Source organism: Bdellovibrio sp. NC01 (assembly GCF_006874625.1).
Taxonomy (GTDB): Bacteria; Bdellovibrionota; Bdellovibrionia; order Bdellovibrionales; family Bdellovibrionaceae; genus Bdellovibrio.
Genome location: NZ_CP030034.1, coordinates 3051907 through 3108890, shown reverse-complemented (window position 1 = coordinate 3108890; position 56984 = coordinate 3051907). Strand labels below are relative to the sequence as shown.

57 protein-coding genes and 1 tRNA gene (2 of these 58 only partly in view) are annotated in these 56984 nt (G+C 44.2%); 29 read left to right on the top strand and 29 right to left on the bottom strand.

The window, feature by feature from the left end; genetic code table 11:
* The 3 genes from DOE51_RS14825 to DOE51_RS14815 all read right to left on the bottom strand — a co-directional run.
* Positions 1-813: the 5' portion of a hypothetical protein gene (locus tag DOE51_RS14825; RefSeq protein WP_142697327.1), read on the bottom strand. 279 nt of this gene lie to the left of the window's left edge; 813 of the gene's 1092 nt are visible here — the first part of the coding sequence; its start codon is at positions 811-813; its stop codon lies off the left edge, out of view.
* Positions 814-1142: 329 nt separating this feature from the next.
* Positions 1143-3113, bottom strand: a complete 1971-nt coding sequence (locus tag DOE51_RS14820; protein WP_142697326.1) for a TIGR03545 family protein — start codon at positions 3111-3113, stop codon at positions 1143-1145.
* Positions 3114-3122: 9 nt separating this feature from the next.
* Positions 3123-3647 (bottom strand): TIGR03546 family protein, encoded by a 525-nt coding sequence (locus tag DOE51_RS14815; RefSeq protein WP_142697325.1) that lies wholly within the window; start codon positions 3645-3647, stop codon positions 3123-3125.
* Positions 3648-3749: 102 nt separating this feature from the next.
* On the opposite strand from DOE51_RS14815, the gene DOE51_RS14810 reads away from it, so the two are divergent.
* Positions 3750-4715, top strand: coding sequence for an HAD-IIIA family hydrolase (locus DOE51_RS14810; protein ID WP_142697324.1), 966 nt, complete (start codon positions 3750-3752; stop codon positions 4713-4715).
* Positions 4716-4724: 9 nt separating this feature from the next.
* On the opposite strand, the gene DOE51_RS14805 is transcribed toward DOE51_RS14810, so the two are convergent.
* Positions 4725-5690 (bottom strand): lysylphosphatidylglycerol synthase transmembrane domain-containing protein, encoded by a 966-nt coding sequence (locus tag DOE51_RS14805; RefSeq protein WP_246845108.1) that lies wholly within the window; start codon positions 5688-5690, stop codon positions 4725-4727.
* Positions 5691-5859: 169 nt separating this feature from the next.
* Here DOE51_RS14805 and DOE51_RS14800 point away from each other — a divergent pair, with 169 nt between their 5' ends.
* On the top strand, positions 5860-7236 hold the full coding sequence (locus DOE51_RS14800) for a mannose-1-phosphate guanylyltransferase/mannose-6-phosphate isomerase (RefSeq protein ID WP_142697322.1): 1377 nt from the start codon (positions 5860-5862) through the stop codon (positions 7234-7236).
* Positions 7237-7293: 57 nt separating this feature from the next.
* Here the strand turns inward: DOE51_RS14800 and DOE51_RS14795 are convergent, their stop codons facing one another.
* Positions 7294-8100 (bottom strand): murein L,D-transpeptidase catalytic domain family protein, encoded by an 807-nt coding sequence (locus DOE51_RS14795; protein WP_142697321.1) that lies wholly within the window; start codon positions 8098-8100, stop codon positions 7294-7296.
* Between the two features lie 238 nt (positions 8101-8338).
* Here DOE51_RS14795 and DOE51_RS14790 point away from each other — a divergent pair, with 238 nt between their 5' ends.
* The 4 genes from DOE51_RS14790 to DOE51_RS14775 all read left to right on the top strand — a co-directional run bounded on the left by DOE51_RS14790 (position 8339) and on the right by DOE51_RS14775 (position 14074).
* Positions 8339-8596 carry a hypothetical protein gene (locus tag DOE51_RS14790; protein WP_142697320.1) on the top strand — a complete coding sequence of 86 codons (258 nt, stop codon included), beginning with the start codon at positions 8339-8341 and terminating at the stop codon, positions 8594-8596.
* Positions 8597-8792: 196 nt separating this feature from the next.
* A complete protein-coding gene (locus tag DOE51_RS14785; RefSeq protein ID WP_142697319.1) occupies positions 8793-9389 on the top strand; it encodes a hypothetical protein in 597 nt (198 codons plus the stop codon).
* Positions 9367-10323: an HTTM domain-containing protein gene (locus DOE51_RS14780; RefSeq protein ID WP_142697318.1), complete on the top strand. Its 957-nt coding sequence runs from the start codon at positions 9367-9369 to the stop codon at positions 10321-10323. The genes DOE51_RS14785 and DOE51_RS14780 overlap by 23 nt, the downstream gene beginning before the upstream one ends.
* A 223-nt stretch (positions 10324-10546) precedes the next feature.
* A complete protein-coding gene (locus DOE51_RS14775; protein ID WP_142697317.1) occupies positions 10547-14074 on the top strand; it encodes a hypothetical protein in 3528 nt (1175 codons plus the stop codon).
* 102 nt (positions 14075-14176) lie between these two features.
* Here DOE51_RS14775 and DOE51_RS14770 read toward each other — a convergent pair whose 3' ends face one another.
* Entirely contained in the window at positions 14177-15727 is a 1551-nt protein-coding gene (locus DOE51_RS14770; RefSeq protein WP_142697316.1) for an acyl-CoA dehydrogenase family protein, read from the bottom strand.
* 131 nt (positions 15728-15858) lie between these two features.
* On the opposite strand from DOE51_RS14770, the gene DOE51_RS14765 reads away from it, so the two are divergent.
* The 3 genes from DOE51_RS14765 to DOE51_RS14755 all read left to right on the top strand — a co-directional run bounded on the left by DOE51_RS14765 (position 15859) and on the right by DOE51_RS14755 (position 18487).
* Positions 15859-16746: a trypsin-like serine protease gene (locus DOE51_RS14765; protein ID WP_210415539.1), complete on the top strand. Its 888-nt coding sequence runs from the start codon at positions 15859-15861 to the stop codon at positions 16744-16746.
* A gap of 94 nt (positions 16747-16840) precedes the next feature.
* A complete protein-coding gene (locus DOE51_RS14760) occupies positions 16841-17491 on the top strand; it encodes a chalcone isomerase family protein (RefSeq protein ID WP_142697315.1) in 651 nt (216 codons plus the stop codon).
* Positions 17492-17500: 9 nt separating this feature from the next.
* Positions 17501-18487, top strand: a complete 987-nt coding sequence (locus DOE51_RS14755) for a hypothetical protein (protein WP_142697314.1) — start codon at positions 17501-17503, stop codon at positions 18485-18487.
* A 27-nt stretch (positions 18488-18514) separates the two neighbouring features.
* Here the strand turns inward: DOE51_RS14755 and DOE51_RS14750 are convergent, their stop codons facing one another.
* Positions 18515-19399: a LysR family transcriptional regulator gene (locus DOE51_RS14750; RefSeq protein WP_142697313.1), complete on the bottom strand. Its 885-nt coding sequence runs from the start codon at positions 19397-19399 to the stop codon at positions 18515-18517.
* Positions 19400-19496: 97 nt separating this feature from the next.
* On the opposite strand from DOE51_RS14750, the gene DOE51_RS14745 reads away from it, so the two are divergent.
* Positions 19497-20468 (top strand): YeiH family protein, encoded by a 972-nt coding sequence (locus tag DOE51_RS14745; RefSeq protein WP_142697312.1) that lies wholly within the window; start codon positions 19497-19499, stop codon positions 20466-20468.
* Positions 20469-20474: 6 nt separating this feature from the next.
* Here the strand turns inward: DOE51_RS14745 and DOE51_RS14740 are convergent, their stop codons facing one another.
* The 3 genes from DOE51_RS14740 to DOE51_RS14730 are packed head-to-tail and all read right to left on the bottom strand — an operon-like array spanning position 20475 to position 23327.
* Positions 20475-21755: an Nramp family divalent metal transporter gene (locus tag DOE51_RS14740; RefSeq protein WP_142697311.1), complete on the bottom strand. Its 1281-nt coding sequence runs from the start codon at positions 21753-21755 to the stop codon at positions 20475-20477.
* 16 nt (positions 21756-21771) lie between these two features.
* A complete protein-coding gene (locus tag DOE51_RS14735) occupies positions 21772-22386 on the bottom strand; it encodes a membrane lipoprotein lipid attachment site-containing protein (protein ID WP_142697310.1) in 615 nt (204 codons plus the stop codon).
* An 11-nt stretch (positions 22387-22397) separates the two neighbouring features.
* Positions 22398-23327, bottom strand: coding sequence for a hypothetical protein (locus DOE51_RS14730; RefSeq protein WP_142697309.1), 930 nt, complete (start codon positions 23325-23327; stop codon positions 22398-22400).
* Between the two features lie 332 nt (positions 23328-23659).
* Between DOE51_RS14730 and DOE51_RS14725 the strand changes: the two genes are divergently transcribed.
* From DOE51_RS14725 to DOE51_RS14690, 8 genes are all read left to right on the top strand, one after another.
* Positions 23660-23857: a hypothetical protein gene (locus tag DOE51_RS14725; RefSeq protein WP_142697308.1), complete on the top strand. Its 198-nt coding sequence runs from the start codon at positions 23660-23662 to the stop codon at positions 23855-23857.
* A 156-nt stretch (positions 23858-24013) separates the two neighbouring features.
* Entirely contained in the window at positions 24014-24427 is a 414-nt protein-coding gene (locus DOE51_RS14720) for a CBS domain-containing protein (RefSeq protein WP_142697307.1), read from the top strand.
* 242 nt (positions 24428-24669) lie between these two features.
* Positions 24670-24933, top strand: coding sequence for a hypothetical protein (locus DOE51_RS14715; RefSeq protein ID WP_142697306.1), 264 nt, complete (start codon positions 24670-24672; stop codon positions 24931-24933).
* Between the two features lie 54 nt (positions 24934-24987).
* Positions 24988-26229 (top strand): TolC family protein, encoded by a 1242-nt coding sequence (locus tag DOE51_RS14710; RefSeq protein ID WP_142697305.1) that lies wholly within the window; start codon positions 24988-24990, stop codon positions 26227-26229.
* Positions 26226-26744 carry a hypothetical protein gene (locus DOE51_RS14705; protein ID WP_142697304.1) on the top strand — a complete coding sequence of 173 codons (519 nt, stop codon included), beginning with the start codon at positions 26226-26228 and terminating at the stop codon, positions 26742-26744. The genes DOE51_RS14710 and DOE51_RS14705 overlap by 4 nt, the downstream gene beginning before the upstream one ends.
* 8 nt (positions 26745-26752) lie before the next feature.
* Positions 26753-29893 carry an efflux RND transporter permease subunit gene (locus DOE51_RS14700; protein WP_142697303.1) on the top strand — a complete coding sequence of 1047 codons (3141 nt, stop codon included), beginning with the start codon at positions 26753-26755 and terminating at the stop codon, positions 29891-29893.
* Positions 29894-29900: 7 nt separating this feature from the next.
* On the top strand, positions 29901-30104 hold the full coding sequence (locus DOE51_RS14695) for a hypothetical protein (RefSeq protein WP_142697302.1): 204 nt from the start codon (positions 29901-29903) through the stop codon (positions 30102-30104).
* A gap of 159 nt (positions 30105-30263) precedes the next feature.
* Positions 30264-31769, top strand: coding sequence for a carboxylesterase/lipase family protein (locus DOE51_RS14690; protein WP_142697301.1), 1506 nt, complete (start codon positions 30264-30266; stop codon positions 31767-31769).
* Here the strand turns inward: DOE51_RS14690 and DOE51_RS14685 are convergent.
* Both DOE51_RS14685 and DOE51_RS14680 read right to left on the bottom strand, forming a co-directional pair.
* Entirely contained in the window at positions 31762-32421 is a 660-nt protein-coding gene (locus tag DOE51_RS14685; protein ID WP_142697300.1) for a hypothetical protein, read from the bottom strand. The genes DOE51_RS14690 and DOE51_RS14685 overlap by 8 nt on opposite strands.
* 88 nt (positions 32422-32509) lie before the next feature.
* Positions 32510-32935 (bottom strand): hypothetical protein, encoded by a 426-nt coding sequence (locus DOE51_RS14680; RefSeq protein ID WP_142697299.1) that lies wholly within the window; start codon positions 32933-32935, stop codon positions 32510-32512.
* Positions 32936-33426: 491 nt separating this feature from the next.
* On the opposite strand from DOE51_RS14680, the gene DOE51_RS14675 reads away from it, so the two are divergent.
* Positions 33427-33503: transfer RNA gene (locus DOE51_RS14675), tRNA-Arg, on the top strand.
* Between the two features lie 35 nt (positions 33504-33538).
* On the opposite strand, the gene DOE51_RS14670 is transcribed toward DOE51_RS14675, so the two are convergent.
* Positions 33539-34138, bottom strand: a complete 600-nt coding sequence (locus tag DOE51_RS14670; RefSeq protein WP_142697298.1) for a hypothetical protein — start codon at positions 34136-34138, stop codon at positions 33539-33541.
* A gap of 44 nt (positions 34139-34182) precedes the next feature.
* Positions 34183-34449 (bottom strand): hypothetical protein, encoded by a 267-nt coding sequence (locus DOE51_RS14665; protein WP_142697297.1) that lies wholly within the window; start codon positions 34447-34449, stop codon positions 34183-34185.
* Between the two features lie 324 nt (positions 34450-34773).
* Here DOE51_RS14665 and DOE51_RS14660 point away from each other — a divergent pair, with 324 nt between their 5' ends.
* Both DOE51_RS14660 and DOE51_RS14655 read left to right on the top strand, forming a co-directional pair.
* Positions 34774-36225: a methyl-accepting chemotaxis protein gene (locus DOE51_RS14660; protein ID WP_168196466.1), complete on the top strand. Its 1452-nt coding sequence runs from the start codon at positions 34774-34776 to the stop codon at positions 36223-36225.
* 79 nt (positions 36226-36304) lie between these two features.
* Complete coding sequence (locus tag DOE51_RS14655) at positions 36305-36862, top strand: outer membrane beta-barrel protein (protein ID WP_168196465.1); 558 nt, start codon at positions 36305-36307, stop codon at positions 36860-36862.
* An 11-nt stretch (positions 36863-36873) separates the two neighbouring features.
* On the opposite strand, the gene DOE51_RS14650 is transcribed toward DOE51_RS14655, so the two are convergent.
* From DOE51_RS14650 to DOE51_RS14620, 7 genes are all read right to left on the bottom strand, one after another.
* Entirely contained in the window at positions 36874-37410 is a 537-nt protein-coding gene (locus tag DOE51_RS14650; RefSeq protein ID WP_142697295.1) for a hypothetical protein, read from the bottom strand.
* Positions 37411-37514: 104 nt separating this feature from the next.
* Positions 37515-37862: a KH domain-containing protein gene (locus tag DOE51_RS14645; protein WP_142697294.1), complete on the bottom strand. Its 348-nt coding sequence runs from the start codon at positions 37860-37862 to the stop codon at positions 37515-37517.
* 119 nt (positions 37863-37981) lie between these two features.
* Entirely contained in the window at positions 37982-38833 is an 852-nt protein-coding gene (locus DOE51_RS14640) for a hypothetical protein (protein WP_142697293.1), read from the bottom strand.
* A complete protein-coding gene (locus DOE51_RS14635) occupies positions 38830-39567 on the bottom strand; it encodes a TIGR02147 family protein (protein WP_142697292.1) in 738 nt (245 codons plus the stop codon). The genes DOE51_RS14640 and DOE51_RS14635 overlap by 4 nt, the downstream gene beginning before the upstream one ends.
* A 141-nt stretch (positions 39568-39708) precedes the next feature.
* Positions 39709-40401: an ABC transporter substrate-binding protein gene (locus tag DOE51_RS14630; RefSeq protein ID WP_246845107.1), complete on the bottom strand. Its 693-nt coding sequence runs from the start codon at positions 40399-40401 to the stop codon at positions 39709-39711.
* Positions 40402-40643: 242 nt separating this feature from the next.
* Entirely contained in the window at positions 40644-41417 is a 774-nt protein-coding gene (locus DOE51_RS14625; protein WP_142697291.1) for a hypothetical protein, read from the bottom strand.
* A 95-nt stretch (positions 41418-41512) separates the two neighbouring features.
* On the bottom strand, positions 41513-41980 hold the full coding sequence (locus tag DOE51_RS14620; RefSeq protein ID WP_142697290.1) for a hypothetical protein: 468 nt from the start codon (positions 41978-41980) through the stop codon (positions 41513-41515).
* Between the two features lie 227 nt (positions 41981-42207).
* Here DOE51_RS14620 and DOE51_RS14615 point away from each other — a divergent pair, with 227 nt between their 5' ends.
* The 4 genes from DOE51_RS14615 to DOE51_RS14600 all read left to right on the top strand — a co-directional run bounded on the left by DOE51_RS14615 (position 42208) and on the right by DOE51_RS14600 (position 46858).
* Positions 42208-42969 carry a type 1 glutamine amidotransferase domain-containing protein gene (locus DOE51_RS14615; protein ID WP_142697289.1) on the top strand — a complete coding sequence of 254 codons (762 nt, stop codon included), beginning with the start codon at positions 42208-42210 and terminating at the stop codon, positions 42967-42969.
* Positions 42970-43008: 39 nt separating this feature from the next.
* A complete protein-coding gene (locus DOE51_RS14610) occupies positions 43009-45843 on the top strand; it encodes a hypothetical protein (RefSeq protein ID WP_142697288.1) in 2835 nt (944 codons plus the stop codon).
* An 89-nt stretch (positions 45844-45932) separates the two neighbouring features.
* Positions 45933-46328, top strand: a complete 396-nt coding sequence (locus DOE51_RS14605) for a methylglyoxal synthase (protein ID WP_142697287.1) — start codon at positions 45933-45935, stop codon at positions 46326-46328.
* On the top strand, positions 46325-46858 hold the full coding sequence (locus DOE51_RS14600; RefSeq protein WP_142697286.1) for a GNAT family N-acetyltransferase: 534 nt from the start codon (positions 46325-46327) through the stop codon (positions 46856-46858). The genes DOE51_RS14605 and DOE51_RS14600 overlap by 4 nt, the downstream gene beginning before the upstream one ends.
* Here DOE51_RS14600 and DOE51_RS14595 read toward each other — a convergent pair.
* The 7 genes from DOE51_RS14595 to DOE51_RS14565 form a co-directional block, all read right to left on the bottom strand.
* Positions 46855-47133, bottom strand: a complete 279-nt coding sequence (locus tag DOE51_RS14595; RefSeq protein ID WP_142697285.1) for a putative quinol monooxygenase — start codon at positions 47131-47133, stop codon at positions 46855-46857. The two genes, DOE51_RS14600 and DOE51_RS14595, sit on opposite strands and share 4 nt — an antisense overlap.
* Positions 47134-47142: 9 nt before the next feature.
* Positions 47143-47931, bottom strand: a complete 789-nt coding sequence (locus DOE51_RS14590) for a YihY/virulence factor BrkB family protein (protein ID WP_246845106.1) — start codon at positions 47929-47931, stop codon at positions 47143-47145.
* Positions 47932-48005: 74 nt separating this feature from the next.
* Positions 48006-48743, bottom strand: a complete 738-nt coding sequence (locus DOE51_RS14585) for a hypothetical protein (RefSeq protein WP_142697284.1) — start codon at positions 48741-48743, stop codon at positions 48006-48008.
* A gap of 68 nt (positions 48744-48811) precedes the next feature.
* Complete coding sequence (locus tag DOE51_RS14580; RefSeq protein WP_142697283.1) at positions 48812-49708, bottom strand: MBL fold metallo-hydrolase; 897 nt, start codon at positions 49706-49708, stop codon at positions 48812-48814.
* Positions 49692-50492 (bottom strand): lysophospholipid acyltransferase family protein, encoded by an 801-nt coding sequence (locus DOE51_RS14575; protein ID WP_142697282.1) that lies wholly within the window; start codon positions 50490-50492, stop codon positions 49692-49694. The genes DOE51_RS14580 and DOE51_RS14575 overlap by 17 nt, the downstream gene beginning before the upstream one ends.
* Entirely contained in the window at positions 50489-51433 is a 945-nt protein-coding gene (locus DOE51_RS14570; RefSeq protein WP_142697281.1) for a phosphatidate cytidylyltransferase, read from the bottom strand. The genes DOE51_RS14575 and DOE51_RS14570 overlap by 4 nt, the downstream gene beginning before the upstream one ends.
* Positions 51430-52788, bottom strand: a complete 1359-nt coding sequence (locus DOE51_RS14565; RefSeq protein ID WP_142697280.1) for a sigma-54 dependent transcriptional regulator — start codon at positions 52786-52788, stop codon at positions 51430-51432. The genes DOE51_RS14570 and DOE51_RS14565 overlap by 4 nt, the downstream gene beginning before the upstream one ends.
* A 105-nt stretch (positions 52789-52893) precedes the next feature.
* Between DOE51_RS14565 and serA the strand changes: the two genes are divergently transcribed.
* The 4 genes from serA (at position 52894) to DOE51_RS14545 (ending at position 56114) form a co-directional block, all read left to right on the top strand.
* Positions 52894-54099: a phosphoglycerate dehydrogenase gene (gene serA, locus DOE51_RS14560; protein WP_142697279.1), complete on the top strand. Its 1206-nt coding sequence runs from the start codon at positions 52894-52896 to the stop codon at positions 54097-54099.
* A gap of 129 nt (positions 54100-54228) precedes the next feature.
* The gene (locus tag DOE51_RS14555) at positions 54229-54483 is read left to right on the top strand and encodes a hypothetical protein (protein ID WP_142697278.1); all 255 of its coding nucleotides are present in this window, start codon (positions 54229-54231) and stop codon (positions 54481-54483) included.
* A 162-nt stretch (positions 54484-54645) separates the two neighbouring features.
* Positions 54646-55686, top strand: a complete 1041-nt coding sequence (locus DOE51_RS14550) for a hypothetical protein (protein ID WP_142697277.1) — start codon at positions 54646-54648, stop codon at positions 55684-55686.
* Positions 55687-55688: 2 nt separating this feature from the next.
* Positions 55689-56114 (top strand): hypothetical protein, encoded by a 426-nt coding sequence (locus tag DOE51_RS14545; RefSeq protein ID WP_142697276.1) that lies wholly within the window; start codon positions 55689-55691, stop codon positions 56112-56114.
* On the opposite strand, the gene DOE51_RS14540 is transcribed toward DOE51_RS14545, so the two are convergent.
* Positions 56108-56984: the 3' portion of an FAD-binding oxidoreductase gene (locus DOE51_RS14540; protein WP_142697275.1), read on the bottom strand. It continues 515 nt past the right edge of the window; only the last 877 of its 1392 coding nucleotides appear in the window; its start codon lies beyond the right edge, outside the window — the gene reads right to left on this strand; the stop codon is at positions 56108-56110. The genes DOE51_RS14545 and DOE51_RS14540 overlap by 7 nt on opposite strands.

Genomic DNA, 56984 nt, shown 5'->3' with positions numbered 1-56984 from the left:
GCTTGGTGATGTACCGCTCGCGTCTTGAGTCGCTTCACACGAAGAATCGCCTGGTTTCACAATGATCGAGTTAAACGTAAAGCGCACGTCGTCGCCAAAACTTGATTGAGCTTGCGCGATCATATTGACTGGCAGGTCGCCAGCTTCAAGAGGGATATAACTGCCATCAGCGTCTGTTGGTTTTACTTTGCTTTGATCGCCGCCCACAGAGCGTTCGTCTTCGTTCGATACGATAATCACTGATAGCGCGGCTCCAGGACGGTAACAGCCGTTGCCTGATGTGTTTGCTAAGGCTCCGGACTTAAAGTGTTCGAGGGCTGCTTTGATCCCGCGCTCGTCGCCAGATCCCGCACCACCAATTGTCATCGCATTCACGGTATTCACAAAAATATTATCGAGATTTGCGGTGCCTCTTTTTAAAAGATGCGCTGGCGTTCCTGATGTTGGAGTGTAACCGACCCAGTCATATGAAAGGCCCCAGGCAGGGATACCGGCCGTTGTGACGGTTCTTGTCGTCGTCATACACATTTGCCAGTCGATGTCGCTGGATTCTAGTGACGCCGTGAAAGCGCCAAGGCCCGCTGCAAGTTTCTTAAGGTCAGGAAGCATGGAGTTTGAATCGTCGAAGACGATTAAGAAGTCGACTTGCTTGTTACCGTAAGCAACTGTTTGAGAGACGTTGACTGTCTTGCTTGGCGCCACAGAAGATTCACTGTTCGTTTCAACTGGGGTGAAATTCATCTTTGCACAAGCAGAACATAGCGAAGTGATCGCAGTGGCTAACACTAATTTTTTAAACAGAGTCCTTTCCATACTTCACACCTCACCATGATGTTATCGTGATGCGCCCATAAAAATAAAGAGGTTGACCGCGAATGTGAGGAAAAAAGATTAATAAAAACAATAAGTTGCAGATTGTGCTGAATAATTAGACAGGTCCTGTAAAGGGCATCGACAGAACTCAAAGCTTCTTGAAATTTGAGAGTCGAAAGAATTTTTCCGAGTGAAAAAAATCGGCAAACTTTTTTGCACACAGTTTTCTTCAAGAAATTCTGAAGAGAGAAAATAAAAAGCGAATTTGAATGAAAGTAGATGAAAAAAAAGCTGCGGTTTTGAAGCGCAGCTTTTGTGGATTTTGAAATTTAGAAGCCGAATTTCTTTTTTAGTTCGTCGAGGGCTTTTTGGCCTTCTTTTTCTAAGTGTTTCTTGCCTTGGTTTTCGGCATCTTTCTTAGCTGTGTTGATTTTGTCATCCACTTGCTTTTTCTGCGCGTCTAGCTGGGCTTGGGCTTTCTTTACTTCGCCGTCGAATTGCGATTTGTACTTATTAATCTCTGCTTCGACTTGCGCTTTTTGTTTGCCGATCTCTTGATCTACATAAGCTTGAATTTTTTGACGAGCTTCATCGATCTTCGCTTGGATTTGTTTTTCAAATCCTTTTTGTAGCTCTGGGCCTAAATTTGAATTCACTGACAGATCTACTTTCGGAAGAACCCCTTGGCCTTGCGCTGACAATGTCACCACTGGAATGCCAGCGAAGACGGCTTTCAAGATAGAGTCCGCGATGTTGTTCTTTGATGAGACGTCGTAATCGATCTTCTGGAATTTATTGTCCATGTTCACAGAAAGATTTTTTAATGCAATCAAGTTACCTTGAATCGCTAAAGTGCCAGTCGCTTTTTTGAAAGCGATATGCACGTCAGGGGACTGCACCAGCTCTTTGCCTTCGATCGCGTACGAATCCACTTTGACTAGGTAATCGATGACAGAATCGTCTTTGCGATTATCCAAAGTCAACTTCGCTAAGAAGCCAAAGATACTCATGCCTGGGAAATCACCTGCCAGAGTCGCAACCGTTGGTTTACCGATAAGGCGTTGATTTGAAGTGATGTCTAGGATTTCACCTTTGATGTTGCCGGCATTTGGCGACAAGCCCGCTTGAGAGCTGATGCCTGCGCGTTTCACCCAGAACATTGGATAAGAGTTCGGACGACCGAATTCGTACGTGATACCTTTTTCGCGAGGATGCGGTTGAATTGCAACGTCGTCGTCGTCAGTTTTCTCTTTACCTTTTTTCAGATACTTCGGTGGAAGATATTTTTCCGCTAAGTCTTTATAGCGATAGAACTTCGCCTTATACGGAGCAAGGTAACGATTGAATACAGCTAACGTGAGTGCTTTTGCATCTAGTTGTGGAATTTTGAAATGTTGTTCAAGAGATTTCACGTCGACTTGAACTTGCTTTTCGATCTCTTTGTATTGCGCTTGCATTGCATTCAAGTCTTTACCAAGATCGTCAGTGACGCCTTGGATTTGCTTGTATTTGCCTTCGGCATCTTTATACACGTCATTCAATTGCTGCAAAGAATTCGCAAGATCTTGTGGGTTCTTGAAGTCTTTGTATTGGATTTTGTTCAGACGATCCGACAAAGATTGAATGTCTTTACCCTGTGGCAAAGTTTTAAGGCGGGCATCCCAATCCTTCTGTTTACCATCAAGATCTTTTTGGAACTTTTCGATCATGGCTTTTGATGGCAATGACTCTTGCAACTTTTGTAATTGGGCGTTTGGATCTGTTCCGCTTAACATCGCGATCAAATCGCCAAAGACATTATCGCCGTAACGAGCATCCAATTCTTTTTGTGCATCCGATTTAAGTTTGCCACCTTCCGTCGAAAGAACACCAGGTTCATTCGATACCGCTGGAGGAGGAGCTACTTTGCCAGGATATTTACGTTTTACACCGAATTCGATTTGTTCAATCGCGGCTTCGTTGATCACGAATTTCACGCGCAATAAGGCGTCCCATAACATGCCGAAACGAACGTCGCCAATTTTGACGGAATCGAATTCTGGTTTTTCAGAATCCGTCAGCTCGATGCCTTTGATGCTGATGCTGGCATTGAAGAAGCTTGTGTCGACGTCAGCGATGTTAACTTCAGCACCAAGGGCTTTGTAACCAGCCCACTCCATAGCTTTGCGTAAGTGAGTGTCGAAGAAGAAATGGAAATAAAGTCCCACGATCAAGCAGAAGATCGCAAATGGAATGATGGCGCCCCATCGGATGATGCCTTTTTTCTTTTTGATAGGTGTCGTTGTGTTGTCTGTGCTCATGTTGCAGTCCTATCCGTAAAGTTCATCGTACTTAACGTACCAGTTGTAAAGTTTCGTCGCTGTGAATGCTTTCCAGAACTTCGTTCCTTTAAAGCGCGCAACGACGGCTGCACGATAGGCACGGATCATTGTTTTGAAACCGTAGAAGGCGAACGGGAATAAAATGATTGATACAATCATCGAACCCATCACGATGCTGTTATTGAAACGAGTCATCGGCACAAACGGAACGTTGTACATTGTGACGAACAGTGGACGAAGCGGCTCTGCTTCAAGCACGGATTTACCTAGCAAGTGTGCTGGGTAGTCGAACAAGAAAGCGATGAACTTAAAGAAGAACGCAGATAGAAATGCGGCTCCAAGTTGCACTCTGAATACGAAGATGATCATCAAGACAATGAATGTTTGGATTGAAAAGAAAGGTGCAAAACCTAAAATCAAACCCAGGGACAAACCGTATGCAAGGGGAGTTGTATCGGTATCAGAGTTCAGAAGTTTCAAAAAATTAAATATCTGTTTCAGAATTAACGTCATGGATGTTGTTCCTCCGAGAAACTCCCTCAAGTTTAGAATAAAAATGCATGGCGGCAAGCGAAAAAGAAGACAGAAGACGTGACTTGTCGTAATACTTTTCTCATGCACATTTGGGAAAGATTGATTGCAGATACGGCGCAGCTTGGTGGAGTTTTGGTTTTCATTGAAGACCAAACGCCTGCTAATTTTAAAGAATGGCTAGCGCCATTGCAGAGTCAGTATTCAATTCCCTTTGTGGTGCGCTCAGCTAATGATCTTTTAGCACGTCGTTTTGTAACTCGTAGTCAGGATTTGGTTGTTCTTTTAGAAAATCAGAAAGACTTCTTTTCTTCTTTGAATTCGGTGCTACAGGGGCAGCGTCTTTTCTTGGGCGCAGAAGATGATTCACAAAATATCGATTTCTTTTGGGCCAATGCATCTGCACAGGATTGGGCGCAAGCCATTCAGGGTGCCGTTCAATCTATGTCAGCGGTGAAGTCATTGCATGAGAATTTGCGCACGCAAGAAGCGGGCTGCTTGTTCTTGGACCGTGATGACGTCGTTGTTCGTAATGTGCCTTACAATAATGATCCAGCAAAAGTTGAACTTCTTCCCGGTGCGGTTGATTTAATTCAACGTGCGCACAAAGCGGGAATGTGGGTGGCGTTGGTTACAAATCAATCGGGCTTAGGCCGCGGGCGCATTTCGTGGCTTGAATACAAGGCCGTTCATCAGAAGATGTTAAGTCTTTTGGCAGAGCAGGGCTGTTGGATTGATGAGTGTGTATGGGCTTCATTCATTGAAAACGAGGCTGTGGTTGAAGGACGCTTGCTTGCCGGTTTACGCAAACCTCGCGCGGGAATGTTTCAGCTGGTGCATGAAAAATTGCGTGTTAAGATGGACGAATCATTCATGGTGGGCGATAGCGCAACTGATTTGATTGCGGCTCATGCTGCTGGCGTTAAAAAGCTTTATCTATTCCATTCAGAAAAATTTGCAAAGGAAGAGGCGACTCTTCGTCAGTATCAAAACTCGCAGCCTACTTTGCACTTTCAAGTGCTTCAGAAATTCGCCGATTTAAAGATCTAAAGCCGTTTATTATGCGACTTCGATTTGTTCCGCGTGTTCGTGGCCTTTGAAGCGCATATAGAAGAAGGCCCCAAGAAGACTCATGAGGAATGTTCCTACTTGGAAGGCTGTGATTGTGGTCGGGCCTAGATCTGTTGTCTTGCCGTTGTAAATATTAAACAAGAAATAGAAAGCTGCTTGGCCAACGCCTACTCCAGCAGGAGAGATGGGAATAGCAGTTGCCATAAAGCCCAATGGTGCAACCAGGAAATAAGTTTTCAAGTGCACATCGTCGTATCCGGCCATCATGCCCACTAGGTACAAGAACAAGATTGAACATGTTTGTGCAATCAAGCTTAAGAAAATAACTGCAAGGATTCGTCCACCGTGTTTACCGTACAAGTGCATGCTTTCGTAAAGTTTCATGAACTTTTCGGATAACGGCAGTTTTTTAATGATCTTTTTAAGAATCTCTTTGCGATAAAGAACGCTAGAGAAAATTAATGCCAAAGCGACAGCGAACACGATGAACAACGCAAGAATGAACCAGAACAACGTCATCAAGCTTGGGACGTGAGTGATATGATCCATATCGTAGACCATCACCAGCAAGGCCATAAGAACCATTGAAAATAAACCGATCACACGGTCCATCAATACGCTCGTGACCGCAACGACTTTGCTGCCAGGATTTTGGCGATTGAAGTAGTAGGCTTTGATCACGTCGCCACCGACTCCGCCAGGCATTGCAAAGTTGAAGAATGTTCCGATTAAGCTCAGCTTAAACACAGGCCATGAGCTGGCTTTCATGTGTTGCGACTTTATAAGAATGCGCCAACGTTCGCTGGCAAAGAAAAGATTCAAAGCAACGAGCCCCAAAGCAAGTGCCGCTGGACCCGGCGAAAGAAGCGCGCGCAATGCCGAGAAATTCAATTTCCCTGAAGACACCAACCAATAAATAATCCCCGCTGAAAACAGGATTTTAAGAGCTTGCATGAGGAATTTTTTGGTGTGCTTGATCATGACTCTTTCATACCTAAAAAGAAGGGCGAACTCTACTGCGAAATGGAGGCGCCAGGGCCTTTGACCACTTGAGCCATTTCAGATGAAAAATACGCAGATTGGCTGTTTAGTGCTATAAAGTTTGGTTCCGATGGAGGAATTTGTGATTCCAGTAATTTTGTCTGGGGGGAGCGGGACACGCTTGTGGCCGGTTTCTCGCCAGCAGATGCCAAAACAATTTTGCGAGATCTTCGATAAGCCTTTGCAGACTTTAACGTTGCAAAGAAGCTTGCGTTTGGGGACTCCGTGGATCGTGACGTCTAAAGCTTTGCAAACTTTGACAGAGCTAAATTTGAAAGACAATAAGGCAGAGTCTGTGCGCACGGTTTATGAACCGGTGGGCAAAAATACGGCTCCGGCGATTGCGGTTTTGTGTCAGCTTTTGCTTGCGCAAAATAAAGGCAATGAAGTTGTTGCGATTTTTCCTTCAGATCATTTGATCACGAAAGAAGCTGCGTTTTTGGACGTGGTGAAGTTCGCTGAAACGGTGGCTCAGGAAAATAAGGTGGTCACATTAGGTATCACGCCGTCTTATCCAGAAACGGGTTATGGTTATATTCAAACAAAAGCGGTCAGCGTTAAAGACAATGGCTCGTTGAAAGCGTATTCCGTTGTGAAATTCCACGAAAAGCCTTCTTTGGACAAAGCGAAAGAGTTTTTGTCGCAAGGAAGTTTTAGCTGGAATGCCGGCATTTTTGTTTTCAAGGTTTCGCATATGGCGAGCTTGTTTGCAAAACATCAACCTGAAATGTGGAGCTTGGTTTCAACATTGAAGGCCGATGCTTCGAACCTGGAAGAAATCTATTCTAAAGTGGTCAGCATTTCGATCGATTACGCGATCATGGAAAAGCTTGGCGGTGATGAGCTGACTTGTATTCCTGCGGAATTTGGTTGGAGCGACGTGGGCTCTTGGGATGCTGTTGCATCTTTGCAAGATGGTCACGAGATCTTGAACGTTAAAGGCCAGGATAATTTCGTTTTTGGCGATAATAAAAAACACTACTCAATGATCGGTATGGATGACGTTATCGTTATCGATACGGCTGATGCGATGATGTTGGTGAAAAAAGGCATGTCGCAGGACGTGCGCCACGTGGTTGAGGCATTAACTCAGCAAAAATCGAAGTTAGTAAAAGAGCATATCTTTGAATACCGCCCTTGGGGCTATTTCGAAATCTTAAAAGATACGGATTTCTTTAAATCAAAAGTCATTCGCGTGAATCCTCATGCGCAATTGTCATATCAATCGCATGCGAAACGTGAAGAGCATTGGACGATCACGCGTGGGGCGGGTGAAGTGGTTCTTAACGACCAAATCATTCCGGTGAAAGCGGGAACGCACATTCACATTCCATTGGGTGCGAAACACCGTATGCGTAACAATACGGACGAAATGTTAGAATTCGTGGAGGTTCAATTGGGAACTTACTTCGGCGAAGACGATATCGTTCGCTATCAAGACGATTACAAAAGAACATAAAAAAAGGGACCGCAAGGTCCCTTTTTCATTGAGGGACCACGGTCCCGTTATGAGTTGTTATTTCTTAGCCTGGAAGTCTTCTTCTTCATTTGGCAAATCTACGTCAGCTTCGTCTGGTTGATCCGCTTTTACTTCTTGCAATGTCGGAGTTGATTGAGTCGACGTCATCAAGTCTTTTTGGTAGGCGTAAATCACGCCACCTTCTTTAAAGAGTGGAATCATCTTTTTAATGATCGCTGGTGAAACGGCTGGGCAGCCCCAGCTACGACCCAAACGACCGCTGGAATCTACGAAGTCTTGAGACACATAGTTCGCACCGTGCATAACGATATCGCGAGAAGCTGCTTGGTCATTTGATTTCTCAAGACCATGAAGGTTCAAAGATTCGCCATGACCGCCGTAATAAACAGAGCCCGCAAGATAGAAACCTAGCGAAGACATTTTTGAACCATCAAGGTTAGAGAATTTAGTCGCTAAACGAACGCCCGAACCTTTACCGTGCGCAACGAAATACTTATTCACAACACCAGTTTCCAAGTTCATAACGAACAAGCGGCGCTGGTCTGAAGGTAAAGAGAAGTCAATGATCGCAAGGTTCTTAGATTGAACCGCGAAAGCCTTGTCCGTCATGTAAGCTTCACCTTCGGCAGGACGAACCTTTGCTTTTACACGCACGGTTTTGCCTGCGTTATTATCCATGAATTCAAGAGCACGTTGCAGAGCTGTTTCTGAAATGCCTTGATTTTTAAAAACATCATACAAGCGTACGCCATTGATTTTTTTATCGGCGATGCTTTCGGCATGGGCCGCGATATTAAAGAAAATCACTGTGATAATGCTTAAAATTTTTAAAGATCGCTTCATCTTATCCTCTCTCGCATTGACGTGCCTGTAACTGTTCCGGGGAATTTACAAAGCGCGTGCCAGGAAAAGGGCGATCGTTCGTACAATTAATTAAAGCTGGAAGTTCCATAAGCTAAGAATCGGCGCCCTAAAAAGGCACCTGTACATTCCTTAGACATGCTGCCTAGCAAACAATATTGAATCGACAAGGCCTTAGGTTTTTGTTTTGATAGAGCTACTTTAAAAAGGGAGTTTTACAATGAAAGCATTGGTATTCATCGCAACGATGTTGATGGCATCTTTCAGCTTTGCTGCAAAGACTTATCAAGTAACGGGACCAGTTTTGGAAGTAACTGATTCAAAAATCGTTGTCGAAAAAGGCAAAGATAAATGGGAAATCGATAGAGCTGCAGATACGAAAGTAACTGGCGATTTGAAAGTTGGTGAAAAAGTTACTATCGAGTACACAATGACTGCGAAGACCGTTGAAGTGAAAGAAGCGAAAAAGAAAAAATAGTTTCTGAATCGCAATTAATTGAAAGTTTGAAAGCCTCGCAGATTTTGCGGGGCTTTTTTTTGAAATTCACGCGCAGATTAAGGATGGGAAAGATTGGTGGATGAAGTTTAATTCTTCTTGTCGTCTTCGTCGTTGCACAGATCACTAAGTGTTTACTAGATTCCTTCGGATGTTAGCCAACATTCAAGGGGTATTTATGGTGGTCAAACTTTTTCATAAAGTGAAATTTGTCGCGATCTCTTTATTCATCACACTCAATGTCGTGTTGATGGCGACGGCATCTCTTCCAGATAGAAGTGCCGTGGGAGATAATATTTTAAATGTTCTCTGGCGATATCAGACGTTCTTCGCTCTGGATCAGATGTGGAGCATGTTTGCTCCGAATCCGGCGAACGTGAATGCGTATCTTGATGCCGAGATCACATTCAAAGACGGCTCTAAGGAACGTTGGACGTTTCCTCGCCCGTCACGCATGCCTTCATGGGAAAAACTTTTAGGTGGCGAACGCTTCCGCAAATATTCGCAAGAAAATTTAGTTCCGATGGAAAAATCGGAAGTGTGGTTCGATATGTCTCGCTTTGTTGCTCGTGAAGTTGTGAACCTTGAAAACCAGGGTAAACATCGCGAAATCAAAGAGCTTCAATTCTATCGTCATTTCAATATCGTGAAGCCGCCACAAGAAAAATTTATTCCGCATGGGCAAATGAGCACAGAATATCAAACTGAAGCTGTTTTCCATTTCATTCCGACAGAACCTCAGAAGGTGAAATATGAAGCTAACATCAATCGTTAATTCCGTTCGCGAATTTTTCTTTAAACCCGTGCCAGTTCAATCCGTGGCAGCGGTTCGTGTGCTGTTTGGTTTGCTTCTTCTTGCGAACTGGTACATGACGTGGACACATCTTGAAGTTTTCTGGGGAACGAATGGTTTGGTTTCTTTGAACACTTCACAGATTTATGGATCTGATTGGCGATTTAGTTTCTTCGATTGGTTGCCGAATGATCCGCGCACGGCAACTTTCGTTGCCTTACTGAATCTTGCTGCGGCGTTGGGTGTGACGTTCGGTCTTTTTACCCGTACATCCATCTTGTTTGCGTTCCTGACGGTTATGTCATTCCACAACCGAAATGTCTTTATTCTGAATAGTTCAGATTTAGTCTTGCGCAATTTATTGTTCTTTATGATGTTCACTCCAGCCGGTGAAGCTTACTCTTTGGATCGTTTGATCGCGCGTGTGCGTGGTCTTGCACCAGAGATTCCAGCTTTGCGTGCGCCTTGGGGTTTGCGTTTGATGCAGATTCAGTTCTGTCTTATTTATGTATCGACGGTACTGTTTAAGATGAAAGGTACTTATTGGGCTGATGGTACGGCGATTTATATCGCGACTCGCTTGGATGAGTTTGTGCGCATACCACTTCCACTTCTTAATAATCTGGTGATCATTAAGCTATTAACTTGGGGCACTTTGATTACTGAATTCTCGTTAGGTACTCTGGTGTGGATCAAAGAACTTCGTTACTGGGTTTTGCTCGCGGGTCTCGGCTTGCATCTTGGTATTGAAGTCGTAATGAATATTCCGATGTTTGAATGGGTGATGATCGCCGCGATGGGCTTGATGATTGAACCATTCGATGCGGAAAAAATTGATCAGTGGGTTCGTGGTAAACTGAAAGAAAGATTTGCGAACAAGGAGATTTCAATTTTGAACTCTGTTACTGCTGAATAATTTTTTCTTCTTAAAAATTTATATTCGAAAAAAACGCCGAGCTTAATCACCTCGGCGTTTTTTATTTTTTCAAAATTGTTTTTTACATTTCACTTCTGAAAAATATTTTGAATCTGCAAAAAATTAAAAGACAGACATCAAATCAATTTCGCTATCCAAAAATCAAAGGTTAGTTAAAAGTTGCTTCACGCACAAAACAACAACCCAATTTTTTGGAGGATACATGAAAGTAGCATATAGGAAGGCATTCCTCGCTGCTGGTATTACTCTGATCGCGAATCCGACGTGGGCGCAGTTAAGTCTACTTCCGTATGGAAGTAAGACGACGCAAACTTCGAATAACGAGCAGAGCATGCCTGTACCGAAGGCAGCTAATGGAGGAGGAAGCTCTTCTTCTGGCGGATCGAATGGAAATTCTAATGGTCGATCGTCAGTCGCAGCCACCGTTGTCGGTGGTTCGACTGGAGGATCTGTTGCAGCCACAGTCGTAGGTGGTTCCACGGGCGGATCTGTCGCTGCAACTGTAGTCGGATCTACAAGTGGTGGTTCGAGTGGAAGCTCAAACGGCAATGCGAATGGCAATGCTAACGGAAATTCAAATGGTCGCTCTTCTGTAGCTGCGACTGTTGTAGGTGGATCAACTGGATTCTCTGGTGGATCTTCTTCGGGTGGATCGTCTTCAGGCGGTTCTTCAAGCGGTGGCTCTTCTGTTGCTGCAACTGTTGTCGGTGGTTCAACTGGCTTCAGTGGTGGTAGTTCTGTTGCAGCAACTGTGGCTGGTTCTACTAGCGGCGGTTCGAATGGCAACGCAAATGGCAATGCGAACGGCAATTCAAATGGTCGTTCATCTGTGGCAGCAACTGTTGCTGGCTCAACAAGTGGTGGCTCAGGCGGAAGCTCTGTAGCGGCGACTGTTGTTGGTTCAACAAGCGGTGGTTCAAACGGAAATGCTAATGGTAATGCAAATGGCAATGCGAATGGTAACTCAAATGGTGGTTCATCTGTAGCGGCGACTGTTGTTGGTTCAACAAGCGGTGGCTCAAACGGAAACGCTAACGGTAATGCGAATGGTAACGCCAATGGAAATGCAAACGGCAATTCAAATGGTCGTACTTCTGTAGCTGCAACTGTTGTTGGTTCAACAAGCGGTGGCTCAAACGGAAATGCGAACGGTAATGCCAATGGCAATTCGAACGGCAACGCCAATGGTAACGCCAACGGAAACTCAAATGGTCGCACTAATGGTGGATCTAATGGTTTCACGAATGGTAATGCCAACGGTAATGCGAATGGCAATTCAAACGGCAATGCTAACGGTAACGCCAACGGTAATGCGAATGGCAACTCAAATGGCAACGCTAATGGAAATGCAAACGGCAATTCGAATGGTCACTCAAACGGTCACCAAAATGGCTCAACTGGTTACACTAATGGTGGAACTAACGGTCATACAGATGGTCGTACTGATGGCGGTCATTCTGATGGTAAAACGAGCGGCTACACTAACGGTCATTCCGATGGTCGTACCGATGGTCACTCAGATGGTAAAACTTCAGGCTACACGAACGGTAGAACTGATGGCCATTCTGACGGTCAACAAAACTCGACAGGTCGCACGAACGGTCACTCAGACGGTAAGACAGATGGTTACTCAAATGGCCATACTGACGGACGTACTGATGGTCACACAGACGGTCATTCAACAGGTCACTCGACAGGATACTCTACAGGGTATTCAACGACGGGTTACACAACTGGATACACGACTGGTGAAGTCACTTCGACTGCAACGGTAACAACTGCAACTTCGACGGCTACAACGGCGACGGTGACGACTGCAACTTCGACAGCAACAACTGGCGAACAGTCGACTTCAACTGCGACGACAGGCACAGAGTCGACGTCAACTTCTACTTCGACTGCTACTTCAGCTACAGCTACAACTGGAAGCAAAGAAGAGAAAAATAAACTTCGTCATAAGTTGGAGCCTTTGTTCCATCTATCATTCGACTTCGGTTCTTACATCATCAACTTGACGCCGCAAATGGGTGGTCCGCAACCAAAAGCAGTTTTGGAAGCGTACGATTCAAAAGCAGCGACAGATTCATTGGTGTATGGCGACTACCGCGACGGTTTCCAAAAAACTGTTTACGGCAGTCTCGAAGTGGGTCTTGGCGCACAAATCAGATTCTGGTTTGAAAATGCGACAGGCTGGCATCAAAGCTTCTGGGCTTACGTGGGCGTATTGCCTGTCGTAGGTAAAGACACTCAATCAACTCGTTATGTAAGCACTCTGGGCAAAGCATACGATATGGGTGGACGTAACGAAATTCCTGAATCGGCAACGGATTTGAACCGTTGGGATCCAGGTGACAGCATCACTTATGTTGGTCACGGTGGCGTGGTCTTCAGTGCAAGTGCTGGCTTAGGACCTGTCGGAGTGGGCGCAGCTCGCTTGGCGAAAGGTACTTGGGAAACTTATGTTGAAAAAGTTGGCGCGAACAAAGCATACGTGAAAATGACAAGTGGTAAACTAGAGTCATTGTCAGTGTTTGCAAGTGCTTCGATCCTGACTATTTCGAAAAATTACTTCAACTCAGCCGACGATGGATTCTCATACTTGTTCGACTTGAGCACAGAGACAGGACGTAAAGCTTACGAAGATATGATTCGTGGTAATGCGTACTCATCTGAGCAGTTGGCATCAGAGAAACCAAGAAACTTGGTTGAAGCGGCTCCAGTACAAAAAGTTGCGACATTCAGAACTGTTAGCTCTGGTTCTGTCGTAAGTGCTGCATTCTCTATCCCTATTATCTGGGATAAAGTATACAGCAAAGGCCGTGTGCAATCGTTCACGACTTCTGATTTGTACATCAATCGTAATACGGCACGTGTGCACTATGGTATCTTCTCGCAATCGGAAGATTCACGCTTCTGGTTCAAACACAAAGAGAAAGATTTCATGTTCTACGGTGCTAAATACACGATCGAGAACTGGGATACTCACGCGAAAATGGATAGCATGTTCGGTACGTACAGCTATGCATTCCGTCACGAGAAATCAAATGGCTCTCGTCTACGCTCTGGTATCGCCGAGTTGATCAAGAAAACTGGTTTGGATGCATTGAATGTCAATGTTCCTGATCAAGATCTTGGTTACACAGGTGTTGAGTTCAACGTTAACTTCAGCGACGACAATACATTGAGATTGATGATGGCTGCTCAACGTGCGACTCAGGATACGTTCGTAACTAAAGCTAACGGCATGGTTGCAGGCTATATGGACCGTAACGATCCATACTGGTATTGCCCAGCTGCTAACGGCGAACATCCAAATACAGCAAGTTGCGAATACCAATTGAAATCGAATACAAGTGGTGCAATGGGCAGAATGTATGCTGCATTGAAACGCATGTATAAAACGATGAACACTGACGCTAAAGCATTCGCTGCAGCTTACGGTGAATTCGGTGAAGCGATGAATGAGAATGCGTTCACATTCAAAGCTGCGATGGATATGGCAGGCCCTGGCGTACAAATTGACTACCTCATCGAAGGTACGAAATTGTCTATGTACTACAGAGCATGGCAGACAGATGCTTCTGGACGCTGGATTGCAATCTCAGCTCCAAGCAAAAAAGGTCTTCCATTCGATCCTAAGCTAAGAAGATCTAAAGCTCGCGGTATCATCATCGGTAACAACCCTGGTGACATCGTGAACCCAATGATCCAACCAGCTGTAAGTCTTTAATAAAGATCAATAGCTAATTAGTTACTCCGGCTTCGCCGGAGTGCTAAAAAAAAAGGGCGGTAGTGATACCGCCCTTTTTTTATTCTCATATTCTTTTAAAAATTAAATTTCGTATTCGAATTTCAAATTCTCACACATCAAATCGCCCAACATCAAAGCTAAGCGACGAGCATTTGCTTCCATCTCTTCAGGACCGGCTTTAACAAGTTTGCCGACAAGGTTCGTGAACTCTTCAAATTTCTTCACGAACGGGGCGTGATTGCCTTTCATTCCTGCAGAATTTTTTAGGTACTCCATCACGACAGGCAATGATTGTTCTTTTTCAAATGCACGAAGCATATCAAGTGAAAGAACGTTTGTCGTGCCTTCCCAGATCGAGAAAACTTGCGCATCACGAAGCAGGCGTGGAAGACCCGTGTCTTCAACATAACCAGCGCCACCGAACATTTCGACAACCTCGCTTGAAATCGTGATCGCTTTTTTAGCCGTGTAAAGTTTTAGAACCGGAGTCAACGTGCGCAGCAAAGTTCTTTCACTGGCTGTGATTTCGCCGACTTCTTCTTTACCTAAAAGATGTGCCACATAGAAAGTGAAAGCAAAGCAGTGTTGGAAATCGCTTTCTAGCCAATTCAACGTTTCGCGATGAAGGGGGTGATCGATCAATAATTTTCCGAAAGCTTTGCGTTTCTTAGAATAATTCTGGGCAAGATCCAAAGCGCGGCGCATGTGACCCAAAGCACAGACGGAGTTGTAAATGCGTGTGATATTCAAAACACTCGCAATACGTTTCACGCCTTCACCTTCGCCACCGATAATGCGAGCAGGGGTGCCTTGCAAGCTTAACTCGGCCGTTGGCAATGCCTTTGTGCCCAATTTGTCTTTTAAACGGTGAATTTGGATGTTGTTTAACGATCCTTGGTTATCGCGAAGTTCAAGATAGAAAAGACTTAGACCACGCGAACCTGCCGGAGCACCTTCAGGTCGAGCCAATGTCAAAGCCATCTGCGAAGTCGTTGCAGACGTGAACCACTTCGTCCCATGCAAAGCATGAGTCGCTCCAAAGTTGCTTGATCCCGAGAACGTTAGTGCATCTGTTGAAGTGCCGCTGACGTCAGAACCGCCCGTACGCTCTGTCATCCATTGGCCGGCAGTCCAGAAGGTTGCAGGGTCCTTGGATGTCAGGTGAGGAATGGCGCGGGCTTTAAGCTCTGGAGTACCGTATAGCTCTAATGCGCGGGCTGCTCCATCTGTCATAGCCAGTGGGCATGAGAAAATGGCCGAGCTTGGCGAGTAAAGATAAAGCAAAGCCATTTGATAGATTCGCGAGAAGGAACCGAAACGGCGTTCGTAGGCCGTTGCGACGATACCTTCTTCGGCCGCCACTTTTTCAAGTTGGCGCCAACCATTAGATACGCGGATGTCATCGATACGACGCCCCCACGGATCATAGGGCACATGAACTGGAGGATAGGTTTCAGCATCCTGAGCCCACGCCAACATGTCTGTTGCAGCTCTTTGGCCGAGATGAGCAAGGTGAGGAAGAGCTACCTTTTGTGCATCCGCTGGCAGAATTTTGCGCAAAAACTTCTTCAGGGTTTCGTCAGACTCGTAAGTATTCGTGAGGCTTGGGCCTTCTTGATAAAAGTTTTTCATGGTCCTAGTGTAGGTCGCTCTAGAGGGGCGGACAAGAATATGTCATCTGACTCGCCTTTTTTTTGAAAAATCCCTTGCTCATCTGTAATTGAGTCCATATATAAGCCGCTCATTAAAAAGGGGAGAAACTAGTGAACCGTTCAGTCTTGGTCCTGGGGTTGATTGCTTTGGTGTCCTGCGCACCTAAAAATTCGAACAACGTTGAGCTTGCGGGTAAGCCATCAATTATTAACGGCCAAGAAGTGAAAGAGGGCGCCTCTATCGCTGCAAGTATCGTTTCTTTGTACGATACGAAAGAACAATACATCTGCACAGGTACGTTGATCGCTCCAAATATCGTTTTGACGGCGGCTCACTGTATGCCTTCTAAAGCATCTAACATGAAAGTTGTTTTTGCGAACAATGTTGACGATATGATGAGCAACCGCGAACAAGACGTTCTTCAAGCTCACGTGCTTCAGGTGACAAGCTTCAAGGCGAACGACAAATACAATCCAAATGATGAAGAAACTGAATTCAATCGCAACGATATCGCGTTGGTTCGTTTTAAAGGCGCCCTGCCAGAGGGTTACAAGCCTGCGACTTTCTTGGGTGGTACGAACCTTTTGAAACGCGGCATGATGGTGACTGTTGCTGGTTATGGCGTTGATGACGTTCAGGCGACACAAATCGATCCAAGAAAATACAAAAACCTAGATCAAGCTATCGAAGACGGTGAAGTATTCTGCGACGATAACAACCGTAATTGCATGAAAGTTGAAATGTCCGGCGACGGTCTTCTTCGTCAAGGCCAAGCACCGATCTCTTCATTGCAAGAGACTGAAGTGCGTTTGGACGAGCGTAAGTCTGGCACTTGCAGCGGTGACTCTGGCGGTCCAGCATTCATCCAAATCAACGGTCAATACCTTCTTTGGGGTGTTACAAGCCGTGGTAGCCTTCTTTGCAACTCTACGGGCGTTTACACGAATGCGCTTGAGTTCAAAGATTGGATCAACCAAACAATTCCGACACTATTCTAGTTAAATTTGTGCAAGTTCGATTGCACAAATAAAAAGGGACTCTTCTAGTTGGCTGTCCTAAGAACGTCTTCTTACCTTTAAAAGGAGACGTTCTATGAAATCGGTCCTAAAAGTTCTTACTGCCTCTGCCATCATTCTTTCTGTTTCTTTCGCAGAGGCTTCTCTTCTGAAGCTCGAAAAAGGTTCTCGCGATATCAAAGGCGTGAACATTTCTAAATCAGCTGATGCGACAATTGATCAAACTGCTGTGCATTTGAGTACCGTGGGCGGCGGTCTTCGTTGGAAGAAAGTTCTTTTGGCGAAAGTGAACGTGTATGTCGCACAACTTCTTGTAAGCAGCCCAGAACGTTTCGTAAAAAAAGACAAAGAAGCTTTGAAGTCTTTGGATGACAGCGAAACTACAGCGATTCAATTGACGTTCTTGCGCACAGTAGACGCGCCAACAGTACAAAGTTCATTCCGTGATGCTTTGTCGATCAATAAAGTCGATATGAGCACAGACGCAATTAAGCAATTCTTGAGCGCTGTTAAAAACGGCGGCGATGCAACTTCGGGCAATAGCTTAACGATCCTAGTTCATAAGCACAGCGACGGTTCTGAAACGTTGATTTATGAAGATTCAGCGGCGAAACAAACTGTGATTAAAGGTGACAAAGGTTTGACGCAAAAAATTCTTGCGATCTGGTTGGGCACTCCAGCGGACGATGGCGTGGCTTCTTGCAAATCTGATTTGCTAGCGAACTAGGAGTTTTTCGTGAAGTCGCAATTGAAAGTTCTTATCGGCGCGGGACTGTGCCTATCGTTAGTGGCTTGTGAAGCCACTGACGCTATTAAAAGCGCAAACCAAATTCCAGCTAAGATGGATCAAACAAATCAAAACATGAGCAACATGTTGGAAGAGATGAAAAAAACAACTTCCGGCGTTCATGACCAATCGTTGTTGATCCCAATGGAAAATATTTTGAAAGAGGAAAATCACGATTCATTGTCGCCTGTTCCTTTCAAACTGATGCCTTACGGTAAAAAGTTTGCAGAGGCAGCGACCGCGCAAGAGTTGATTGATCTGACTTACTTGTGGTTGAAAGAAGTCGACGAATCTTTACCAGCAAAGGACATCGACGAGACCACAGGATCAGAACTTCCATACACACGTCGTCAGGTAGCAAAGATCAATAACGAAAAGATCGCGCGTTTGGTGGCTTTGCAAGTGATCGCAGGGTTTACGCCGCAAACCACAGTTGACGAGATCGTGCGCACGCATATCGTGGGCACATCTTCGATTGAAGGTTCGTTGCGTTTTGAAGAGACAGCGTATTCATTCTTAATGCTAAGAACGATGTTCATTCGTGATGTGCTTTTGAATGAAAGCCTTCTATCTCGCCCATTAGACAATGTCGGCAAAGTGGAAGAATCGATGAAATATGCCAAACAAATTGATTCAATTGCGAAGTATCGTTTTGCTGCCAAGATCCAGTTCAAATCTCGTGGTTTGATTGGCGATGACGGCGTTCAGTTGCCTGAAGATTCGCAACCGCAAGAACAGTTAAGTCGCGATGTCGCGGCTCGCTTGTGGCGCAGTATTTTTGAAAAAGCACAAAGTGATCTGAAGGTTGTCGAACGTGAAGTTGGCAACAACACAGAAGAGGATAAAAAGATTTTAGATCAGGAGCGTAAACGTGCTTCGACAGATTTAAAAATTTTGGAATCTTATGTGAAATCTTGGGATGCCACTTTGGGATAAAGAAAAGCCGGTGATAAACCGGCTTTTTTATTTTTGCAGACGATAGAATTCTGCAGCCGTACCAGAAAGCCCTTTTGAGGGAAAGGCCCAATAAAAAGTTCGGGGAATGCGCAGATCTGGGAATGGGATCGTCAGTTTCCCCAGGGCTAATTCATTCTGAATACTTAGGCGTGACATGAATGCCACACCTAAGCCCGCCATCACGGAAGTTTTAATCGCTTCAGAGCTGCCAATGTCCAATGTTTCGTTGAAATCTTTTGTCGCCAGGTTCAGTTTTTTAAGACCTTTTTCAACAACTACTCGTGTACCGGAACCTTGTTCACGTAACAGCAGTGTCTGTTTGTGCAGATCTTCTTTTTTACGCAGCAGCGATTGTTGAACCGTGCCGCACACGAATAGTAATTCGTCTTCTAGAAAGGGCTCAAGATGAATGGCAGAGGCACGAGCCTGGCCTTCCACTAAACCCAATGGTACTGAGCCATTTCGTAATTTCTTTAGAACATCGTCAGTGTTTCCAATTTGCAGTTCCAAACTGATTTGCGGAAAGCGTTTGCGAAACTCTGTCAGTAGAGGAGGTAAGGCATAGGCGGCAACCGTTGTACTGGCTGCGATCTTTAAGTGACCTTTGACGACTTTCGCCTCACTGACACTTTCCGCGGCTTCGCGCACGATGTTTTGAATGCGGCGTGCTTGTTCTAGAAGTTTATGGCCAGCCTCGGTCAATTGAATACCAGTTACGGAACGCTTAATCAGCGCTGAATTCAATTCTTCTTCTAATTTCTGAATGTGAGCTGTGACTGAGGGCTGCGACAGATTTAATAACTTCGCGGCCCCCGATAAGCTTTGAGCTTCGGCAACTGCAAGAAACGTTGGAAGAAGCTCGGTATTGAAATTAAAGAGGAATGAATTCATAGAAATCACTATATCAGAAATACTGATGATATATAGTAAAATAGTATTACTATTTCTGATAAATAGAGACGATACTACACACAGTAAAGGACTTTCTATGGAAACTGCGAAGAAAACGGTCTCTGAAAATGTAGCAAAGATTGTGATCCCGTTGGCTGCGGTGTTGTGTCTGACTCCTTATGTGTCATCAGCCTTAGCTTTGATTCTGGGAATCTTTTTAGCCGTCGTGATGGGCAATCCCTATATCGCGAAAACTCGTAAGCTGACTTCGACGTTGTTAAGCTTGTCAGTGATGGGTTTAGGCGCGGGGATGGATTTGGGCGTTGTTGGCCGAGTCGGTTTGCAAGGTATTGGTTATACCGTTGTCGGGATTTCCTCAACTTTGATTCTTGGTTACTTGCTTGGAAAACTTTTGAAAACGGAACGTGATACATCGGTTTTGATTTCTGTTGGTACAGCGATTTGTGGTGGCAGTGCGATTGCGGCTATTGCGCCGACAATTAAAGCAAAACATCACGAAATCTCTGTCGCACTGGGGACGGTGTTCTTGTTGAATGCTTTGGCGTTGTTTATCTTCCCGCCGATAGGTCACGCGCTCGGTTTGACTGAAACTCAATTTGGTCTGTGGAGTGCTTTGGCGATTCATGACACAAGTTCGGTGGTCGGTGCGTCTTTGCAATATGGTGCACACGCTTTGGAAGTAGGAACGACAGTTAAGTTGGCACGGGCTTTATGGATTGTGCCTGTGACTTTCTTGTTTGGTTATATTTACGCCAAAGGTGCTGCTAAGACCGCAGTTGATGCGAAACCGAAACGTCCATGGTTTATTCTTGGCTTCTTAATTGCGGCAGCCGTGGTGACTTATATCCCGCAACTTCGCCCGGCAGGCCATGTCGTAAATGAAATTGCGAAACGAGCTTTGGTCGTTACGTTGTTCCTGATTGGTACGAACCTGACGAAAGAAACATTGGCGCAAGTGGGCATTAAGCCTTTGATTCAAGGTGTGATGTTATGGGTGACAATTGCAAGTGCCACGTTAGGTGCGATTGTGATGGGTTGGATTCACTAAGACTTTCTATTTTAGCAGATGCACAATCAGCCAAATATTCGCAAGGCTGATTGCTGCAAAAATACTCCAGCAAATTACTTTTATCGGCAGGCTATTTACAAAAGGTCCCATCATTGATCGGTCGCTCGTAAATTTCACCAATGGATAAATCGCAAATGGCAATTGCAGTCCTAAGATCACTTGAGTAATCACAATCAATGTTCCGGTCGAGTCGTCACCTAATAACCAGACACCCAGAAATGCAGGAATTAGCGCCAGTGAACGTGTGATAAGTCGAACCTTCCAGGCGCTTAATTTTAAATTCAGATAGCCTTCAAGGATGACTTGCCCAGCAAGTGTGCCTGTAAAGGTCGAGCTTTGTCCTGACGCTAATAAGGCAACTGCAAACAGCACTGGCGCAAGCCATGTGCCTACAATCGGCTCTAAAAGGTGATAAGCGTCTTGAATGTCTGCGACGTCATAATGACCTGATCTGTGAAAGGCGGATGCCGCTAAAACAAGAATGGCCGAGTTCACTAAAAATGCCAGTCCCAATGAACCTAATGTATCGAGTGTTGAAAACTTAATGGCCTGGCGTTTTTCTTGTTCCGTGATACCGACTTTACGAGTCTGTACGATGGCAGAATGAAGGTAAAGATTGTGGGGCATAATCGTTGCGCCAATAATTCCGATTGCCAAATACCAGCTTTGTTTATCGCGCAAAAGATCGAAGCGCGGCACATAACCGTGCAGCACTGATATAAAGTCAGGCTTAACGAAAACCAACTCGATAAAAAAACAAATGCCGATGGTCATGACCAAACCAAGAATGATCGCTTCAATTTTGCGAAATCCTTTTCCGGCAAAAGCTAAAACTAGAAATGTATCCAAAGCGGTAATGGCGACACCGACAAGTAATGAACAACCGAATAGAAGTTTGAAGGCGAGGGCACTGCCAAGCACTTCAGCGATGTCAGTGGCAATGATGGCGATCTCTGCCAGAAACCATTGAGTTAGATTGGTCTTTTTGCCGTAATTATTGCGTGATGCAACGGCAAGATCCATTCCTGATGCGATTCCTAATTTTAAACTCAGGTATTGAAGGGCGATGGCGCCAAGACTTGAAAATAAAACGACGGAAAGAAGAAGATGACCGAAGCGAGACCCGGCTTCAATATCGGTGGCCCAATTGCCCGGGTCCATGTAGCCGACCGAGACAAGAAGTCCCGGTCCTAGAAATTTAAAGAACTTTGTCCAAAGACTGGCGTTTTGGGGAACGCTGATGCTGCCTTTGAACTCTGAACTCATTCAAACCTCAATCCTTTTACTGCGCGTCTTCTATTTTAGCTTCGCAGGCAGCTAGGGATTGTTCAAGCTCTGTACGCTTCTGCGCCAAAGTTTTTCTGTAATCTTGGAAGCGATCAACAGTTTCCAGCAGGTTTTCTTTTGTGACTGCTGTCACTTGACCTCTTTCATTGTAGCCGACTTCAACTTTAGCGTTCGTGTCCGTGCTTGTTTTGTTTTTATTGAAGTTCTTCCATTCAGAAAGAAGTTCTGTATTCAAAACATCGCTACGATCAACACGCTTAGGAGCTGTGCCGTCGCCGCCATATTTCTTTTGGCTCGCTTTTTTATTGCAAGCATCGACTTGGCCAGCCAAACCTTTGCTTGAATATTCACGAATACCATACAGAGCTTCATACTCTTTGAAAGTTTCATACTTCAAGTTTTGCAAGTATTCAGACAATTGAGTTTTATCCATGTGCATGACATGGCCGTCTTCATCAACGCCGATCGAAGTGTCGCTACCAAGACTTTCTTCTTTAGAAAGAGTTGTCGTAACGTTTTGATCTTTCAGTACTTGTTCTTCGCGTTTCTTTTTACTTGAACAACCAGTAACAACTAATGCCGCAACGATAAATAGAGTTAACTTTTTCATTTTATAAATCCTTAGTTATTCCAAACATTGCTGCCTTTGCGTAGGCAGTTTTTTGCACCAGGAACGATATCGGCAGAATCATTCATCCAAGATTTCAAAGTAGGATTTGTTCCTGCTTCAAGTTCAGAGAATTTTGCACCTGAATCATAAGCCAACGCCCAGCCGCCAACACGGATAACGTTCTGACGTTCTGCTTGGTTTGAATCCACAATTCTTTGTGAGTTCACTGGCTGATCCTGATCGTAGTCTTCTTTCATGATCCATTGTTTGTTCAAAGCGACTTTAACAAGGTCATTTAACTTCGCGCCTTGTTTTACATAACGGCATACGTATTGATCCAACTCTGAAGTTGTATTGACGATTTGTGGATACTTGCTGAGATCCAAAGCGGCTTGTTTCGCTTTGTAGTTTTTGCGGTTCACGTTGGCATTACAGATTTTGATCTGTGTTTCGTACCAGTCTTTGCGCTTTTTGTATGTCGCTTTGTAGTTTTCGAAACGACGGATGCGATCTTTTAAATAATCGGTAGAGATCGCGACAAGGTTTTTCTTTTCATCCAAACCAATTTTTTGGAATTGATCTTCACGATCTGTCAGGCGTGCTTTTTCAGGCATTTTTACGTAAGTGCCTTCGCCGCCGATCTCTGCAGAGTTTTCGTTTGTTTGACACTCTTCCAGAACGCCCCACAAGCCGCGGTTGCCGTCATCGCTTCCGTAAATATTGTCTTCAAGACCGTAAACTTCGTATTGCAATTGTTTGACGTAATCAGCAAGGCGTACTTTTTTTTGCATGACCATTTCGTCTTTTTCATTCAAACCAAGAACAACTCCTCCGCCCATGTCTTCAGATTTTTTCATCTCTGTATCAAGCTTTTCCGCCTTATTGGGATTAGACGCGCAAGCCGCTAGAAAGAGTGGAAGGACTAGATAACGTTTCTTCATTTCGAATCACCTCAGTTAGAGTTCTGCAAAAACAAATCTGCATTTGCTCAAATCTACCCTTCCATTTTGAGACAGGGTAGCTTTTGCTTTACAGGTCCGAATGCTGCGGACAATCGTGGCTAGATGATTGAAACCTCACGTGATTTCGTTGACTCATTTTGACGTGAATTTTGCTGGCCTTTAGGCTTGCGAGATAAAAAATTATTAATACCGTTTTAATTGGGGTTTAAGAACTTGTTGCTAATCTGAGTTCATCAGAGGGAATCGACTCTTGAAGGAAACAACAAGAGCGGCCTTTTAAATTAAGAAACAAAAAAACCAATGGAGGTTTTATGAAATTCGCAACTATCCTTATGTCTTTGATGTTCGCTGGTGTTATGGCTCAAGCTCAAGGTGAAGCAGCTCCTGCAGCTGGTTCAGCAATGGAATCTGCTCCTAAAGCAGAACAAACTGTGAAAAAAGAGAAAAAACACAAAAAACACAGCAAAAAAGAAAAAGCAGCAGCAGCAACTGAAGGCGCTTCCAAGTAATTAATTACTTAGGTCTTTAGAAGGGAGCTTTCGAGCTCCCTTTTTTTTTGCCCAAATTCCTGTCGAAGCGCACCAGCTCTTTCGCGAGTCACAAAATACAACGCGCCCTTTAGCCTTTGCAGCTCTATTCTTAAGAAAATAGCAAAGGAGCCTGTCATGAAAGTCAAAGAAGTCATGAGACCACGCGCTGACGTTATCAATGCGGATCACACCGTTGAAGAAGCCGCAAAAATGATGGCCAAAGGTGATTACGGATCTTTGCCTGTAGAGCGGGAAGATAAAATGGTAGGCATGATCACCGATCGCGATATTGTCGTTCGCGTCGTTGCGCGCGGCCTTGATCCCGCAGATACAAAAGTTTCTGAGTGCATGACCGAAGGAATTAATTATTGCTACGACGACGATGATGTTGCAGTTGTCGGACAGTCGATGATTTCCTTCAAAATTCGTCGCATGCCGGTTATTAACAGAAGCAAACGATTGATCGGAATGCTCAGTCTTGGTGATATCGCCAATCGTGCGCAAAATAAAAATCTGTCACACGATATCTTGTCTCACGTTTCTCATTAGTTAATATTTTATAGGAAGCTCGTCACAAAATGTGCGTGGGCTTCCTAGTGTTGCAAGAGTATTGCAACTGCAGTTGAAAACCGTCTCATCTATTGGCGTTTGGTCCAATTATCTTGAAATGGTTCACGGGTAGTCGTATTGTGAGTTTCGTGAGAAGCAGAATTCATTCTATCTTTATGACTGTTCTGATTTTGCCCCTATTTTTTGTATTAATAGGGAACTCACTTTCATTTCATTCCGATTTGGCAGCAGAATCCGGCGTCAATATTTCTTCTTCGGTAAATGCCGATAATCAGTTTCATGCTTCCGACGATTCCCATTGTGATCACAAAGATATCGATCCTTGTGCCGATGGTTTTTGTCATCTTGGACATTGTGCAAAATTGGTTCTTATTGATGTGAAGTTTGCGGCTCCGTTAAGCTTCATGACTTCGTCTTTTAAAGAGTACTCTCAATTACCAGTTGATCTAGTTCTGGAAGGCCCCTTCCAACCTCCGCGAGTTTAAGTCCTCGCAAAATTTTCCATAAATATTTTTTAAATTTTAATTAAAGGTTATGCCATGTCTTTTTTAGTGAAGGCTGTGCTGGTGCTTGCGTGTGCGCTTATGGGTGCACGTGTGCAAGCGGCTACAGCTTGTGAGTCAGTCCAAAATTATCAGCAAGTTTTAACTTGTGCGGAACAGAAGTCACCCGATGTTCTTGAGCAAGAAGCATTAGTTCGTCAGAAGTCGGCGGTGGTCGATGCGGTCACGCAGTTACGCAATCCAGAATTGGGTGTGCAAAGTATCACGGGATCTGTGAACTCTGAAACGCGAACTGAAACCGATGTGTCACTGGCATTTCCTGTCGAGCTCGGCGGCAAGCGAGCTGCCCGTAAGGAAGTTTCAGAAGCGGAGCTTAGTAGGGCGCAATCTGCATTGCTTTTGCAAAAGCAAACGGTGCGCAAGATGACGTTGTTAAAGTTGTTGCGTCTTCGTCAGATAACTTCTGAATTGGAGTTAATCGACGAGTCGTCGCAAACGTTCACCAAGCTTGTGAAACAATACGAATCAAGACCCGCATTGTCGCCAGAACAACAAGTGACTTTGACGGTATTTCGTATCGCTAGGGGCGAATATAGTTTTAAACGCATGGAATACGATGAAGAACTGACTTCTTTAGAAGCGTATTTCAAAATTGCCACAGGTTTGCCGCTTGAGAAAATCAAACAAGTTCTGCCGCCCAAAATAACAAAGTGGCCGATCGTGCGCGCGTCCCATGACGATTTAGCTAAATCTCCATTGCTAGCAAGTCACTTGGCTGATGTGCAAAGTGCACAAGGTGAATTAAATCAGGCCAAAGGCGAGTCGTGGCCTACGATGATGATCGGTCCTTCTGCAAAGTTTACTTCTGAAGGTGGACAGGATCTGCAACAGTGGGGCGCAAATTTAAGTATGCCCATTCCTGTGTTTAACGTGAACGGGGCAGGACGCACGGCTGCCGCAGTTGGTTTGAAAGCGGCAGAACAGAAACGCGATTTGCAACTGCAGCAGTTGGAAGCGCAGCGCGAAGGTTTAAGAAAATCCTACGCGAAAGCTATCGAAGTTTTTGCACTAACGCCGAATGAAAGCTCTTTATCCGACAAGCATAAAAAAATTGAAGGTCTATTTATGAAAGGTGTGGTTTCAAGTCCATTGATTATTGAGGCTCATCGTTCGCTGGTGGATTTCGAAAAACTTCGCAACGAACGTGAATTGCATGCGGTCGAAACCTATTTGGATATTCAAATGATTGACGGTGAAGCGGTGGAGTTGGCGTTATGAGAAACATAATTTTTCTTAGTATCGTCACTCTTTTGTTCGCAGCAAGCTGCACTGATAAGAAAAACAAAGAGGGCTCAGCCGAAATGATCACCGCAAATCACGGTTCGCATGAACATGGTGAAGAGCATGAGCACGAAGGTGAGACCGAAGAACGAAACGCCAGTGTTGGCGCTGATAAAGGAATCACCACAGTTGATGAACATGATGGTTTTAAGCTGTCAGTGGAAGCCATTCGTAATTTCGGTATTCAAACGTTGACGCTGGGAAAAGAAACGCAGTGGAAAATTCCAGCCTCTGCCATTCTTTATTCAGGTGAAGAAGTAAACGTGTATCGCGTGCGCAATGCATTTTTCAAACGCATCGATTTTACAACAGTCATAAAAACCCCAAAAGAGATCACGATCAAATCCGCTGATCTTCACGCGGGTGACGAAGTCGTGATTTCCGGAGTGGGATATTTACGATCTGTTGAAATCGTGGCAAGTGGCGACGCGCCAGAAGGGCATAGTCACTAGAGGCATCTATGATAAATAAAATAATTCATTTCTCAGTCTATAATAGAGTTCTGGTTCTGATCTTTACGGTGATGTTAGCGATTGCAGGGATTTACGCATTTCAACATCTGCCCATTGATGCGGTTCCAGATATCACAAACAATCAAGTGCAAATTAATACAACGATTGAAGGACTTGCGCCGGAAGAAATCGAACGCTCGATTACGTTCCCGGTGGAATCTTCAATGCGCGGTATTTCAGGTGTCATGGAGGTCCGTTCGATCACGCGCTTTGGTCTGTCACAAGTGACGGTGGTCTTTAAAGATGCTGTCGATGTCTATCGCGCACGCCAAATGGTGACCGAGCGTTTGCAAGGTGTGCTTAATGAATTACCGAAAGGAGCGGAAGCGAAATTAGGACCGATCTCGACCGGGCTAGGTGAAATATTCCAGTACACCCTTGATTTCAAAAAGCCTGCGACGGATCCGCAAGAGCGTTTAAAACAAATGATGGAAATTAAAGCGGTGCAAGATTGGTTTGTAAAACCGCGCTTGTTAACCGTTGAAGGTGTGGCGGAAATCAATACGACTGGCGGGTATGAAAAACAGTATCACGTGCAGCCGGATATTCGCAAAATGGCGTCGTATGGAATTCATTTCGAAGAGATTGTTGAGTCTTTAGAAAAGGCCAATAAGAACGTCGGTGGTGGATATATCTCGCAAACGTCTGAACAATTTCTGGTGCAAGGTGTGGGTTTATTTAAATCTGCAAAAGACATCGAAAAAGTTCCAGTCAAACAATTAGATTCATTTCGAGTGATTCGTATTGGTGATATTGCAAAGGTTCAGTTAGGAAAAGAGTTACGCACGGGGGCTGCGACTCACAATGGACGTGAAACGGTGCTTGGCACAGTGATGATGTTGTTAGGTGAAAACAGTCGCACTGTTTCGACTCGGGTAAAAGAGAAAGTTGATGAAATTCAAAAAACTCTTCCTGCTGATATTGAGATGACGACGGTGTACAATCGCTCTGATCTTGTGAATGCGACCCTTGGTACGGTTGAACATAACTTGTTAATGGGTGCGACGTTGGTCATCGTGGTGTTATTCCTATTGATAGGAAACATTCGGGCTGCGGTTATTACCGCGATCACGATTCCGCTTTCTTTACTGGCGACATTCTTAATCATGAAGCCACTGGGTATTTCTGGAAATTTGATGAGCTTAGGCGCTTTGGATTTCGGGATTATCGTCGATGGCACAGTTATCCTGATTGATAATTGCGTTCGCTATATTCATGAACAAAGTAAAAAGATGGGCCGTAAATTAACACGTGAAGAAGTGCAACACGCCGTCTATGAAGCGGCCGTTGAAGTTCGTGTTGCTGCGGGTTTTGGTGAATTGATCGTTATTGCCGTGTTCTTACCCATTTTTGCATTGGTCGGAGTTGAAGGAAAAATGTTTGCACCGATGGCTGCAACATTTGCAATTGCCGTGGCCTGTGCCTTGGTATTGTCATTTACGACGGCGCCAGCATTGGCATCTTTGATTCTGCAAGGTAACGCCGAAGATAAAGAACCAAAGTTCATGCACTGGTTGCGTGAAGCTTATCAACCCGTTTTTGAAATCGCCTATCGCTTTAAGAAAGCAACCTTGGTGGGAGCAGTCTTCGCGGTTGTGATTGGTGGTTATTTATTTGCGACTCGCGGTGCGGAGTTCTTGCCGCAGTTAAGTGAAGGCTCTTATGCCTTTCATATGATTCGTCCAGTGAACATAAGCTTGGATCAGTCCATCGCATTTCAGGAAAAGGCTGATGTGATCGTAAAACAGTTCCCTGAAGTGGATCATGTGTTTTCACGCATTGGTACAAGTGAAGTTGCGACGGACCCAATGGGGGTAAATATCTCTGATACTTACATCATGTTGAAGGATCGTTCCGAATGGCCGAAAGCGAATGATGGAAAAAAACACACCTATGAAAGTTTAGTCAATGCGTTGGTCGCACGTTTGGAAAGAGAATTGCCGGGACAAAATTATTTGGCCTCTCAACCAATTCAAATGCGCTTCAACGAATTGTTAGAAGGGACTCGTGCCGACGTATCGATTAAGATCTTCGGACCGGATCTTGCCAAAAACATGGATTTGGCAAAACAAGTGCAGCAGCTTGTCGCTAAAGTTCCGGGCGCTGGGGACGTCGAAGTTGACTTAGCGGGCACAAGTCCCGTTTTGAAAGTGGAGCCCCAAGAAGAAGCACTTCGTCGCTATGGTGCTAACATTTCTGACGTCTTAACAACGGTTGCAATTGCAGTGGGTGGTCAAGAAAGTGGATATCTTTATGAAAACGAAAGAAAGTTTCCGATTGTTGTTCGCTTGAGTGATGACGAACGTTCTAATTTGGAAACGATTCGGTCGTTGCCGGTCGCATTGGGGAATAATGCAACGGCATCACTTTCAAATCTTGCGACATCGAAGTTTGCAGAAACTTTCGGAAGTATTAATCGTGAAGATTCGAATCGTCGTTCGGCGGTTCTGGTCAATCTTCGTGGTCGCGATACTGAAAGTTTTGTGAATGAAGCGCAAGCACTGGTCGAAAGGGAACTGAAGCTGCCACAGGGATATTACCTACAATGGGGCGGCAACTTCAAAAACTTGCAGGAAGCTCGTGCGCGATTGTTGGTATTAACGCCAATGGCTTTGGTTTTGGTGTTGTTAATGATCTATGCAGCGTTCCGCAGTGTAGGACAGACAGTGCTGATCTTTTCGTGTGTCCCGTTTGCACTTGTCGGTGGCGTGATTGGCCTGATTGCGAATGGTCTGCCATTTAGTATTTCTGCAGGTGTTGGTTTTATCGCTCTGTCGGGCATCGCGGTCCTTAATGGCGTCGTATTGGTCAATTACTTCAATCAACTTCGCCAAGAGGGAAAAACAGGCAAAGAGCTGGTGATGCAAGGGACGTTGATTCGTCTTCGCCCTGTACTGATGACGGCATTGGTGGCGGTCTTTGGTTTCTTGCCAATGATGCTTTCAACAGGAGTGGGAGCAGAGGTGCAGAGGCCTCTGGCTTCAGTCGTTATCGGTGGCATCGTATCATCGACTATTTTGACTCTGATTGTTTTGCCGATTTTGTATTCCATTTTTGAAAAGAAATTTGTCGGGCGCGTAGCGCATTAGGAAAAATATGAAAAATATTAAAATGAAAATTGCGAGTCTTTTAAGTCTTACTCTGTTTGTAGGGTGTGCTTCTGTCGAAACTTATAAAGAGTCAGACAGAACATCAGCAGGGATTAAAGTGGCCATTGGAAAAAATCAAAACGTCCACGTGAACGACAAAGTGGTGCTGCTAGAGCGCCACTGTCGTGAAACGCCAAAGGTGCCGTTGTGAGTGACGAATTGCAGTGTGCTTTGGACTACAAAAATTAATTCATTGAAACTTCAAAGTGAATTGCCATTAATTCTTGGTTAAATAAATTCTGACGCTGATATTTTATTGGCCCTCTTTGCGAAGCTCGATATTTTTGAAGAACTTCGCGGGAGGGTTTTTATGCGCATTCAAATTTTGCTTACGTCCGTCCTGACTTTTTTATTTTCACCATCACTTCATGCTTTTGGGCCCTCCGTTCAATTTGCTTCAGGCAAAGCGCAGGGGCAGACGCAGGAAGGTGTTGAAAGCTTCCTGGGTATTCCTTACGCTGCACCTCCTATTGGTGTGAATCGCTGGAAGGCTCCGCGTCCCGTTCAATCTTGGAGTGGAACATTGAAGGCGGATCATTTTTCTGATGCTTGTCCTCAACGTGGAAACTTTTTTGCGAATGTGCCGGCCGAACAATTCGGGCAGTTCGTTGGTAATGAAGACTGTCTTTATTTAAACTTGTGGCGTCCTTCCGATATTCGTGAACAGGGAAAAAAACTTCCCGTGGTTTTTTGGATTCATGGTGGTTCAAACTTTAAGGGCACTTCATCAGACCCCATGTATGACGGAACTTACGTTGCTAAAAGATCTAATGTTGTCTTTATTAGTGTGAACTATCGTTTAGGAATGCTCGGCGCGTTTGCGTCCGATGCCTTCGCAGAAGAAAATAAACTGGATCGTTCGGGCAACTATGTGACTTTGGATTTGATCCAAGCTTTGAAATGGGTGCGTGATAACGTTGAGCAATTCGGAGGTGATCCAGCGAATGTCACAATCATGGGGCAGTCAGCAGGTTGCATGAATGTGTGGGGCTTATTGCAATCGCCGTTATCTAAAGATCTCTATCACAAAGCGGTGTGTTCGTCGGGGCTGCCGAATGCCTATCCGCAAATTTTCGCCAAAGCGCGCGGTTTAAAGTTTATTGAAAATCTTGTGATTCAGGCGGGTTTAGTCGAAGACGAAAGCAAAGCCGAAGCTTTGGTAAAGAATAAAGACAAAAAGTGGCTGAAAGAATTCCTTTATTCGCGCACAGCGGAAGAACTTGTGATGGCGCAAGATTATACAATTCCGATTCAACATATCGTTGATGGCGAAGTGATTCCTCACGGCTTTGAAGCTTTGGCCTTAGGCAATTATCAACAGGTGCCTATTATCTTAGGTTCGACATTAGATGACGGAACTTATTTAATCGGTGGTGAGTATTTAAAACCCTCTGCCGTTGAATTGTGGGGATGGATGCAGGCACCGGAAACTGCACCGAAATCTCCACAAGATTTTGTGACGATAGACTTCGACCACTTTCAAACTATGACGAAAGCGGGTTCGATTGCTATTCAAACAACTGTTCATAATATTTATCTGAACTCAAAACTTCATAACTCGAATTCTTATTTGTATTCATTTGAATGGAAGGAAACGCCATCGCCCTGGAAAGACGTATTCGGCGCGGTTCATGGTTTAGATGCGGTTTTCTATTTAGGAAATTTTGATACGGTACATCCGAACTTTGCACGCTTTGCGTGGTGTGAAGACAATCGTGAATCACGCGAGAATCTGCGCGAAAAGATGAGTACGTACTTCACAAAGTTTTTTTATACAGGCGATCCAGGTTGGACAAGCCCGATAACTTTTAAATAGATTTCTTAGCGAAAGACTTAGGATTTTTTGCAACCTGAGTCTTCGCGGCTCCGTCGCAGTATTTACCCCAAGTATTGGAAAGATTATCGCCCACTCCGATATGAATTGCTGAATTGCCGTAATGGCCAATGGCGCGAATACGAGCAGCCGCTTTCATTTTGCAAAGCTCTGCAAAAGCGCGATCGGCATCGGCGTTAGTACAAAAGCGCACGTCGATGGAAGTTCCAAAGGGATGTCTGCCGGGCGCGCCACCCACGTTGTGATTGTAAGCATCGGGACGCCACCAATTATAGATTTCGCAAACCTTCAAACCTTTCGCTTGTAGATCTTTAACGACTCGCACGCCTTCAATAGCGAACTTCCAGGTGTTTTCAGAGGGATCAATCAACTGATGAACTTGTTCCTCACCATACGTGCATTTAAAGCGCGCCGTGCTGCTCTCGTTAGGGCGAGTGAGTTGTTGGCACCATGACGAGTTGTCGGTCTCGGCTAAGCACTTTGCAAGAAAGCGTTCTTTCTTGGCGTTGCCTTCATTAACTTGTTCGATTTCTTGCACGGTGGCCTTACGACATTGCGATAGGGGCGGAGCTACTTTAGCAAAACTATTTACAGACAAAAATAGCAGAGCACTCAAGATAAGTGACTTCTTCACCCGGACCTCTTCCCTCTAAGTTCACATTCGAATTTAAAGAATATTAAATTTGAAAGGATCTTGGCGAGGGGCGAGGGTCAGGAACTAGTCACTTATCTAGGAAGTTTTTTAAATTACAACGTAAGTCCGCTCGGTATTGGCCTAGGACTTCACCTTCAAAGCCGCTGCAGATGCTAGAGACAACGTTGTAGTAGGCCATTCCTCCCCACATCATATACGTGTCTAAAATGCCCGCAGCTTGAAGGATATCAACTAAGCGTGTGGCATCCGGAATGACGAACGAAATGCCATCGCCGCTGCAACCAAGCTCTTCTGACAAACTGTCATAGCGACAATATTTAACCTTGATATCGTAAAGCATGCGGCCTTTGTACGACTGCGAGTATTGCATGAACTTTGAATTGACCATCATGTTTGTCGCATACATCGCGTCTTCGCCATCAATGGCTTTCAGTTCGTTAGCGGCTTGTGCGAAAGACGAAAAAAATAGAATCATTGAAATAAGAAGCTTCATGGTTCCTCCGAAAAGTTTTTTTGCTGAGGAATCGAAGCTAGATTTTAAAAGCTTACTTATCAACGAAGACTCGCATTCTGAATCGCTTGTAATGGCTGCTTGCGCAGCTTCAAATTCACAGGAGAAAAATGCGGAAAATCTACAAAAATATCACTTCCGTTTCACCATGAAACGGACATGCGCTGGAACTTATGGACGTCTATCAATTTGTAATAAAGATGCTTGGGAATCTGCGGAATTTTGCCGATCTGTTAGACAGTAAACTCGTTCCGATGTGGTTCGTTAGTTGGGGAGCGATCGATGAAATTGAACTCGTTATTATTTTGGGCTTTGATAGTCCTACTCTTCGTGGGGATTCAACTCTCACGCATCTATCTGGAAGGATAGGCCAATAACACGCAGCATAAAGCGTGAAAAATTGGCCTCATCATCTTGGAAATTTGAAATAGATTTGCTAGTTTGGGCCCCTTCAGCGATATTAGATCGCAAGTGGTTCCGTAGCTCAGCTGGATAGAGCATCTCCCTTCTAAGGAGAGGGTCGTACGTTCGAGTCGTACCGGAATCACCATTTTTTCTAAGCGAGCGTTTCGCTGTCCCACCTTATTAATTGGCGCATTTAATTTCTTTAAAAATGTTTCCAGCCTGAGCGTAACTCAAAGGTCCCGCATAAGGTAAAACTTGGACGTTTTCATAAACTTCCTGATTAAGGCTTTTTACATTTCCAGTAGACGTTTTAAAGCCATAGAACTCACAAAATAATTCAGGTACGTTGTGAGTATCTTCATTCAGTCGAGAAATAAGCCGCCCATTTATTCTTGGATACTTAATAGTAACTTCAGCAATTTCTTCAGCCATTTTGCAAGCGTTCGTTATTCCGTCGACCACTTCATTCAAATTTTTTTCTCCAAGTTTGTCTGCATCCCAAGGTGTTAATGCTCTTGTTTTCAACTTAATATTCTGAACAATCTTGTGTTCACCGTTTATCAGTTTATAAATTTGGATTGAAGTGCTAGCAAATTTGATATCCGAAGCTTCAACAATTACATTCGAATTATAAAGTGAATTCGAAATAGCAATGCCAGCTGTAGAGTTTAATCTCGCGGCAAGACTCTTGCCGGAAGCTCCATACACTAGACAGTCATTGGCATTAGCAACAGTTCCGAAAGAAAAGATTAATAATAAAGTGGTAAACAAGGATTTCATTTTTTTCTCCTGAATAGAGGCGGAGCGCAAGCTTCGCTAATTAATTACTTACACTGAACCATGGTAGAAATATCGACGTTCTCTCCAGTTTGATAAATAACCGGAACCATATCGCACGATTTTAGAAATGCTCTTACGTCATCACACGTAGAATCGTTATTCAAACCCGCGAAATTTCTTTCACACGCAGGAGCCGAATAGTACTGAACGGCGTAACTGCCATCAGCAATTTCTTTCATTTGCTCGATAGTCGCTTTTGTAAACGGCTGACCTACAACCACCGAAAAAAGTAGAGGAATAAGAGTTGTCATGTAATACCTCGCTTAAGTTATGCGCGAAAATTACTATAAAGACCGGTCAAACTCGAGGCGCAAAAAGAGTGGAGATACTCTTTTCTGCTTCGTTAATTTCATCGACTCTTGTTCACAGCGAGTGAACGATTACAGGAGTTCAATTTTCCGGACCAGTAGCGATATTACAAAAGTAGCATCCTGCTTAAGAATTCTTTATATTTGAGCGCAATTGCAATGCATTCGATTTGAAGCCTAGTTCAATACCTACGTCAGCATACAGCGATATTTGAGGTCTCCGAACAATTTAGAAAGTTTTAACGACCAAGTTGTGGGGAATACAAAATGAGTCTCGGAAAAAAATTAGTAGGTTTGGGAATTGGGATGAGTTTGGTTTCGATCTTCGTAGCAGTTCTTGCTTATTGGGGGCAAGCGCGCACGCAAAAGAAATACGAGGAAGTAGCTCGTGGCGTATTAGATGATGTGATCACAACCGACGCGGCTTTCTTGGCCTTTAAGCAAGCGCGTATCTCTATTCGTACACTAGGAATTGAAGGCGTAACGCCAGCGCAAGAAGAACAAGCAAAGAAAGAAACTCTTCAAGCCGTGGCAGAAGTCGATATGGAGCTTAAAAAATTTGAGCGCCCTGACTTGATTCCCGGCGAAAAAGAACTTGTCGCTTCTTTACAAAAAAATTGGGAACACTTCAAAGGTGTTGGTGGCAATATTTTAAAATATCAAAAGGAAGGAACACCTGAAAGTCGTAAGGCTATGGTTGGAATCTTCTTTAAAGAGTGTCCCGAGTCGGCTCAGACCTTCATGAACGACATTATGGCCTTAAGAGGCTTTTTGACGAACCAACAAAAAGTTTGGGTGGCGCAAGCGCGTGAAACGGCAGAATCCAACAATCAGACATTGTTGATCGTATCCATCCTTGGTGTTTCAGCGGGACTTGCGATGAGCATCCTTTTCGCAGGCAAACTTTCAAAAAGTCTTTTAAATGTCAGCGAAGATTTGGCGCAAGGATCAGAACGAGTCTCAACGGCTTCGCAACAGATTGCCTCGACAGCTGCGACATTGTCACAATCATCAAGCAGTCAGGCAGCATCCCTTGAAGAAACAGTGGCGACGCTTGAAGAGCTGACTTCAATGGTTCGTCTGAATACAGATAATGCGAAACAAGCAGCTTCATTAGCAAGTGCGACTCGTGATGTAGCAATCAAAGGTGAATCAGAAATTAAAACTTTGATCAGCTCGATCCAAGGGATCGCAGCAGATTCCAAGAAGATCGCGGAAATCACAACGGTCATCGATGATATTGCCTTCCAAACAAACTTGTTAGCACTGAATGCCGCCGTAGAGGCAGCTCGAGCCGGTGAGCAAGGAAAAGGCTTTGCGGTCGTTGCCGAAGCGGTTCGCAATCTTGCACAACGAAGTTCAGAATCCGCTAAGGTCATCGCGACATTGATTAATGATAGCGTTGGTAAAATTGAAAATGGCGCGAATCAAGCGTCTGTCGGTGGTAAAGTTCTAGAAGAAATTGTCACTTCGATTCGTAAAGTTTCTGATTTGAACAGCGAAATTGCGACGGCCAGTGAAGAGCAGTCTTCAGGGATCGTGCAAATCAGCCAGGTCATGAATCAATTAGATCAAGTGACTCAGCAAAATGCTTCTGCTTCACAAGAATCAGCGGCTTCTGCCGAAGAACTTTCAGAGCAATCAAAATCTTTGAAAGATGGAGTGGCGACTTTAACGTCTGTGGTAACCGGATCAAATTCCGGTTCCATGGCTGCCTAGAGCGGGGCAAACAAGACGAACAGCTTGCTTGTGGGGACGTGACTTGCCAATGAACAGTTCGTTCCCCAAAATAAAGTTCATGAAAAAATGGTTCCTTATCGCGGCTTTATTCGTTGGTTATTCTTCTCACTCTCAAGCAGCAATTATGATTGACCCCTACATCGGTTACGAGATGGGCAGCGGGACAGATAAAAGTGTCGACAGTGGATTTTCAACGAAAGCTATCAACGTCGGTGCACGTTTGGGTTGGCTGACGGATTCAGGAACAACTTTCGTGGGTGTTGATTACAATACTCTTTTTGATGGTAGCGTCGATTACGAAGGTGACTCGCGCGATGCTTTTAACAAGTCCATCATCATGGCAACAGCACTTTATAATTTTCAGAACAATCCTTACCGCATCTATGCGGGAGTCGGTGTTGACTCGTGGACTATTAAGAATGACAACCATTCAAAGTTGTCGGGCATGGCATACAAGGTTGGTTTAGGATATACCCGCTACAAACCAGTCACGATCAATTTTGAATATATCGTAGAGTCTTTCAATAAGGCTTCAGACGATACAAATTCAGACGTTGATGCGAAGGTTTCGAACAACGTCATGATGTTGAACGTATCTTGGCCTATTAAGTTCTAATCCCAACTAAGTTAGTTCATGCGAAGGCGGAAACCTCCGAAGTGCATCGTTTCGCTATATTGGTAATTGTCTGTCGATACCGTTTTGTGAACACGGATAAATAAGTCGTAATTTTGAGTGGCACCACGGTTGTAGGGCAAAGAAAAAGTTTGAGTGCCTTTTTGCTCTACAGATAGATCGCCGAGTCTTCTTTGTTGGATAATTTCATAGCGTTCATTGACCAGTAAGAGTTCATAGTTGTCGTAAGAAACTCTGACATTTTTTCCGTTCGGTGCAACGTATTCGCGGGATGCTGGCATTACATCCGCAATCCAAATTCCATTCTGACAAGTTACGGCCGAAATGTTAACTGTAACTTTCATCGTTTTATCAGTCGCTGCTTCTTTAACTAAAGAAACGCCGATGGCTTTTTCGGGTTGAGAATCTGTTGAATTAGTACTTGGACATGACAGTGAACTTCCATCTAGGATTTTGAAAACTTGGACTTCAGCTTTTGCAAAACAAGATGAAGAGAGGATAAGGATAGCAGAAAGAATTGAACGTGTCATAAGAGCCTCCTGGTTAGAAGGCACTTATTTACACTGTTACCCATAACCGTTCAATATCGCGAACTTTATTTCGTGTCTTTAAACCCTAGCCACAGATACTAAGTTCAGTAACTGTCGTCTTGATTGCCATTAAAAGGTGTGTGAGGTGCATCCACTACGGCACGAATTTCATGACGCGCCAACATGGCTCGCGCGATGGATCTAAGGCTATTAATAGTCGCACCTTTTCGGCCAAGGAGATAACCGTAGTCATCGAGGTGAACCGCGACGCTGTAGACAGTTGTGCGGTCACCAATTAAATATGTCACCATGACGTCATTTGGATTTCTGACGATTCTTTGCAAAATGGTTTTAAGTAAAGAACCTATGTCTTTGCGGATGTCTTCCTGCGAGTGGGAGGAAATAAAAGTATTTGAAATTTCTGTGCCAGGTAAATGAACTCGTGATGACATTAGACCCTCATATTGCCGATGAATGACGTTCTAAAATTAGTAAACAGAATGTAAATAGTGATTGCAAGATCACGAGTTCTAATCTGTGGCCTTCGTTAGAGACTCAGGCCTTTGATATATCACTTATTATTACACCGTAAAACTTCGGCGAAACGTTCCGGTTGAGGCAACTTCAGGGTCATAATTTGTTTACAGCTGTCATTCAGACGAGTCGCACATGTTTGGGTAACTGGGGCACCACCAAGCATTAACAGCTTTAGAATATCAAAAGTACGTTCATCTCCCGTTGCCTGGCGAAGATACCAATTCATCAGACTGATACCGCCCACACAAATATCCATATTGATATTCATAGCAATATATTTACGCAGAAGGGGAGCGCAGCTCTGATTTAAAGACTCAATTAACAATGCTTTTTTTTGTTCATCTGTCGTTAAACGCATGAAGGGTTCTTCTGGAATTGCGTTGATGGTATCTGTGTCGCAGACAGATGTTGCCGCCGCCAAAGAGGAAAACGAAAGTGGTGTGGTTTGCGCAATGATTCGAATCAGGGCTGTTGAGTTCTTATAGTCGGCATCGTAAACACCTGCCACTGGAAATATCTCATGAACCACGAGTTGGAGTTTTTGGTTTTCTGATAAAACTTTCCAAAAACTGCGAGAAAGTTTAATTGTCGGCGGATTCGTAAAGGGCTGGTTGATTGCAGAGACTTCGCGACCATCAAGGTGCAGATTTTCTTCGGAAGAAATCTGCACTTGATTACGGGCTTGCTGCAATACTGAACGTTGTAGTGTGGCGTTATTTTCCAGTGGAATGGTGGCAGGCATATGAGATAAGGCGCTGTCCAAAAGAAGGAAGAATTCTGCCACGTATCCGTCTCCGCCGTTGGTTACTTGGCCGTCAATTAAGGTCATTGAAAAAGCTGATGTTGAACTTAGAAGTGCACATAAAATAACGATGAGTATTTTCATTTTTTAGACTCCTCAATGACCGGATAGAACGCAGAACTAAAGTTGTAAACTTGATTAACCTGATCTTTTCTTTTTTCAGAGATTCGATTGATCTTACTTTGCGCTTCTCGAATAATATCGCGTATTGCGGGAATATCGTCAGAGTGGATCGCCACAGTCAACGTGCTGTGATCCCTTTTTTCGAAAGCGACTTCTTCGACTGCATCAATTGCAAGTTGTAGGTATTTTTTTTGAAGATTTCTTCTTAACGCGGTCGTGTAGGGAATAGGAATAGTCGTAAGGTTTGAAGAAACGTATCCTTCACCAATCGGATTTTTACTCAGAATTTTATTCGTCAATAGGAAATCAATGATTTCGCGAACCTGTTCGACCGTCATTCCAAATAAACTTGCAAGTTGATCATGTCTTGTGTGTGAATCTGGTAGCTTCATTGCTTCCAATAAAATGGGGTGCACCCAGCTGTAAGTTGATTCAAAGAATTCACAAGCTAAAGGATTGAAACTGTTCGAGCCGCGAGCCGCATCGCGAAGAGCTGAGGCCTCTTCTGGAGACAGCTTAAGTTTGTTGATCCACTTTTCGACGGTTTCTTCCGATGGAATCCGCAAACCATTTAAAACTTTCGAAAGCGAACTAGGATCGGTATCGAGTAAGCGCGCGAAGGATCGCAATGAAAACTTGGCGTTCTTTTCTTGGCGACGCAAAAGTTGAATTTGCATAAATTGCTGAACAGTCATTGCGGCATTTATTCACATTTCCGTGTGTCTTTAAAATAAAAAAAACAGTGCGCTGTGCGAAATGTGGCTCAATATGGAGCCACATCGCAGATAATGGAACATGTACCACGACATGGGTGTCACGTAAGGTTTTTTTCGCGGCTATCGGTATTTTTGAAATATCTTTTCTAAGATACCTTCGCTTTTAATTTGATCAATGGCTGTATTCAGGTCTTCAAGTTTGAGTTCAGATCCTTTTCTGATCCAGCAACTGACGGGAATTTCTTCAAGGAGAAGGCCATTAGGGTTGATTTTGGAGTTCGGGTTACTGCGAAGATAGTAAGCCAGATGATGGCCGTCGACGACCGCATATTTAAAACGGTCGTTTTCCAACTTTACAATGTTTGCTTCTTCATTTGTGGCATCATCACGAATGATTTCTCTGGACGAAAATTTCTTGGTTAACTTGGGGTAATTGTATTTGAGGACGGTTCCAATCGTTTGGCCTTTCAAAGAATCCAGAGAGGCAACAGTCCCGTTATTCGAAACAATCAGGTTAGTTACGGTAAATAGTGGATGTGACCACTGAAAATTTTTGGTAGCAGATCCTGCCCACTGGGGATTTGTGTAGCAATTAAAGTCGATGAGATTGTTTTTATAATACTCGCGAATTCGATATTTCGGCAGAACCAAAATCTCTATTTTCTTGCCGAGCTTTTTTTCCAGGGCACGCAAGTATTCTGGAGTAATACCTTTAGGCTCACCTTTGCTTCCTGGAGAATACCACGGTAAAGACATGTTTTCGCCGATGACCGTCTTTAAAGTGTCTGCTGAAGATGCTGCTGCGAAAGCCATAAGTGAAAGAATGGTAAACACTGACTTTAACACGAGAACTCCGGATTGTGACAGTATGGCGAATTTCTTCGTGCACGACAATTCGGTCAAGTTTCAATTTTGTTATCCATGACGACGGGCTTGTCGTTATTTTCTTTGGGACGAATTCGAACTGTCGGTACCGCCGGCTGTGCCACCTCCACTCGCATAGACCGAGTGAGTACTGAAAATAGATAGAAGTAATATAATAATCGCAAGTTTTTTCATTTTGCTTTTTCCATTAAAGTATCAATAACACTAAACATGAAGACGGGAAGGCCACCGCGGGAAGTGGGGTTTTGTAAAAGCGCGATGCGTTCCTGAAAAGCGCGTTCTTCAATTTCAATCCACTTTCTATAAGTAGATTCACTGACTGATTCGAATATCAAACCCATGTAGTTCGCGCCATTTTCATCAGTTCGCTCGGGTTTGGAATATCTTTCGCTTAAAATTATCCCGACAGACTTAATGGACTCCGCTGAAAAGGGTGACCTATTCTCGCCAAGCCCATAATTTCCGTTACCTAACTGTCTGACTACTTTTAAAAGTAGCATTTTTTGTAATATCTCAATTCCATAATCACCAAAGCGACTTTTGACGAAGCCTAAATCAAATGTTTTTGTTTCGGCAAGAACATAAAGTTCTGCGAAACAACGATCCTTCAGTAGTTCTTTTTCAATATTTAAATTGAATCTATGAAGTGGTGATGTCTTTAGTTGAGGATCTTTTTTTTCTAATTTCTCTCGGACAGCGCGTGGAACTGTTCCTAGCAGTTGGTTGAAATCATTTGTTTCTAGCAGGCTCGAATAGAGCTTATAAAGAGTTTGATATCCTGGGTTGTGCTCTTTATCTGAAAGGCGTTTTAAAGTTTTCACATGGATATTCGAACGCGAAGACAGAATGTTTATCCCTTTGCGAGGATCTTTGTAGCGTTTCAAAAAGATTCCGATATCTTCACAGACTTGGTCTTGAAGACTCATGCACTTTGTCGTTTCCATTCTTCACCTCGTGGGCGAAGGCATAGTAGAGAGAAGTATTGAAAGCAAATGATCTTGCAAAAAGCTGAGGCTCGCAATGCGAGCCTCGAGTTTTCTTAGTTACAAGATGGTACTGTGTACGCTTTTTTGAATAAGAATTTTTCGCTGTCGTTACGTGGCCCCCATACTGACACGCTGAATTGAACTGTCATTGGGTAAGTGCCTGAAATAACTTTGTCCTTACAAACTTCGCGGTTACGACCGATGTATGTGCAGTCAGAAACAGTGCGAGAATAGTGAATTGGAGTGTAAAGGTATTTGTAGCCTTTAACGATTTCTTTGCCTTCACCATGGCCAACATAAACCGTTTCAGTTTGTTTTACTGGCTTTTTAGTTCTTAGCATTTGGCCGTCTTGGCAAACAAACGAGTAAGCAACTGCATGACCCATCATAACAACAGGCTCGTCAATTTTAAGGTGTTTGTCGTTCATCAATGTTTCCCAAGACATTTCTGGTGAGTATGTGTTGGCAGAAGCGATTGAAGAGCAGATGGCAAGAGCAAGTACAACGAATACATTTTTCATTTTGGATCTCCTTTTGGTTGATGGAGACGAAATAAGTTTCGAAGGAAATGAAGGCAATTAAAAAATAAACCGCCGGAAGAATACTTGAACAAAACAGATTTTGTATTCGGAATCTCAGAACAAATTTAGATTTGTCCTTCGCCGTAGATTCAAATCTATTTCCATTGTACGAGGCTCCGTGTAGAATTGACCTTGAACAGGAATAGTAAAACTAGGAGCTTGTTAAAATGAATACCCGAATAAAGAAAATTCTGATGCCTTTGCCATCACGGGATTTCGATCCTACAGAAACGGCTATTCCGTGGCAGACTTTAACTCGCTCCACTACACAGGTGTATTTTGCAACACCGGACGGAAAAGTAAGTCAGTGTGATCAACGCATGTTGTATGGATATGGCTTAGGCTTCTTAAGTTCATTTCTGATCGCCGATAAAAATGCGCAAAGTGCTTATCGTGCAATGGAAGCGTCGCCGGAATTTCAAAGTCCGATGAAATGGTCAGATATTCGTTCCGAGGACTTTGACGGTCTTCTTCTGCCAGGAGGTCACGCTCCTGGAATGAAGGAGTATTTGGAATCAGAATTTTTACAAAACGTAGTGTGCAGTTTTTTTGAAATGCAAAAGCCAGTGGGTGCAATTTGCCACGGTGTTGTGTTGGCGGCTCGCAGTCGAAATAAAAATGGCCAAAGTGTATTGTCGGGGAAAAAGACAACCTCACTTTTAGCAGTCCAAGAACTTTTAGCCTGGGGACTGACGTGTCTTTGGCTTGGTAACTATTATCGGACTTATTCGCAAACCGTAGAGGCGGAAGTACGTCAGAGTTTAAAATCTTCCGCTGACTTTGTGAAAGGCCCAGCACCACTTTTACGTGATAGTTTGGCCCATATGGATCGTGGTTTTGCGCTGACTGACGGAAATTATATTTCAGCGCGTTGGCCAGGTGACGCTCACGTGTTTTCTAATGCGTTTTTAGCTCGGTTAAAACAATAAGAACGTGATTTTTGCATTTTTCAAATTTAGAGTTTGTCTATGCAAAAACTTTTACTGTCTCTGTTGTTGTCCTTTGGTTCTGTCGCAGCTCACGCACAATATTTAGATTTCGCACAAAGTTCGCCGTCATTAAAGTGGCAGTCGATTTCAAATGAATCCGTGCGTGTGATTTATCCCGATTACCTTCAAGGTGAATCAGTTTATATCGCAAACTTAGTCGAACATTATTCAAAGTTCGTAGGTCAAACCTACGGAATTAAAAATCCCAAACAATTCGATCTTATTATCAGAGCAGAAACGGGCGAACCGAATGGTTACGTGACATTGATGCCAAGACGAAGTGAGTGGTTTTCATCGTCAATGTTCTTCCCTGGTGTGGGTTCACTGGATTGGTATCAAGCTCTTTCAATTCATGAATATCGTCACGTCAATCAATTTGATTACTTTAATCAAGGCGCAACCAAAGGTCTTTATTGGGTGATGGGGGAGTTCGGGGAAATCGTTGCCACGTTCCTTGCTGTACCTTCGTGGTACATGGAAGGTGATGCCGTTTGGACTGAAACTAAATTCACAGATGCCGGGCGTGGCCGTTCACCACGTTTTTTGGCACGTCTTAAAGCCTTGATCACTTCAGATCAAATTCCGACATTTGACGAATTGCTCAGTGGAACATATCGCACGAATACTCCGAATCATTATGTATTTGGTTATGCATTGATCTCTTACGGTGTACAAAAATACGGTGAAGAGTTGTGGCCGGCGGTGATGAAGTCGACGGCGCGCTTTCCATATCCTTTGAGTTTCTATAATGCCTTTTCACGTGTGACAGGACAGAGCTTTCAATCGTTTTACGATGAGGCGATGAGTGACCTTAAAACTAAATGGGCTAAAGATACAGCTCCAAAAGGCGAATTGAAATCTGAATACCGCGAAATTTTAAGTCCTGCGATGGTGGGCGATAGCACTTACGTGATCGCGTATGATTTAAATTCTCAACACACGATTTATAAAGTCAAAGGCGACGAGATGACGAAAATCGTGGAGCTGCCGTTCATCAGCGACTTCATGAGTATTAACTTCGGCAAAGATAAAGCTGTGACCACAGAATTTTTGCCAAGCCCGCGCTTCCAGCATCGCAATTACTCGGACCTTGTAGTGTATGATTTAAAATCCGGCAGTAAAGACAAACTGACAAACGGGGAGCGTCTTTACAATCCACGTTTTAACGCCGAACAAAACCGAATTATCGCGACAGAGTTCACATCGCATAATATGTGGAATTTGGCAGAGTTTGATGTGCACGGTAAAAAACTGCGCAGCTTCGGCGTTCCAGAAGGTAAAGTCGAAGAAGCTTATTACCTCGATAACGACACTGCGATTGCAATTCTTGGTTCCAAAGCAGGTTTAAGATCCATTGTGGTGATTGATTTGAAAGCCCACAAAGTGACAAAGACGCTGCTTCCGCCGTCACGCAATTTGATCTATAGCTTGAACGTCGATAGAAACAAAAATATTTTCTTTGAAGGTCAGTATAAAGGCCGTACAGAAATCTTTAAGCTTGATCAGCAGGGGGCTGCGGCAAAATGTTCGTTGGCGCGCCTGGGTTCTTACACTCCTTCATCGAACGGTGACGTGGTCACATATTCAGACATGGACTCTTACGGTTCACGTGTGATTGAAATGCCAATAGCAAACTGCCAAACGATCGCGGCCTCGGAATTGGTGGATTATAAATACCTTTCTGACGATCCATCGGACAATTACAATGCTTTCCCGTTGCAGCCGATCAAAGATCAAGAGTCGTTGTACACACAAAATAAAGAACAATATAAGCCTGAAGATTACGATGGCTTCGATAAGGGTTTAATCATTCCGCATTCATGGGGATTGACGATTGGTCGTGGCGCGGGCTTAGGTTTTGCGACGGACAACTATCTGCGCACAATGGGTCTTTCTGCGATTGTCGGAACGGATGCTGAAGAAGGTCAGGGTTATGCGAATTTAGCTTTTGATCTTAAAAAGTATTATCCCGTTTTCCGTTTTGAGGTGGAAGAACGTAAACGTAAGGTCAAAGACTTCGAAACGCAGGTTGAAAACAAGTGGACCGAAGACAGTGCGGGGCTCACGATGATTGTTCCGTATATTAAAAAACGCGGTCTTTATAATTTCCAAACGGCGGCAACTCTTTCTGGTGCTTATACCAATACGGACAAGTACGAAGTGAATGATCTTGAAATCGACGGATCAAATTACTTCTATAAATCTTCTGCGGGCTTAGCGTTTGCGTGGTCGAAAGATCCTTCAGCGCGTTCGTTACAAGCTCCGTGGCTCTTAAGTTATGCAGTTAAGTTTGATAACGCTGACAGCCCTTCGGATGACGCGGCTGATGGCTACCGCGTGTTCCAAGCGGCAATTTTGCAAACGCCAAGTATTTTCGCGAATGACGGATTTAAATTTGAATTCGATCAACAGAATCGCGACACGAAGCCAGGTTCATATCGCTTCTTGCCCGTGGGCGTAAGTGCCGTGTCGTATGTATTCTCGCGCGGTTATACGTATGAAGATGTCCCGGGGTATCAAAAAGTTTCGGCGAACTATTTGTTCCCGATTGCTTATCCTGATTTTACGTTCGGTGGAATGTTCACAAGCTGGCTGTACTTAAAACAAATTTATGGCAATGCCTTCTATGATACGACTCATGTACAAGACACACGCATGGAACCGTCGACTTTAAACAGTTATGGTCTTGAGCTGTTGTTTGAAGCAAAACTCTTCCGCTTCTTGCCACTAACGGGTGGCGTGCGAGTGCTCGAGCGATTGACTGATAACGTGGTCGTGGGTGAGGCATTCTTGGCGTCGGGTGTCGGCTTCTAATTTTGAGGTCGATGTGATTAGCGGCAGCCTACTAAGAAAGCTTGCCTCAACTCCGATTAGATCTTTAAATAATTAAAGACGGAGTTGAGATGAAAAAACGTAGAACAGTCGCCCTTATTGCACATGACGGAAAAAAGGCAGAGATGATTGCCTTTGTGAAAGACAATCTTGAATTCTTTAAGGGCTTTGATCTGGTTGCAACATCGACAACTGGCAAACACGTTCAGCAAACAGGCCTTAAAATCAAACGCTTCCTTTCGGGGCCTTTAGGTGGTGATGCGCAAATCGCGGCGCTTGTTGCAACTGGAAAGTGTGAAGCTGTGATTTTTATGCGTGATCCATTGGGCATGCATCCTCACGATCCAGATATCTCGACACTGATGCGTATCTGTGACGTTCACAACGTGCCTTTGGCGACGAATCCTTCAACGGCTCAATTGATCGTTAAAGGTCTTGCGAAAAACCTTCTACAAAAAATTCCATGAAACCCTTTCCGGAAATCCTAACAACAAATTTCCGGTTAAGATGTTTCACCGATAAAGATCTTGATGTCGTATTTTACGCTCTATCACACCCAGATGTGATTCGTTATTACGGCATCTCTTACGCGACTAAAGAAGAAACTAAATTGCAAATGGACTGGTTTCGCCGCATCTGGCTTGAACAAAGCGGATGCTGGTGGGCCATTGAAGACTCATCAGGCAAAGTGATTGGCGGCTTGGGTTTTAATAATTGGACCCATGTGCACAATAAAGCCGAGATGGGTTATTGGTTACTTCCGCAAGCGTGGGGGCAGGGGATCTTGCGCGAATGTATACCTGCGCTTTTAAATTTTGCTTTGAATGAATGCAAAATCCATCGCCTGGAAGCAACGGTTGAAAGCGAAAATGAACGCTCGCATAAAGTTTTAAATTTTCACGGCTTTAAACACGAGGGCCGTTTGCAAGATGCCGAAAAGAAAAACGGCAAATACATCACGATTGATTATTACGCTTTAATTAATCCGCGTTTCTAGCGTTGTTCAAAGACTTGCACAGAGCGATCTTTTAACATCGGCAATATCTTGGGTATTATCGATTGAAAATGAGGGCTCATACGATGAGCTTCGATTCCTTCTTCGTCATTGTATTCTTCATAGATCAGAATTTTTTCAGGAGCCGCAGGGTCTTGATAGAAATCGTAACAGCGGCTTGCGGGTTCTTGGCGAGAATGAACTTGTAACTCTTTAAGAAGACCTAAGACTGTGTTGAGGTGCTGAACTTGCACTATCCAACGTGCAACGATGACCATATCTGCCTCTTAAGCGATGTGTCTCTTTTGAATTCCCGCGCACAGTGCGACGCCAGCAAGGATCACGTACCACAATGCCAGCAACCACAACAGCAAGATAGGCAGGGCCGCAAAAGAGCCATAGATTTTATTATAATTAAAAACTTCCACAGTTAAGAAGGCAAAGCCCTTGTGCACGCAGAATAAAGCGATTGCTGAAATAAAGGCGCTAATCAAGGCCGCTTTCGAATGGACCTTTAAATCTGGCACCAATTTATAGATAAGGTACAAGCAACCGACCAAAACCATGCTGTTTGTCACGCCCACCGGAAGAATACGACGCGCATATTGGAATTGATCTAAAGAGATAAAGCCCACGTAGATCGCCAAAGCAATTGGAATCAAAAGAATCAAGATCCATTGATAGATCAGACGCTTATAAAACGGACGAGTGCGCGGATGTGCCCACACACGGTTGATGCCTACCTCCATGTCGTGCATCAACTTCAATGAAGTGATGAACAAGAAGATGGCACCTGTCGTTCCAAGTTTTCCAGCGTTGATATTCTTGATGAAGATGCGAATGAACTTCGTGACGTCGCTGCCGGCTGCTTCTTTTAAATATACCAACAGAAAGCCTTCCACTTTGGGATAAAGAGCTTCAAGGCCACCGATAGATTGGAAGGTTGCAAGAACGACTGCTAGAAAGGGAACCATGCCCACGATTGTTGAAAATGACAAAGAAGCTGCGACAAGTTGGATTTCTCCATCGCGCATTTGGCGGCCGGTGTTTTTAAAGACCTGCCATAGTTTTCTCATGACTTCTTTAGGGGCTGGGGCATTCATGACCTGAAAGTATCACGAATAGCCCCTGTGTCCAATGCGCAATTTAACTAAAATGCGTAACCAAGGCGAAGCAGAACGTGAGGCAAAACAGTTTTTCCGATTTTATCGGCTGTATCTTCAGCGTCACTGCGAGCTTGGATATAGTCTGGATTGTTTAAAATTGTTGGATCTGTTGTGCCATCGTCGATGTCCACTTTGTTTGAAAGTGGAATTTGTGCACCTAACTCAACGCCAAAATTCAAACCATATTGGAATTGCCAGAACCAGCCGAATTTAGGTGTGATGAATGGAGTATTCACTTTGACTTGAGGAGTGACTTCTTGGCCGCTGTAAGTGCCAGTCTCTTTCGCAGTGATATGTTGCACGCCCAAATCTGCGCCTAAGAAGAACGAAGAAGCCCAAGGATGATATTTGCCTTCAATAGCAAAGTTGCTTGTATTGGCTTCTTGTTTTTGTTCGATGTTGCCGCTGGTGTCGTTTCTTTCATAGTGAAAGACGCCCAAATTCAAACCGACGGACCACAATCTTGATTGATCAAGATATTCAAAACCGCCACCAAGACCTTTTGGAAAACCAACGATTCCGTAAACGCCCCACAAGCTGCGTGCCCATTGTTTGTCGGTCGCATATTCTTTCTCGATCACCGGAGAAGAATTCGTCGGTAAAGCTTCAGAAGGTTGCGCGGTTTCAGTCGCAGTGGCCTTGTTGCTTTCCGTTGGTGTTGTTGTTTGTGCAAATGAAGAAGTCGCGAATAAAAGAACGAGTGAACTAATGATGTATTTCATAGTCCATATGATAAACAGCGGAAACTTCGTGGGCAAAGAAATCTAAATTACAAAGATTCCGGCTCGTCTTAGAGCCAGAATCTTTTTTGAACTGAAAAGTCGTGGCCACTTCGTTCGATCAAAGCAGCATCACAATAAGGATCATGTTCGAAGAATAGGTACCAGTTATTATCAGCAGCTTGGCTAAGATATTTTTGTTTTTCTTCCATCAATACAACCGGCTGTAAATCGTAGCCCATCAACCACGGTATTTTTACGTGTGTTGATGTCGGTACCACGTCACCGCAATAAAGCAGAGTCGTTTGACCATCAGTAACTTTCACCATCTGTTGCTTTTCCGTATGACCATTTGAAATGAATGCAGAAAGTCCAGGAAGGAAATTTTCCGTATCGCCATCAAGTAGAGTTAAAACACCAGCATCCAAGAGCGGTTGATAATTCGCAGGATAGTAACTTGCGCGTTCACGCAAATTGGGATGACTTGCAGTTTCTAAGTTGCCTTTTTGTGCCCAATATTTTGCATTCGGAAACGTTGGAACAAGTTTGCCATCTTTTTCAGTTGTGGCGCCACCAGCATGGTCAAAGTGGAAATGCGTGATCACAACATTGTTGATGTCTTCTGGTTTCAAGCCATGAGCTTGCAAAGATTTTTTCAATGAAGGGCCACTGTCATCGATGTTGTAGAGATCTTTAAATTTGTTGCCAAGTTTATCGCCGTACTTCGCAACAAAGTCGCTACCGTTTCCAGTATCAATCAGAATGTTGTTGCCGGGGCTTTTCAAAAGCAACGCACGAGCTTCCATTTGAATGCGATTTTTTTCGTCGGCAGGATTCGATTTTTCCCAAAGAACTTTTGGAACAGTTCCAAACATCGCGCCACCATCCAAGCCGAACAAGCCAGTCGGAATCGGGCAGATTTCATAAGGACCAATTTTAAGATGGCGAGTTTCATTGGTTGAAGTCATCGATATCCTCTTTCGTCGCTGGAGCCGTTGTCGAAGTTGCAACGTCAGCTTTCGGTTCCTCAATCGCGAAGGCATTTGGATTGATCGTCAGAACCCAGCTCTTATAAGCAGTATAAACCTCTTTGATCGGAGCAGGCGGGTGAACCGGACCTACGTGCAAAACAAGTTTACCCGGTTTTGCAAAGAACTGACCCTTCGGCCAAAGATCTAAGTTGCCCTCAAGGTATGTGAACAAAATCGGTGTCTGAGTTTTTTCAGAAAAGATCGAAACACCACGTTTGAATTCTTGTACTTTGCCAGTTTGTGAACGCGTGCCTTCCGGGAAAATAATCAACCACATGCGTGGTAGTTCCGTCAGAAGTTTCAAGATCAAGTTCACAGCTTCGCCTTTGCGGTCTTTACGATCGATCGGAATCGCGCCTAAGCAGTGTTGCGAAAAGAATGTGAACAACGGATTTGAAAAGAAATAATCTTTTGCAGCTGCGATATAAACGCTAAGCCAAAAACGGCGCGGAATAGCTGCCGCAATCGATGTCGCATCCAAATGGCTGGCGTGATTACTGATAATAATTAACTTCGGTTGAGTGCGATACAGTTCTTTGAACGGAACACCTTTTACCTGCAAACGAATGTAGTATTTAAAGGCGATGTTTTTAAGAAAGATCGACCACAAAAAGCGCATGCACACGCTGAACAAGTCAATATGACGTGTGAACAGCGGAAGATGTTTTAAATAGGTCGGCAGTTTGGTCCACTGCTCGTTTTCGTAATCCCAATCCTTCATAAAATCGCCGTCATCAAGTAATAGTAAATCGGTGCAACAAAGATCAAGCGGTCAATACGGTGAAGGAAATCACCACGACCGATAATGAACGGTCCCACCGTTTTCATACCCGCATCACGACGTACAACCGTCATCAACAAGTCACCAACGAAACCGCCAAGACCTGCGACAAGACCCGCCGACAACCAGTACTTTTCCGATCCATCTGGAAGCAAGAAACGCATACAGCCAGCAAGGAACAAAGTCAGAGCAATTGAAACTGCCGTACTGCCAACTGAACGACGCGGGTTGATTCCAGGGAACAATTTCCAGCCACCGATGTAACGGCCGACTGCCAAGTTCGTGTTGTCACAGAACTCCGTCAAGATGATCAAGTACATCACTTGGAAGACGCCGTTCGGGAAACGTAAGATCAAGCCCAAGTGCATGAATGACCAACCCAAAAAGATGAAGGCCAGTAACGTCAAAGAAATGTACTGAATCATGCGCTTATAAGAATTGCGCACCAGTGGTACCAAGCACGCGAAACCTAAAACGATCATCGGCATGATGTTGTAGATATCTAAACGATTAAAGTAACAGCATAACGTCAGGCCGATGATGCCTAGATAAGTGATCATCACGAAGTTGCTACGATGGAACATCCCCATGATTTGGAAGAAGACTTTCGCACCAAAAATCGCAATACACGCCAGCATCACCAATGGCCAAGGTTCAGGCAGGCCCATAATAATAAACATTAAAGGCGCAGCAATCAGCCAGCTTTTAATACTCGCCCAAGATTGCACGAAGTAATAGTTCTTGTTTCTGAAGAAGAAAATGATCAGGCCCGAACCGAAGATGATCGACAGAACGATGAACACTGTTTGGCGATAGATGTGACTTTCCCAGGCAGTTGGCAAATCAAGGTGAATAGGGAAGTTGGGGAAATTAAAATTCATGGAGTTTCCTCTTGGATCTTGTACTGGCTTAATTTCTTATACAGATTCGAACGCGAAATTTGCAGCAAGTTTGCCGTTTCATCCGCATTCTTGGTTTGTTGGTGAGCCGTGCGAATCACGTGAGCTTCGAACTCATCCACCAAAGCATTCAAGCCTTTGCTAAAATCAATAACCGTGTATGACGGAGCTGATCCAGTCACCGCCGCAGGCTTCAACCATGCTGTCACATCTTCTTCACGAATGAATGGCAGTGGGGAAGTCAGGCTGAGTTGTTCACACACGCGTTTTAGTTCGCGCACGTTACCAGGCCAGTTGTATTTTTTCAATGACTCAAGTCCATCTTCCGTAAAGCTTTTGTTGCGACGCGGACGTTCTGCTGCCAAGAAGTGTTGGCTAAGATCCGCGATGTCATCAAGACGCTCGCGCAAAGGTGGCAGAGTAATTCTTTGTGAAGCCAGGCGATACAGTAAGTCTTCACGGAACTCACCAGCTGCGACCATTTTGTCGAGTGGTTTATTGGAAGCCACGATCACGCGAGTTTTTACGAAGGTACTTTCTTTCGCACCGACTCTGCGAACTTCGCCGGTTTCAAGGAAGCGCAAAAGTTTTGCTTGTTGAACCAAAGGCAAGGCTTCGATTTCATCCAAGAACAAATCGCCACCGTTCGCGGCTTCAGTCAGACCCACTTTATTTTGATCAGCACCGGTGAAGGCGCCTTTTACGTGACCAAACATTTCTGATTCAAATAAATTATCGGGAATGCTGGCAACGTTGACGGCGATGAAGGGGCGTTCGCCTTCTTGATCGTGAAGCAGGCGCGCGACAACTTCTTTACCGCAACCAGTTTCACCTTCGATCAAAACGGAATTGCTTTCACCACGAAGTTCAGCGATACGCTTTTTGATTTTTTGTGAAGCTTCGGAATTGCCGACCCAACGCAAAGTATTTCTATCGGCGTGCGGATCAACGTTACGCAGATCCCACAGCGCTTCCATTTTTTCTAAGACCAGCAAAACTTCTTCAGGCATCAAGGGCTTCGCTAAAAACTTTTGTGCCCCAGCCTTTAGACAAGTTTCCATCAGGCTTCTGTTCAGATCTCCTGACATCGCTACGACATCCAATTGCGGATTGTGCTTCAATAATTTTGCGATAACAGAAGGTCCAGCTGCTTTCTCTGTGCCGGGTTCAAGATGCATATCTACGAAGGCCGCATGATAGAAGCGTTCATACTGAATAGCTTCCAATTTGTGCGCAGAAAAAAGTTTCCACTGTGACGGCAAGCTCATTTTCAAAGCTTGATGAATAAGTGGGTCATCGTCGACGACAAGTAGAGAGAAAACTCGAGTGTTGCTCATAGTGATCAGGATACCCGACCAGAGTACTTTGACTACCCTTAGTGCGCATCGTCAGTAGTGACGCGCCCCTCGAAATCAGAGTAAACTTGTCAAGATGGAGGCGCAATGACAGCACCTAGAATTCTCCTCGTAGAAAATATCCATGAAGTGGCAAAACAAAAGCTCAGCGAAGAGGGCTTTCATGTTGACATGCTTTCACATGCTCCGACTGAAGATGAATTGATTCAGCTTGTAGCCAACTATGACGTTCTTGGCATTCGTTCGAAAACAGAGATCACTAAAAAAGTTTTAGATAACAGCAAACATCTTCTGACGATCGGCTGTTTTTGTATTGGCACAAACCAAGTCGATCTTTCGGTCGCTCGTGAAAAAGGCATTCCAGTTTTCAATGCGCCTCACTCGAACACGCGTTCGGTTGCGGAACTTGTGATTGCAGAGATGATTGCGCTATCTCGTCAATTGGGTGATCGCAACACCAAAGCTCACGTCGGTGAGTGGGTGAAATCAGCAGTTGGTTCTAAAGAAGTGCGCGGAAAAACTTTGGGTATCGTGGGTTACGGTCATATCGGTAGCCAGGTCAGCGTCTTGGCTGAATCGATGGGCTTGAAAGTTGTATTCTTTGACGTGATCAAAAAACTTCCACTTGGAAATGCAGTGGCAATGCACAGTCTTGAAGAGCTTTTGAAAGTTTCAGATTTTGTTACATTGCACGTGCCAGAAACTCCAGAAACGAAAGATATGATTGGCGCTAAAGAGCTGGCTGCGATGAAAAAAGACGCGCACTTGATCAACGCCAGCCGCGGAACTGTAGTCGTCATTCCAGCCCTAGTAGAGGCCTTAAAATCAAAGCACATCGGCGGTTGCGCGATCGACGTGTTTCCTGAAGAACCGGCTTCGAACAAAGAAAAATTCGTGTCACCTTTACAGGGTGTTGCGAACGTGATTCTGACTCCGCATATCGGGGGCAGCACGGAAGAGGCCCAATATGCCATTGGTATCGAGGTCGCTGAAAGCTTCCGTCGTTATTTGAAAATTGGTTCGACTTCGGGGGCAGTGAACTTCCCAAATGTGGATTTGCCAGTGAAGCAGGGGACGTCTCGTTTGCTGAACGTGCATAGAAACGAACCTGGTGTTCTTGGAGAGATCAACGGTCTTATTTCCAAAGCCGGCGCCAACATCGAAGGGCAGTATCTGTCGACAGACGAGCGCATCGGTTACTTGGTGATGGACGTACATTCCTCTCATGCAAAGGCTTTGGCAGGGGAGATTGAAAAACTCTCCCGTTCCATCAGAACCCGTGTGGTGTACTGATTGTCTAGAGATTAGACGATCCTTAAGTTTAAACAATGTTAATACGAATATTTACGGGGTCCATTGTGGGCCCCTTTTTTTTATGTTAGATCGGACCATCTTTAATTAACGAAAACCCAAGGAGAATCCATGAAAACTCTTGTAATGTCTTTGTTGTTGATAGCTGGTCCATTGTTCGCCAATGCTTCTCGTTCACTAGAACCAGATCTTCAATATTTATCTTGGTGCAATGCTCAAAACCAAGTTGAAGCTTCAGACCTAAAAGGTGGCGTACGCGTTGTTGCTGATTGCGAAGCTCAAGGTAAAGTTTGCGGCACGATCTCTAAACCTGTTGTTGATCGTATCGTTGTTTCTGCTGCTTGCATGAAAAAAGAAGCAAAATAATTTAGATCTTCCGAAAGATTTAAATCCCAAACCCACAGCTCATCTCTGTGGGTTTTTTTATGCTCTAAATCCCTGGACCTTGGAAGGGAACCGCTCCATAAGCTCCCATAACTAGACGCTAAAATGCTCATCAGGAAACAGCTTCTTGTCGATATGTTTCGTATGAAGAAGCTTCTTTTTTCGATCGTTGTTTTAGCCTCTGTGATGGCTTCAGCAGAACTTGTTGTTCACAAAGAGGGCAGCAAAGTTGTGCTTGCTGATTCGTGTTCTAATGCGCAGGACATGATTCAAAGTCTTTCGCAATGGACTCAAAATGTTAAAGCTGGCAAAGGCTGTTCTAACTTAGAACCCATGACTAAAAGTGGAAGTGATTGCCGTTACGACATCTCAAGCTGCGTGCCTGAACATGTTGTGAAATATCAAGATGCAAAACCTGAAGTCGATGGACCGAACTGTTGGAATTTATCGCTTGTGATGAGCGGAATTTTGCCATCACTTCGTTATTCTTCGCCCGAAGAAATGCACTTCTATATGCGCCCGCCATTATGTAAGGCGCTGAAAGACGGCGAAGCTCGTCAGCCCGGTGACGTTGGTGCGATTCGTACCGTAAGCAGAGCAGGCGTCGAAGAATCACACGGCTTTATTTATATCTCGGAAAAAATCGCATATTCAAAAAATGGTTTTAGTCAGATGTCTCCGTATGCTTTGCAGACGATGGAAGAAGTGATGCAGACTTACGACGTTCCAAACAAAAAAGAATGCCGTAAGAATCAAATCGACTTGAAATCCGATTGTCGAAATGCAGTTTCATTTTATCGTTGTGACTCTTTGGATTCCTATATGGACAAGCACAAAGAAATTCCGGAAAAAGTGCGCACGACGTTGAAGAAAATCTCTTCTGCGGAAGATTGCATATCGAAACAGGCCTTCAGTGGCAAAAGTTTAAGTGCTGAGGCAAGAAAGAATATCTCTGATACCAGCAAAGCCATTCTTGCTTTCGCTGAAGAGGCGAAAAATTCGCCGGAATTTAATAAGCTGCCAAAAGAGCAAAAAAACTTCCTTTTGGGAGGAATATTTTATCGTTTAGATGCCATCGGCGATCAATTGTCGTTCAGTGGTGAAGGCAGCCTTGCGTGGGAAACAAAAGGTCTGACAGAAATGTTTGGCAACGTGGCTTCAAAGCTTGTTAAGGAAGGAAAATAGTTATGAATAAACCTTCAACGATTTCAGCAATCGTTTTTTTGGCACTTGCCGCTTGCAGCTCATTCGAAAAGAAACCAGAAATGCGTTTGCCATCGAATGCGCAAGGTGTTGCCGAAGCTTCTGATTTAAAACGTGTCGGACCTTTAGGAGTGTTGGAAGAGCTGCGCAGTCATTGCTGTGACGGCGTCATGATTCAAAAAAGTGACGTGTCATTCTGGGGAGAAAAAGAAATCGCTCAGTTACAGAACTATGTAAGCGACACGACTCCCGTTGCGCCAGTTATGCGTCCTACGAGTGGTGTTTCATGTCGTGGAGAGAAATATCAATCAACTCTTGGTCACGAAGCCAAACACTTGATCGAGGCGATTAAGCAAAAAACTTATCCGCTGTCACAGTGTTCGACTTACGATTTACATCTAGATCAATAGTTAAATACTTTTCCTGGATTCATGATGTTGTCGGGATCAAAGACTTTTTTGATCCCTTTCATCATTTCAATTTCCGCCTCAGAACGTGTGTAGTTCAAGAAAGTCTTCTTCGTCAAACCCACACCGTGTTCTGCTGAAATCGAGCCTTTGTACTTTTTCACAGTATCAAAAACCATCACGTCAACTTTACGGCACTCTTTAACGAATTCTTCTTTTGTCATGCCTTGTGGTCTTAGGATGTTGATGTGCAAGTTGCCATCACCGATATGACCGAACCACACCACTTCCCATGTTGGGTAAGCTTGTGACAAGACTTTATCTAAGTCCTCCATGAATGGCGGAACTTTAGAAATCGTCACAGCGATATCGTTTTTGTACGGAGAATACTTCGCCAATGATTCAGAGATATCTTCACGGTATCTCCAGAACGTTGTCGCTTGCACGTCGGATTGGCTGATGACACCGTCCATAACCCAGCCTTCTTCCAAGCATTTTTCAAACACACCCAAAGCATGTTCTTCATCTTGGTCGTTGCGAGTTTCAACTTCCGCTAACACATAAAAGCTTGCTTGCGTTTCAAGTGGCGCTGGTAGACCTGTGTTTTCAAGAACCTTCGCCAGCGCTTTGTCCGAAAACATTTCAAACGCCACCAGCGAAGTTTTAGTTTTAAATTCAGCAAAGATCTTCATCACAGCATCAAGACCGCTGACTGCCATCACCAAAACTTTCATTGGTGGGGGAGCCGGAGCTAATTTGATTGTTGCTTCCGTGATGAAACCCAAAGTGCCTTCAGCACCAATGAACAAATGACGAAGATCGTAACCTGTGGCGTTCTTAGTTAAAGCATTGTTCAACTCTAAGATATCGCCC

Excerpts from the sequence above, each read along its gene's own strand:
- DOE51_RS14770 (WP_142697316.1), bottom strand. The coding sequence starts at position 15,727 with ATGAAAAACTTTTATCAAGAAGGCCCAAGCCTCACGAATACTTACGAG.
- DOE51_RS14660 (WP_168196466.1), top strand. The coding sequence starts at position 34,774 with ATGAGTCTCGGAAAAAAATTAGTAGGTTTGGGAATTGGGATGAGTTTG.
- DOE51_RS14735 (WP_142697310.1), bottom strand. The coding sequence starts at position 22,386 with ATGAAAAAGTTAACTCTATTTATCGTTGCGGCATTAGTTGTTACTGGT.
- DOE51_RS14775 (WP_142697317.1), top strand. The coding sequence starts at position 10,547 with ATGAAAGTAGCATATAGGAAGGCATTCCTCGCTGCTGGTATTACTCTG.
- DOE51_RS14575 (WP_142697282.1), bottom strand. The coding sequence starts at position 50,492 with ATGAAGGATTGGGATTACGAAAACGAGCAGTGGACCAAACTGCCGACC.
- DOE51_RS14790 (WP_142697320.1), top strand. The coding sequence starts at position 8,339 with ATGAAAGCATTGGTATTCATCGCAACGATGTTGATGGCATCTTTCAGC.
- DOE51_RS14745 (WP_142697312.1), top strand. The coding sequence starts at position 19,497 with ATGGAAACTGCGAAGAAAACGGTCTCTGAAAATGTAGCAAAGATTGTG.
- DOE51_RS14705 (WP_142697304.1), top strand. The coding sequence starts at position 26,226 with ATGAGAAACATAATTTTTCTTAGTATCGTCACTCTTTTGTTCGCAGCA.
- DOE51_RS14815 (WP_142697325.1), bottom strand. The coding sequence starts at position 3,647 with ATGACGTTAATTCTGAAACAGATATTTAATTTTTTGAAACTTCTGAAC.
- DOE51_RS14720 (WP_142697307.1), top strand. The coding sequence starts at position 24,014 with ATGAAAGTCAAAGAAGTCATGAGACCACGCGCTGACGTTATCAATGCG.
- DOE51_RS14750 (WP_142697313.1), bottom strand. The coding sequence starts at position 19,399 with ATGAATTCATTCCTCTTTAATTTCAATACCGAGCTTCTTCCAACGTTT.
- DOE51_RS14680 (WP_142697299.1), bottom strand. The coding sequence starts at position 32,935 with ATGAAGCTTCTTATTTCAATGATTCTATTTTTTTCGTCTTTCGCACAA.
- DOE51_RS14785 (WP_142697319.1), top strand. The coding sequence starts at position 8,793 with ATGGTGGTCAAACTTTTTCATAAAGTGAAATTTGTCGCGATCTCTTTA.
- DOE51_RS14630 (WP_246845107.1), bottom strand. The coding sequence starts at position 40,401 with ATGGCTTTCGCAGCAGCATCTTCAGCAGACACTTTAAAGACGGTCATC.
- DOE51_RS14810 (WP_142697324.1), top strand. The coding sequence starts at position 3,750 with ATGCACATTTGGGAAAGATTGATTGCAGATACGGCGCAGCTTGGTGGA.
- DOE51_RS14725 (WP_142697308.1), top strand. The coding sequence starts at position 23,660 with ATGAAATTCGCAACTATCCTTATGTCTTTGATGTTCGCTGGTGTTATG.
- DOE51_RS14565 (WP_142697280.1), bottom strand. The coding sequence starts at position 52,788 with ATGAGCAACACTCGAGTTTTCTCTCTACTTGTCGTCGACGATGACCCA.
- DOE51_RS14555 (WP_142697278.1), top strand. The coding sequence starts at position 54,229 with ATGAAAACTCTTGTAATGTCTTTGTTGTTGATAGCTGGTCCATTGTTC.
- DOE51_RS14730 (WP_142697309.1), bottom strand. The coding sequence starts at position 23,327 with ATGAAGAAACGTTATCTAGTCCTTCCACTCTTTCTAGCGGCTTGCGCG.
- DOE51_RS14645 (WP_142697294.1), bottom strand. The coding sequence starts at position 37,862 with ATGTCATCACGAGTTCATTTACCTGGCACAGAAATTTCAAATACTTTT.
- DOE51_RS14700 (WP_142697303.1), top strand. The coding sequence starts at position 26,753 with ATGATAAATAAAATAATTCATTTCTCAGTCTATAATAGAGTTCTGGTT.
- DOE51_RS14545 (WP_142697276.1), top strand. The coding sequence starts at position 55,689 with ATGAATAAACCTTCAACGATTTCAGCAATCGTTTTTTTGGCACTTGCC.
- DOE51_RS14615 (WP_142697289.1), top strand. The coding sequence starts at position 42,208 with ATGAATACCCGAATAAAGAAAATTCTGATGCCTTTGCCATCACGGGAT.
- DOE51_RS14655 (WP_168196465.1), top strand. The coding sequence starts at position 36,305 with ATGAAAAAATGGTTCCTTATCGCGGCTTTATTCGTTGGTTATTCTTCT.
- DOE51_RS14760 (WP_142697315.1), top strand. The coding sequence starts at position 16,841 with ATGAAATCGGTCCTAAAAGTTCTTACTGCCTCTGCCATCATTCTTTCT.
- DOE51_RS14550 (WP_142697277.1), top strand. The coding sequence starts at position 54,646 with ATGAAGAAGCTTCTTTTTTCGATCGTTGTTTTAGCCTCTGTGATGGCT.
- DOE51_RS14605 (WP_142697287.1), top strand. The coding sequence starts at position 45,933 with ATGAAAAAACGTAGAACAGTCGCCCTTATTGCACATGACGGAAAAAAG.
- DOE51_RS14625 (WP_142697291.1), bottom strand. The coding sequence starts at position 41,417 with ATGGAAACGACAAAGTGCATGAGTCTTCAAGACCAAGTCTGTGAAGAT.
- DOE51_RS14710 (WP_142697305.1), top strand. The coding sequence starts at position 24,988 with ATGTCTTTTTTAGTGAAGGCTGTGCTGGTGCTTGCGTGTGCGCTTATG.
- DOE51_RS14595 (WP_142697285.1), bottom strand. The coding sequence starts at position 47,133 with ATGGTCATCGTTGCACGTTGGATAGTGCAAGTTCAGCACCTCAACACA.
- DOE51_RS14650 (WP_142697295.1), bottom strand. The coding sequence starts at position 37,410 with ATGACACGTTCAATTCTTTCTGCTATCCTTATCCTCTCTTCATCTTGT.
- DOE51_RS14795 (WP_142697321.1), bottom strand. The coding sequence starts at position 8,100 with ATGAAGCGATCTTTAAAAATTTTAAGCATTATCACAGTGATTTTCTTT.
- DOE51_RS14670 (WP_142697298.1), bottom strand. The coding sequence starts at position 34,138 with ATGAAATCCTTGTTTACCACTTTATTATTAATCTTTTCTTTCGGAACT.
- DOE51_RS14740 (WP_142697311.1), bottom strand. The coding sequence starts at position 21,755 with ATGAGTTCAGAGTTCAAAGGCAGCATCAGCGTTCCCCAAAACGCCAGT.
- DOE51_RS14590 (WP_246845106.1), bottom strand. The coding sequence starts at position 47,931 with ATGAGAAAACTATGGCAGGTCTTTAAAAACACCGGCCGCCAAATGCGC.
- DOE51_RS14695 (WP_142697302.1), top strand. The coding sequence starts at position 29,901 with ATGAAAAATATTAAAATGAAAATTGCGAGTCTTTTAAGTCTTACTCTG.
- DOE51_RS14635 (WP_142697292.1), bottom strand. The coding sequence starts at position 39,567 with ATGACTGTTCAGCAATTTATGCAAATTCAACTTTTGCGTCGCCAAGAA.
- DOE51_RS14600 (WP_142697286.1), top strand. The coding sequence starts at position 46,325 with ATGAAACCCTTTCCGGAAATCCTAACAACAAATTTCCGGTTAAGATGT.
- DOE51_RS14620 (WP_142697290.1), bottom strand. The coding sequence starts at position 41,980 with ATGAAAAATGTATTCGTTGTACTTGCTCTTGCCATCTGCTCTTCAATC.
- DOE51_RS14665 (WP_142697297.1), bottom strand. The coding sequence starts at position 34,449 with ATGACAACTCTTATTCCTCTACTTTTTTCGGTGGTTGTAGGTCAGCCG.
- DOE51_RS14610 (WP_142697288.1), top strand. The coding sequence starts at position 43,009 with ATGCAAAAACTTTTACTGTCTCTGTTGTTGTCCTTTGGTTCTGTCGCA.
- DOE51_RS14805 (WP_246845108.1), bottom strand. The coding sequence starts at position 5,690 with ATGCAAGCTCTTAAAATCCTGTTTTCAGCGGGGATTATTTATTGGTTG.
- DOE51_RS14640 (WP_142697293.1), bottom strand. The coding sequence starts at position 38,833 with ATGAAAATACTCATCGTTATTTTATGTGCACTTCTAAGTTCAACATCA.
- DOE51_RS14690 (WP_142697301.1), top strand. The coding sequence starts at position 30,264 with ATGCGCATTCAAATTTTGCTTACGTCCGTCCTGACTTTTTTATTTTCA.
- DOE51_RS14780 (WP_142697318.1), top strand. The coding sequence starts at position 9,367 with ATGAAGCTAACATCAATCGTTAATTCCGTTCGCGAATTTTTCTTTAAA.
- DOE51_RS14580 (WP_142697283.1), bottom strand. The coding sequence starts at position 49,708 with ATGACTTCAACCAATGAAACTCGCCATCTTAAAATTGGTCCTTATGAA.
- DOE51_RS14820 (WP_142697326.1), bottom strand. The coding sequence starts at position 3,113 with ATGAGCACAGACAACACAACGACACCTATCAAAAAGAAAAAAGGCATC.
- serA (WP_142697279.1), top strand. The coding sequence starts at position 52,894 with ATGACAGCACCTAGAATTCTCCTCGTAGAAAATATCCATGAAGTGGCA.
- DOE51_RS14570 (WP_142697281.1), bottom strand. The coding sequence starts at position 51,433 with ATGAATTTTAATTTCCCCAACTTCCCTATTCACCTTGATTTGCCAACT.
- DOE51_RS14585 (WP_142697284.1), bottom strand. The coding sequence starts at position 48,743 with ATGAAATACATCATTAGTTCACTCGTTCTTTTATTCGCGACTTCTTCA.